47 protein-coding genes and 1 riboswitch (1 of these 48 running past the window's edge) are annotated in these 57,671 nt (G+C 70.5%); of the genes, 33 read left to right on the forward strand and 14 right to left on the reverse strand.

The features are described from left to right. Positions 1-73 precede the first annotated feature (73 nt). Positions 74-607: a TerD family protein gene (locus ACN6LB_RS26720; protein WP_445028138.1), complete on the reverse strand. Its 534-nt coding sequence runs from the start codon at positions 605-607 to the stop codon at positions 74-76. Positions 608-762: 155 nt separating this feature from the next. On the opposite strand from ACN6LB_RS26720, the gene ACN6LB_RS26725 reads away from it, so the two are divergent. The 4 genes from ACN6LB_RS26725 to ACN6LB_RS26740 all read left to right on the forward strand — a co-directional run bounded on the left by ACN6LB_RS26725 (position 763) and on the right by ACN6LB_RS26740 (position 5,110). Next, entirely contained in the window at positions 763-1,368 is a 606-nt protein-coding gene (locus tag ACN6LB_RS26725) for a YdbC family protein (protein WP_356136066.1), read from the forward strand. A 106-nt stretch (positions 1,369-1,474) separates the two neighbouring features. Then, positions 1,475-2,134, forward strand: a complete 660-nt coding sequence (locus ACN6LB_RS26730) for a histidine phosphatase family protein (protein ID WP_356136064.1) — start codon at positions 1,475-1,477, stop codon at positions 2,132-2,134. A gap of 78 nt (positions 2,135-2,212) precedes the next feature. After that, positions 2,213-3,118, forward strand: a complete 906-nt coding sequence (locus tag ACN6LB_RS26735; protein ID WP_445028139.1) for an ADP-ribosylglycohydrolase family protein — start codon at positions 2,213-2,215, stop codon at positions 3,116-3,118. 474 nt (positions 3,119-3,592) lie between these two features. After that, positions 3,593-5,110: a DUF4153 domain-containing protein gene (locus ACN6LB_RS26740; protein ID WP_445028169.1), complete on the forward strand. Its 1,518-nt coding sequence runs from the start codon at positions 3,593-3,595 to the stop codon at positions 5,108-5,110. Positions 5,111-5,289: 179 nt separating this feature from the next. On the opposite strand, the gene ACN6LB_RS26745 is transcribed toward ACN6LB_RS26740, so the two are convergent. Then, positions 5,290-6,840, reverse strand: coding sequence for an MFS transporter (locus ACN6LB_RS26745; RefSeq protein WP_356136060.1), 1,551 nt, complete (start codon positions 6,838-6,840; stop codon positions 5,290-5,292). Positions 6,841-7,043: 203 nt separating this feature from the next. On the opposite strand from ACN6LB_RS26745, the gene ACN6LB_RS26750 reads away from it, so the two are divergent. The 3 genes from ACN6LB_RS26750 to ACN6LB_RS26760 all read left to right on the forward strand — a co-directional run bounded on the left by ACN6LB_RS26750 (position 7,044) and on the right by ACN6LB_RS26760 (position 9,225). After that, positions 7,044-7,667: a TetR/AcrR family transcriptional regulator gene (locus tag ACN6LB_RS26750; RefSeq protein WP_356136058.1), complete on the forward strand. Its 624-nt coding sequence runs from the start codon at positions 7,044-7,046 to the stop codon at positions 7,665-7,667. Between the two features lie 161 nt (positions 7,668-7,828). Next, positions 7,829-8,530 (forward strand): ribonuclease HII, encoded by a 702-nt coding sequence (locus ACN6LB_RS26755; protein WP_356136056.1) that lies wholly within the window; start codon positions 7,829-7,831, stop codon positions 8,528-8,530. A 68-nt stretch (positions 8,531-8,598) separates the two neighbouring features. After that, positions 8,599-9,225, forward strand: a complete 627-nt coding sequence (locus ACN6LB_RS26760) for a hypothetical protein (protein ID WP_445028140.1) — start codon at positions 8,599-8,601, stop codon at positions 9,223-9,225. Positions 9,226-9,822: 597 nt separating this feature from the next. Here the strand turns inward: ACN6LB_RS26760 and ACN6LB_RS26765 are convergent. Both ACN6LB_RS26765 and ACN6LB_RS26770 read right to left on the reverse strand, forming a co-directional pair. After that, positions 9,823-10,449 carry a hypothetical protein gene (locus ACN6LB_RS26765; RefSeq protein WP_356136052.1) on the reverse strand — a complete coding sequence of 209 codons (627 nt, stop codon included), beginning with the start codon at positions 10,447-10,449 and terminating at the stop codon, positions 9,823-9,825. A 224-nt stretch (positions 10,450-10,673) separates the two neighbouring features. Beyond that, entirely contained in the window at positions 10,674-12,857 is a 2,184-nt protein-coding gene (locus ACN6LB_RS26770; protein ID WP_445028141.1) for a RecQ family ATP-dependent DNA helicase, read from the reverse strand. Between the two features lie 133 nt (positions 12,858-12,990). On the opposite strand from ACN6LB_RS26770, the gene ACN6LB_RS26775 reads away from it, so the two are divergent. The 7 genes from ACN6LB_RS26775 to ACN6LB_RS26805 all read left to right on the forward strand — a co-directional run bounded on the left by ACN6LB_RS26775 (position 12,991) and on the right by ACN6LB_RS26805 (position 24,101). After that, entirely contained in the window at positions 12,991-14,634 is a 1,644-nt protein-coding gene (locus ACN6LB_RS26775) for a DUF4192 domain-containing protein (RefSeq protein ID WP_445028142.1), read from the forward strand. Positions 14,635-15,473: 839 nt separating this feature from the next. Further along, positions 15,474-17,384, forward strand: a complete 1,911-nt coding sequence (locus ACN6LB_RS26780) for a glycogen debranching N-terminal domain-containing protein (protein WP_445028143.1) — start codon at positions 15,474-15,476, stop codon at positions 17,382-17,384. A gap of 130 nt (positions 17,385-17,514) precedes the next feature. Further along, positions 17,515-18,273, forward strand: coding sequence for an NUDIX hydrolase (locus tag ACN6LB_RS26785; RefSeq protein WP_445028144.1), 759 nt, complete (start codon positions 17,515-17,517; stop codon positions 18,271-18,273). Positions 18,274-18,390: 117 nt separating this feature from the next. Then, entirely contained in the window at positions 18,391-20,151 is a 1,761-nt protein-coding gene (locus tag ACN6LB_RS26790; protein ID WP_445028145.1) for an ABC transporter ATP-binding protein, read from the forward strand. Between the two features lie 162 nt (positions 20,152-20,313). After that, positions 20,314-21,201 carry a FadR/GntR family transcriptional regulator gene (locus tag ACN6LB_RS26795; protein WP_356136042.1) on the forward strand — a complete coding sequence of 296 codons (888 nt, stop codon included), beginning with the start codon at positions 20,314-20,316 and terminating at the stop codon, positions 21,199-21,201. Positions 21,202-21,607: 406 nt separating this feature from the next. Further along, the gene (locus tag ACN6LB_RS26800; protein WP_445028146.1) at positions 21,608-23,149 is read left to right on the forward strand and encodes an RNA polymerase sigma factor; all 1,542 of its coding nucleotides are present in this window, start codon (positions 21,608-21,610) and stop codon (positions 23,147-23,149) included. Positions 23,150-23,282: 133 nt separating this feature from the next. Continuing rightward, positions 23,283-24,101 (forward strand): serine protease, encoded by an 819-nt coding sequence (locus ACN6LB_RS26805; RefSeq protein WP_356136038.1) that lies wholly within the window; start codon positions 23,283-23,285, stop codon positions 24,099-24,101. 109 nt (positions 24,102-24,210) lie between these two features. On the opposite strand, the gene ACN6LB_RS26810 is transcribed toward ACN6LB_RS26805, so the two are convergent. After that, positions 24,211-24,441: a DUF7455 domain-containing protein gene (locus ACN6LB_RS26810; protein ID WP_121406526.1), complete on the reverse strand. Its 231-nt coding sequence runs from the start codon at positions 24,439-24,441 to the stop codon at positions 24,211-24,213. A 439-nt stretch (positions 24,442-24,880) separates the two neighbouring features. Here ACN6LB_RS26810 and ACN6LB_RS26815 point away from each other — a divergent pair, with 439 nt between their 5' ends. From ACN6LB_RS26815 to ACN6LB_RS26840, 6 genes are all read left to right on the forward strand, one after another. Then, positions 24,881-27,004 (forward strand): DNA gyrase/topoisomerase IV subunit B, encoded by a 2,124-nt coding sequence (locus ACN6LB_RS26815; RefSeq protein ID WP_445028147.1) that lies wholly within the window; start codon positions 24,881-24,883, stop codon positions 27,002-27,004. Between the two features lie 295 nt (positions 27,005-27,299). Beyond that, positions 27,300-27,824, forward strand: coding sequence for a DUF1453 domain-containing protein (locus tag ACN6LB_RS26820; RefSeq protein ID WP_445028170.1), 525 nt, complete (start codon positions 27,300-27,302; stop codon positions 27,822-27,824). Beyond that, positions 27,821-28,972, forward strand: a complete 1,152-nt coding sequence (locus ACN6LB_RS26825) for a sensor histidine kinase (protein ID WP_445028148.1) — start codon at positions 27,821-27,823, stop codon at positions 28,970-28,972. The genes ACN6LB_RS26820 and ACN6LB_RS26825 overlap by 4 nt, the downstream gene beginning before the upstream one ends. Continuing rightward, the gene (locus ACN6LB_RS26830) at positions 28,969-29,652 is read left to right on the forward strand and encodes a response regulator transcription factor (protein ID WP_356136031.1); all 684 of its coding nucleotides are present in this window, start codon (positions 28,969-28,971) and stop codon (positions 29,650-29,652) included. The genes ACN6LB_RS26825 and ACN6LB_RS26830 overlap by 4 nt, the downstream gene beginning before the upstream one ends. A gap of 62 nt (positions 29,653-29,714) precedes the next feature. Beyond that, positions 29,715-30,245, forward strand: a complete 531-nt coding sequence (locus ACN6LB_RS26835; RefSeq protein ID WP_445028149.1) for a DUF485 domain-containing protein — start codon at positions 29,715-29,717, stop codon at positions 30,243-30,245. Next, complete coding sequence (locus ACN6LB_RS26840; protein ID WP_356136029.1) at positions 30,242-31,834, forward strand: solute symporter family protein; 1,593 nt, start codon at positions 30,242-30,244, stop codon at positions 31,832-31,834. The genes ACN6LB_RS26835 and ACN6LB_RS26840 overlap by 4 nt, the downstream gene beginning before the upstream one ends. 99 nt (positions 31,835-31,933) lie before the next feature. Here the strand turns inward: ACN6LB_RS26840 and ACN6LB_RS26845 are convergent, their stop codons facing one another. Next, positions 31,934-32,626 carry a response regulator gene (locus tag ACN6LB_RS26845; RefSeq protein WP_356136027.1) on the reverse strand — a complete coding sequence of 231 codons (693 nt, stop codon included), beginning with the start codon at positions 32,624-32,626 and terminating at the stop codon, positions 31,934-31,936. A 161-nt stretch (positions 32,627-32,787) separates the two neighbouring features. On the opposite strand from ACN6LB_RS26845, the gene ACN6LB_RS26850 reads away from it, so the two are divergent. The 3 genes from ACN6LB_RS26850 to ACN6LB_RS26860 all read left to right on the forward strand — a co-directional run bounded on the left by ACN6LB_RS26850 (position 32,788) and on the right by ACN6LB_RS26860 (position 35,697). Beyond that, on the forward strand, positions 32,788-33,603 hold the full coding sequence (locus ACN6LB_RS26850; RefSeq protein ID WP_356136025.1) for an ABC transporter ATP-binding protein: 816 nt from the start codon (positions 32,788-32,790) through the stop codon (positions 33,601-33,603). Continuing rightward, positions 33,593-34,474, forward strand: coding sequence for an ABC transporter permease (locus ACN6LB_RS26855; RefSeq protein WP_356136023.1), 882 nt, complete (start codon positions 33,593-33,595; stop codon positions 34,472-34,474). The genes ACN6LB_RS26850 and ACN6LB_RS26855 overlap by 11 nt, the downstream gene beginning before the upstream one ends. 170 nt (positions 34,475-34,644) lie before the next feature. Then, positions 34,645-35,697, forward strand: coding sequence for an ABC transporter substrate-binding protein (locus ACN6LB_RS26860; protein ID WP_356136021.1), 1,053 nt, complete (start codon positions 34,645-34,647; stop codon positions 35,695-35,697). A gap of 104 nt (positions 35,698-35,801) precedes the next feature. Here ACN6LB_RS26860 and ACN6LB_RS26865 read toward each other — a convergent pair whose 3' ends face one another. The 4 genes from ACN6LB_RS26865 to ACN6LB_RS26880 all read right to left on the reverse strand — a co-directional run bounded on the left by ACN6LB_RS26865 (position 35,802) and on the right by ACN6LB_RS26880 (position 40,577). Then, positions 35,802-36,482: a response regulator gene (locus tag ACN6LB_RS26865; protein WP_356136019.1), complete on the reverse strand. Its 681-nt coding sequence runs from the start codon at positions 36,480-36,482 to the stop codon at positions 35,802-35,804. After that, a complete protein-coding gene (locus ACN6LB_RS26870; protein WP_445028150.1) occupies positions 36,479-38,188 on the reverse strand; it encodes a sensor histidine kinase in 1,710 nt (569 codons plus the stop codon). Before ACN6LB_RS26870 ends, ACN6LB_RS26865 begins: the two co-directional genes overlap by 4 nt. 83 nt (positions 38,189-38,271) lie before the next feature. Then, a complete protein-coding gene (locus tag ACN6LB_RS26875; protein ID WP_445028151.1) occupies positions 38,272-39,216 on the reverse strand; it encodes a sucrase ferredoxin in 945 nt (314 codons plus the stop codon). Positions 39,217-39,314: 98 nt separating this feature from the next. Beyond that, on the reverse strand, positions 39,315-40,577 hold the full coding sequence (locus ACN6LB_RS26880; protein ID WP_445028152.1) for a citrate synthase: 1,263 nt from the start codon (positions 40,575-40,577) through the stop codon (positions 39,315-39,317). Between the two features lie 120 nt (positions 40,578-40,697). Between ACN6LB_RS26880 and ACN6LB_RS26885 the strand changes: the two genes are divergently transcribed. Then, positions 40,698-41,873, forward strand: a complete 1,176-nt coding sequence (locus tag ACN6LB_RS26885; protein WP_445028153.1) for a citrate synthase/methylcitrate synthase — start codon at positions 40,698-40,700, stop codon at positions 41,871-41,873. 188 nt (positions 41,874-42,061) lie between these two features. Here ACN6LB_RS26885 and ACN6LB_RS26890 read toward each other — a convergent pair whose 3' ends face one another. Together ACN6LB_RS26890 and ACN6LB_RS26895 are read right to left on the reverse strand one after the other, a co-directional pair. Continuing rightward, positions 42,062-42,298, reverse strand: coding sequence for a hypothetical protein (locus ACN6LB_RS26890; RefSeq protein WP_445028154.1), 237 nt, complete (start codon positions 42,296-42,298; stop codon positions 42,062-42,064). Between the two features lie 229 nt (positions 42,299-42,527). Continuing rightward, the gene (locus ACN6LB_RS26895; protein ID WP_445028155.1) at positions 42,528-43,073 is read right to left on the reverse strand and encodes a DUF6082 family protein; all 546 of its coding nucleotides are present in this window, start codon (positions 43,071-43,073) and stop codon (positions 42,528-42,530) included. 351 nt (positions 43,074-43,424) lie between these two features. On the opposite strand from ACN6LB_RS26895, the gene ACN6LB_RS26900 reads away from it, so the two are divergent. Then, entirely contained in the window at positions 43,425-44,516 is a 1,092-nt protein-coding gene (locus ACN6LB_RS26900) for a CobW family GTP-binding protein (RefSeq protein ID WP_445028156.1), read from the forward strand. A gap of 13 nt (positions 44,517-44,529) precedes the next feature. On the opposite strand, the gene ACN6LB_RS26905 is transcribed toward ACN6LB_RS26900, so the two are convergent. Further along, the gene (locus ACN6LB_RS26905; RefSeq protein WP_356136002.1) at positions 44,530-46,989 is read right to left on the reverse strand and encodes a DNA gyrase/topoisomerase IV subunit A; all 2,460 of its coding nucleotides are present in this window, start codon (positions 46,987-46,989) and stop codon (positions 44,530-44,532) included. A gap of 297 nt (positions 46,990-47,286) precedes the next feature. On the opposite strand from ACN6LB_RS26905, the gene ACN6LB_RS26910 reads away from it, so the two are divergent. From ACN6LB_RS26910 to ACN6LB_RS26925, 4 genes are all read left to right on the forward strand, one after another. Further along, positions 47,287-48,633, forward strand: a complete 1,347-nt coding sequence (locus ACN6LB_RS26910) for a M16 family metallopeptidase (RefSeq protein ID WP_445028171.1) — start codon at positions 47,287-47,289, stop codon at positions 48,631-48,633. Continuing rightward, entirely contained in the window at positions 48,630-50,018 is a 1,389-nt protein-coding gene (locus ACN6LB_RS26915) for a M16 family metallopeptidase (RefSeq protein WP_445028157.1), read from the forward strand. Before ACN6LB_RS26910 ends, ACN6LB_RS26915 begins: the two co-directional genes overlap by 4 nt. 246 nt (positions 50,019-50,264) lie before the next feature. Further along, a riboswitch (cyclic di-AMP (ydaO/yuaA leader) is annotated at positions 50,265-50,425 on the forward strand. A gap of 12 nt (positions 50,426-50,437) precedes the next feature. Beyond that, positions 50,438-51,202, forward strand: a complete 765-nt coding sequence (locus tag ACN6LB_RS26920) for a M23 family metallopeptidase (protein WP_445028158.1) — start codon at positions 50,438-50,440, stop codon at positions 51,200-51,202. 207 nt (positions 51,203-51,409) lie between these two features. Next, entirely contained in the window at positions 51,410-52,105 is a 696-nt protein-coding gene (locus tag ACN6LB_RS26925) for a GntR family transcriptional regulator (RefSeq protein WP_356135996.1), read from the forward strand. A gap of 224 nt (positions 52,106-52,329) precedes the next feature. On the opposite strand, the gene ACN6LB_RS26930 is transcribed toward ACN6LB_RS26925, so the two are convergent. Next, positions 52,330-52,611 (reverse strand): HPr family phosphocarrier protein, encoded by a 282-nt coding sequence (locus tag ACN6LB_RS26930; RefSeq protein WP_356135995.1) that lies wholly within the window; start codon positions 52,609-52,611, stop codon positions 52,330-52,332. 174 nt (positions 52,612-52,785) lie between these two features. On the opposite strand from ACN6LB_RS26930, the gene ACN6LB_RS26935 reads away from it, so the two are divergent. The 4 genes from ACN6LB_RS26935 to ACN6LB_RS26950 all read left to right on the forward strand — a co-directional run. Then, a complete protein-coding gene (locus tag ACN6LB_RS26935) occupies positions 52,786-55,611 on the forward strand; it encodes a bifunctional acetate--CoA ligase family protein/GNAT family N-acetyltransferase (protein WP_445028159.1) in 2,826 nt (941 codons plus the stop codon). A 73-nt stretch (positions 55,612-55,684) separates the two neighbouring features. Next, a complete protein-coding gene (locus ACN6LB_RS26940) occupies positions 55,685-56,272 on the forward strand; it encodes a DUF5998 family protein (RefSeq protein ID WP_356135991.1) in 588 nt (195 codons plus the stop codon). Then, on the forward strand, positions 56,272-57,459 hold the full coding sequence (locus ACN6LB_RS26945; protein WP_356135989.1) for an alkaline phosphatase family protein: 1,188 nt from the start codon (positions 56,272-56,274) through the stop codon (positions 57,457-57,459). The genes ACN6LB_RS26940 and ACN6LB_RS26945 overlap by 1 nt, the downstream gene beginning before the upstream one ends. Before the next feature lie 80 nt (positions 57,460-57,539). Then, a protein-coding gene (locus tag ACN6LB_RS26950) for a thymidine kinase (RefSeq protein ID WP_356135987.1) crosses the window boundary here: on the forward strand, positions 57,540-57,671 show its 5' end (the start). Its footprint extends 516 nt past the window's final position; only the first 132 of its 648 coding nucleotides appear in the window; it begins with the start codon at positions 57,540-57,542; its stop codon lies off the right edge, out of view.

The following is a 57,671-nucleotide window of genomic DNA, read 5'->3' on the forward strand; positions in this document are numbered from 1 at the left end:
GGGGCGGGGGGGCTCGTGCATGACCCCCACCGCCCTTCGCGTTTCACCGAATTCGGACCTCTACAGGGGGCGATCAGGCGTCGGGAGCGCTGCCCATGACCGCGGCGAAGGACGCCGGCTCCGTGTCGTGGCCGTGGATTCCCGGGTAGAAGGACCACTCCCCGGAGGCGTCGCGCCGGAACTCCCCGACCGTGGCCGCCGTCGACCCCAGCACGCTGCCGAAGTCGTCCTCCGCCAGGACGGTGTAGCCCTCGCGCAGGCGCACGCCGGGGTTGAGCACACCGACGAACGTCCGGCGTCCGGCACGCTGCTGTATGAGGACGCCGACCACCACGCGCGCGTAGCGGCTGTCGAGCCGGTCGAGCTCCAGGGTCATGACCTCGTCCCAGCCGAAGCCCTTGCCGTCCTTGCTGTCCCGGTTGAGGTAGATGGTGCCGTCCGGGGAGCGGCTGTCGAAGTGCACTACGTAGGCGGGGGCTCCGTACGGCGCGTCGGCGACGTAGGTCGCGGCGATGATGTCGAGATCCGTGGCCGCCTGGCCGGGGGGACTGGGGTCCCACTTCGCCGCGACCTCGACCCTGCGGATGCCCTTGTTGAGGCCGTTCACCAGATCTTCCCTCCCCGTTGCCGATGCACTTCCCACCTCAACTGCTGTGCAATCAAGGCCGATTGTCCATCGTGCCACGCGCGCCGGGGCGCTCGCGCGGGTGCACTGAGCCGGAGCGTGACCGACGCCACGTTCCCTGGCCTTACGATGGCGCGGTGCTGGTCAAGTGGATTCGCTGCACCGTGGTGGACCGCCGCGGTTTTGAGCGGGGGCAGCGAAAGTGGGCGGGGTTGCTGGGTGAGCCGGGATTCCGGGGACAGGGCGGAGGCTGGAGCCGGGGGCGGCCCGGGGTGGCGCACGTCTTCGCCTTCTGGGAGAGCCGCGCCTTCTACGACTCCTTCATGGCCCGCTCCCACGACCGGCTCGCCGCGTCGCAGTCGGGCACGTTCAAGGACTCGCAGGTCAAGCTGTTCGACTACCGCTTCGACGTGAAGACCGGTTTCGAGCCGCGCTTCACAGATGCCGACCTGGTACGGGTGGCCCACTGCCGTGTCCACGAGGAGCGGGCCGAGCACTTCGCCCTGATGCAGGAGAAGGTCTGGAACCCGGCGATGGCGGGTTCGCCCGGCATGGTGCGCGGTCTGTTCGGCGAGGCGCCCGGCCATGAGTTCCTGGTGCTGTCCATGTGGCGGTCTGCCGCGGAGCACGGCAAGTACCGCGTCGAGCGTGTGGAACGACTCGCGCTGCGGGCCCAGACGGAGGCGGACGTCGCGGCTCTGGCGGGGGACATCGTGCAGCTGGAGCCTTCCTGGACCGTCTGACGCGGTCGCCTGTGGTGGGCCCGGAGTGTGCAGGAGCTGTGTGACCTACGCCGTATGGAGCCCGTACGAGTGCTCGATCGGCCCGCAACCGATCTAGGGTTTTGGCATGGCACGACCACGGCGCATCGTTCTTGTCCGGCACGGCGAGTCGGTGGGCAATGCCGATGACTCCGTTTACGAACGCGAGCCCGACCACGCACTGGCACTCACCGAGAAGGGGTGCCAGCAGGCGGAGGACACGGGCAAGCAGTTGCGGGAGTTGTTCGGCAGGGAGCGCGTAAGCGTTTACGTCTCCCCGTACCGCCGCACCCACGAGACCTTCCGGGCCTTCCATCTCGACCCCGGACTCGTGCGCGTCCGCGAGGAGCCGCGACTGCGCGAGCAGGACTGGGGCAACTGGCAGGACCGCGACGACGTACGCCTGCAGAAGGCGTACAGGGACGCGTACGGGCACTTCTTCTACCGCTTCGCCCAGGGGGAGTCCGGCGCCGACGTGTACGACCGTGTCGGTGGCTTCCTGGAGAGCCTCTACCGGAGCTTCGAAGCGCCCGACCACCCGCCGAACGTCCTCCTGGTGACGCACGGGCTCGCCATGCGACTGTTCTGCATGCGCTGGTTCCACTGGTCGGTCGCGGACTTCGAGTCGCTGTCGAATCCCGGGAACGGCGAGACGCGGATGCTCGTTCTCGGTGACGACGGCCGGTACACCCTGGACCGTCCATTCGAACGCTGGCGTGATCCCGAGCCGTACGGCGTCACGGGGTAGGCCTCACGCTTTGAAGATCAGGTCCGGGCGCAGCGGGCTGTGCCGGATGTGCCGACAACGAATTAGAGTGGCAGGGCGATGACCGCTGACTCCTCTCCCGACGGGCGCCTGGGGCGCGCCGTCGCCAGCCTGCGCGGACTCGCGGTGGGGGACGCGCTCGGCTCACAGTTCTTCGTGCCTGCGAACTATCCGCTGCTCAAGCGCCGCGAGCTGCCGCCCGGCCCCTGGCAGTGGACGGACGACACGGAAATGGCCTGCTCCGTAGTGGCCGTTCTGGCCGCCCGCCACCGCATCGACCAGGACGAACTGGCCCGCTCCTTCGCCGAGCACCATGACTTCGACCGCGGCTACGGCCCCGCCGTCAACCGGCTGCTGCGGCTGGTCCGCGAGGGCGGCGACTGGCGTGAGCTGGCCTCGCAGCTCTTCAACGGACAGGGATCGTGGGGCAACGGCGCAGCGATGCGGATCGCCCCCCTGGGCGCCTGGTACGCCGACGACCCCGAGCAGGCGACGCACCAGGCCGAGATCTCGGCGTACCCCACCCATCAGCACCGCGAGGCCGTGGTCGGCGCGATGGCGGTCGCCGCCGCGGCCTCCCTGGCCGCCGCCCCGGAGGGTCCGCCCAGTGCGGAGGCGCTGCTCGACGGCGTCATCGCGCTCGTCCCGCGCAGCGCCGTGGGCGCGGGACTGCGGCGCGCCCGCGACATGCTCGACTACGCGGACGCCGGAACGGTCGCCGCGGTGCTGGGCTGCGGACGGCGTACGACGGCGCACGACACGGTGCCGTTCGCGCTCTGGTCGGCAGCCCGGGTCCTGGGTGACTACGAAGAGGCATTCTGGGCGACCGCCCAGGTCGGCGGCGACATGGACACGACGTGCGCCATCGTGGGTGGTGTGGTTGCCGCCGGAAAGGCGGGGGCGCCGCCGAGCGTGTGGGTGGAGCAGACGGAGGAACTGCCGGGCTGGGCACCTGCGCCTGTGTAGGCCGTAGGGCTTGTACGCACGGGTCCATACAGCCTGGACCGTGGGTCGGGAGGGCGTAGCGGCCCGTGGGGCTTCGCCTCGGTCGTCGAAACCCCTCCCTCTGTCACAGGCCTGCTACAGCGTCCCCGCGACAGACCCGCATGGCCTGCACGTGGATACCCTTTCCGCCACGCCGCCTGTTGATCATGCCGGGCGCGTGCCGAACGAGATACCGGTCGCCAGCACCAGCCCTCCGCCGCCGCGGCGTGTCGTGAGCTGTCTGCGCGTGGCGGCCGGCTGGGAGGGGGTCCCGTGTCCGACACACCGTCCACGCCCGAGCCGAAGGATTCCGAGCGCGCCGGACCGAAAGCGCAGGCCTCGGGGGACGGCACCACGAGGAAGGGCGAGCCGCAGGACGCGGTGCCGGGGCGCCGTTCGGCTGCTACTGCCGTGTCCACGAGGTCCGGTACGTCAGGGGTGGCGACCTCGGTGGGCGTGGGCAACGACTGGGACCGCCCGTCTCCTGCCCCCACTTTCTGGCTGGCCGATCTCCGGTTCGGGCAACCGGCCCCGGTGCGCACGGCCACTCTGTGGGCCGCGCTCGCCACCGGAGTGCTGAGCATGCTGCTCCTGGGGGACGGGCTCGCGATCAATCTCCTGCTGGTGGCGATCCCGGCCGCGCTGGCCGCGTATTTCGCCGCGCAGGACGCGGGCAGGCTCCCGCGCGCGTGGACGCTTGTCTGGGGCATCGGCGGGCTGGCCCTGCTGGCCGTGCCCGCTCTGCGGGACGCGGACTGGCCGTCCTTCCTGGCCGTGGTCACGGCGCTCGCGCTGGGCTCGCTCGCACTGCACGGCGGCCGCCGCTGGCCCGCCGTCCTGCTCGGTCCGATCGGGCTGTTCAACGCGCTGGTCACCGGTCCCGTATGGGGCTGGCAGGGGCTGCGCGAGCGGTCCGGCGGCGCCCGCGGGCGAATCGGTCCTCTGCTGCGTGCCCTCGTCGTGACCGCGGTCCTGCTCGTGGTCTTCGGGGTGCTGTTCGCGGAGGCCGACGCCGCCTTCGCCGATCTCCTCGGCGATCTCATGCCGGACGCCTCCGTCTCCGGTGGTCCCTGGCGTGTCCTGCTCCTCGCGCTGGGCGTGGTCGGCGCGCTGGCGGCAGCGCACACGGCCGCCGCGCCCGTTCAGTGGGACCGCGTCGAGGTGCCCGAGGGGCGCGCTCGGGGGCGGGTCGAGTGGGCACTGCCGCTGATCGTGCTCACCGTGCTCTTCGCGGCCTTCAACGCAGTCCAACTCGCCGTGCTCTTCGGCGGCTACGACGCTGTACTGGACAAGACCGGCCAGACATACGCGGAGTACGCGCGGCAGGGCTTCTGGCAGCTGCTCCTGGTCACCCTGCTGACCCTGCTCGTCATCTTCTTCGCACTGCGCTGGGCCCCGCGCGGGGGAGCGCGCGACCGGACGCTGGTGCGCGGTGTGCTGGGAACTCTGTGCGCGCTGGCGCTCGTTGTCGTGGCATCGGCGGTGCGACGCATGGACATGTACGTGGAGGCTTATGGACTGACGCGGCTGAGGGTCTCGGTGGTGGCCATGGAGCTCTGGCTCGGCCTGGTCATCGTGCTCATCATGGCTGCCGGGGTGTGGGGTGCCCGCTGGCTGCCACGGGCCGTCGCGGCCAGTGCCGCGGCGGGCGTGCTCGCCTTCGGACTGCTGTCGCCCGACGGTTTGATCGCCGGGAGCAACGTCCAGCGCTACGAGGACACGGGCAAGTTCGACCTCGAGTATGCGCGCAACCTGAGCGCCGACGCCGTACCGGCCCTCGACAAGCTGAAGGAACCGGCGCGTTCCTGCGCACTGAGGTTGATCGCGAACGACCTGGCCGACGACCAGAAGCCCTGGTATGCCACCAGCTGGGGCGAGGCCCGCGCCCGGGACATCCTTCGTGAGCGGCCGGTGTCGAAGGATGCGAACTGGGAGACGTGCCACAACGTGGGGGACGACGTCTCCTATCGATGAGCGTCCCCCGCGTCCCGTCGCGAGCTGCCACGGCTTTCGGCTCCGGGCCTCGGTGTCGCCCTCGTTCTTGTCTGCGGCCCGCGGAGGGCCGGACCGTCGTCCTCGCCGTCGGTCCCCGGACCCGGCCCGGCCTCCGCGGCCCCGTCGGGGCCTGATGGGTCGATCAGCCTCTGGTGGCGTCAGCCTCCCGAGGCGGGTCCCGCCGTGCCGGCGAGCGCGTCCAGGTCGCTCTTGCGGACGCGGATCACCACAGTGGCGGTGACGAGGGCCAGTACGGCCATCGCGGCGGCCGGGACGAAGGCGGTCGAGATGCCTTCGGCGAGCACGTCGTGGCCCCAGGGCGCGGGCAGCTGATGCGTCTTGGCGAACTCCGCCTTCTGCTCCGCCGAGCCGTTGGCCAGGAAGTTCGGTACCTGCTTCTCCGCCTCGTCGCGGCTGGCCGTTCCGAAGACCGTGGTCAGGATGGACAGGCCGAGCGAACCGCCCACCTGCTGCGTGGCGTTGAGCAGGCCCGAGGCCGCGCCCGCCTCGTGCACGGGGACACCGGAGACCGCGGTGAGCGTCAGCGTCACGAAGTTCAGCCCCATGCCGAAGCCGAACAGCAGCATCGGCCCGAGCACCCCGCCGGCGTACGAACTGTCGGGGCTGATGAAGGTCTGCCAGCCGAGGCCGAGCACGACCAGCGTCGAACCGGTGACCATGAACGGCTTGGGGCCGAGGACGGGCAGGAAGCGCTGCGACAGGCCGGCGCCCATGGCGATCGCGACCGTCACCGGGAGGAAGGCCAGGCCGGCTTCGATCGGCGTGTAGCCCAGCACGTTCTGGACGAACAGCACGATGAAGAAGAACATGCCGAACATCGCGGCAGCCAGGCTGAGCATGATCACGTACGTGCCCGAGCGGTTGCGGTCGGCGAACATCTTCAGCGGGGTGATCGGCTCCTTGGCTCGCAGTTCGATGAGGACGAAGGCCACCAGCAGCACGACGGCCGCTCCGAAGGACCCGATGGTGAGGCTGTCCCGCCAGCCCTCTTCCGAGGCGCGGATGAACCCGTACACCAGGGACGCCATTCCGGCCGTCGAGGTGAGCGCGCCCGCGATGTCGAAGCGGCCCGGATGACGCTCGGACTCGTTGATGTACACCGGCGCGAGCGCTGCGATCAGGACACCGATGGGTACGTTGACGAAGAGCACCCAGCGCCAGTCGAGCCACTCGGTGAGCATGCCGCCCGCGAGGAGGCCGATGGCGCCACCGCCCGCCGAGACGGCGGCGAAGACAGCGAAGGCCCGGTTCCGTTCCGGGCCCTCGGGGAAGGTGGTGGTGATCAGGGCGAGCGAGGTGGGCGAGGCGATCGCACCACCCACGCCCTGGAGGGCGCGCGCGAGCAGCAGCTGCCAGGGCTCCTGAGCCAGGCCGCCCAGCAGCGAGGCGAGCGTGAACAGCAGGATCCCGGTCATGAAGACCCGGCGCCGCCCGAGGATGTCTCCCGCGCGGCCGCCGAGGAGCAGCAGTCCGCCGAAGGTGAGGGTGTAGGCGCTGACCACCCACGTCAGGTCGGTCGTGCTGAATTTGAGCGCGTCTTGAATGTGCGGGAGTGCGATGTTCACAATCGTCGCGTCGAGTACCACCATGAGTTGGCAGGCCGCGATGACGGCGAGCGCTACGCCGGGATGCCCCTCCCGACGGGCCGCTCCTGGCTTCTGATCCTTTATCAACTGAGAGGTTGTCACTATGGGTCCCCCACAAGTGCCTTAGTGAACGCTCGCGTTCACTGCCGCGTCAACGGTAGTGAGTCCCCCTCAGTGAACGCAAGCGTTCACTGAAGTCAGTGCCGTATCGCGTCCCGGTGCCGCATGGCGCCACCGATCCGCTCCCTCCACCTCCCCGCTTCCTCACGGTCAAGCTCAAGCTCAAGCTCAACGGAGACACTCAGATGGTTACTTCGCACTGGACGGCCACCCCCGCTCAGCCGGCTTCCCCGCGCCGGCGCGGTGCCGTACTGGAGCGCGCCATCCTCGATGCCGCGCTGGAGCAGCTCAGCACGGTCGGCTGGAACGCCCTCACGATGGAAGGCGTCGCCGCCGGAGCGCAGACGGGCAAGGCCGCGGTCTACCGGCGCTGGCCGTCCAAGGAGGACCTCGTCGCGGACGCCCTGGAGGCCGCCCTGCCCCGGATCGAGCAGGCACCGGACCTCGGCAGCGTCCGGGAGGATCTGCTGGCGCTGTGTCTGCAGGTGCGCGAGGCGATGTTCTCGCGCCCCGGGTTCGCCCTCCGCTCGGTGCTTCACGAATGCGATGCCGCGCAGGCCGAACGCTTCCACGGGGTGATTCTCGGCGGGGTCATCGAACCGACCCTTGCCCTGCTTCGAGAGGTCATCCGGCGCGGAATCGAGCGGGGGGAGGTCCGCTCCGACGCGGCGAACCCCTACGTCTTCGACGCCATCCCGGCCATGATGATGTACCGCTCCAAGGTGTGCGCCAGCGAATGGGGCAAGCGGGATCTGGAGGAGATGATCGACCAGCTGATGGTGCCGCTGCTTCGGCCGAACGGCGCGTGATCACGCTGATCGGGCGGGGTGTGGCCGGTTTTGGACGGCTTCGTCGTGCCCGCGTCCGCCGGTGGTGGAACGCCTCGGGCTTCGCGTCCGTGGGTGCTTCCGGGCCGCTTCGGGAACCGCGGTGTCGGGTGGGGTTCGCAGCGGCGTAGGCTAAGGCTGCCATGCCGTACGAACCACCCACCCACACCGTTGAGCGCTCCCTCCGCGCCACGACCGGAGCGAAGATCATTGCCGGTGTCGACGAGGTGGGGCGTGGCGCTTGGGCCGGCCCGGTCACCGTCTGCGCCGCGGTCACGGGACTGCGCCGTCCGCCCGAGGGACTCACCGACTCCAAGCTCCTCACCGTCAAGCGGCGTACGACGCTCGCCGTGGAACTGGAGAAGTGGGTGACGTCGTACGCCCTGGGGCATGCCTCGCCCGAGGAGATCGACGCCCTGGGGATGACGGCCGCCCTGAGGCTCGCGGCGGTGCGCGCCCTGGAGTCGCTGCCGGTCCTCCCCGACGCGATCATCCTCGACGGGAAACACGACTATCTCGGTCATCCCTGGCAGGTCCGAACGGTGATCAAGGGCGACCAGTCCTGCGTCGCCGTCGCGGCGGCCTCGGTGATCGCCAAGGTCCGGCGCGACAAAATGATGGCCGAACTGGGCATCGACCATGCAGACTTCGGTTTTGCGGCCAACGCCGGGTATCCGTCGCCGGTTCACAAAGCCGCGCTGGAGGAGCGGGGCCCCACCCCGTACCACCGGCTGTCGTGGGCGTATCTTGATGCGCTGCCCCAGTGGCGGCACCTCAAGAAGGTCCGCAGCTGGGCGGACGGAAGCGTTCCGGAAATCGAGGGCCAGCTCGGCTTCGATTTCTGACGATTCCGCTCGCACTCATGTGCCACCCGCCGGAGCGTGTCGCACCGGCGTTTGATAAAAATCAGTTCATGCCTCTCATTCCCGAGGAGCCTCAGATTCACGAGAGTGCCCAGGGTCCCCGCGCCACTTCGGCCGCCGGCCGTACCGCGCCGACCCCCCGTCCCGTACCCGGCCCCCGTCCCGTGGCTCCGCCACGTCCGGGCCGTCCGGGTCCTGTCCGGCCGATGCCGGCCCAACGCACGCCGCGCGAACCTGCCGCGGCCGTGCCGGGGCCGTCCGCCCCGGCCACCGCGGTCGCTGCGGCGACCCCGCAGATCCAGCTGATCCCGGCCTCGGCCGAGGGCGCGCTGGACGCCGCCGAAGAAGCCGTCGACCTGCTGCTGGACTCCGGTCGCGTCCCTGGTGAGGTGCTGGTGATCACCACCGGCGACCCCCACCCGTGGGCCGCGCACGAACTGTCCTTCGGTGAGGCCGCCTACTGGGCGCAGCACGATGCGGGTGACGACGTCTTCTACGCCGACGCCTCCGTCGTGGAGCGGGCCGCGTCCCGCCCCGTCGTCGTGGTCGCCGTCAACGGCGGCTCCGACACCGCTGCCGCCTCCGCCCTCCCGCTGGCCCTCGGCCGGGCCGGTGCCCTGATGATCGTCTGCGGCGACCCGCAGCAGATCAACGCGGTACTGGGCGCCGGGGTCTGAGCGGTTCCGGAACCTGCCGGAAGCATGTCCGAGGCGCGTCCGCGGCTTGCCCGTGGCGCGATCAGGGCGTTCGGATGGTGCTCTGACGCCTTTCGGTGCGTGCGGAGCGCTGCTTCCGGAGTACGGAGTGCGGAGGCCTGCTTCCCGTGCGCGTGCGCGGGGTGGCGTGCGTAGCGCTGCTGCGGAATCTGTGCGGTGGGTCTTTCGGCGTGCGCCGAGGGCTGGGCATTGGCACGGGGGACGTGCCGATGCGCCGTTCAGGCTCCCGGGGGTGGCATGTGTCCCTGCTGAGCGAGTGCGTGAGTGTGTGCTGCGCCGCGCCCGGCCGAGCCGAGTTGTTCGGTGTCGGCGGGTGCGGCGCTGCTGCGTGTTGGCTTCAGGCGCGTCAGGGTGACCCTGCGCATGTCGTGCGCCGCCAGGCTGTTCGCGTGCCGTGCGTGACTGGTCGCATGGCCGTCCCTTGCCGCCTGACGGATCCATGGCGCCGTTGTCGCGTGAGCCTCGCAAGGGCGGTCCGCACCTGTTGGCCGTACGGCCTCGGAGGCGGACCTGACGCGTCTCGATGGCTGGGTACCGCCTTTGGTGGGCGCCCTGACCTCAGCGGGCTGCTGCCCGACGCAGTACCTCCGACGCCGCGCCGCCGGTGCGCGGCAACGGCGGTGGCGCCTCGGCCAGGGCGAAGGACTCCGGCGGGGAGTCCGCGTGGGGACGGCGTCCGCCGCGGCCCTCGCCGAGGACCTGCCAGCCGTCACGCGTCAACGTGATGTAGGACCCGCAGCGCAGCCCATGGAGCGTGCAGGCGTCCCGCAGACCCCACATCCACGCCCCGTCCTCCTCCGTCCAACGCGCGTCGCCGTCACGGCAGTAGAGCAGCACGGCCGTACGCACCGGAGTGCGGCGCCGCAGGTCGTGCGGGATGACCCGGCGCAGCTGCGAGAGCAGTGCGTTGCGGAACATCCAGCCGTCGGCCGGTGCGGGACGCCGGGTGAACGAGGCGCTGGCCCGTAGCCGTTCGTCCGGATCGAGGACGGCCACGATCGCGGTCGAGGGGCTGGGCCGGTGCCGGGCGTGCAGCCCACTGACGACCTCCCGGGGATCGCGCAGCAGCGGAATCCCGGCGGCGGCCCATTCGGCGGGTTCGAGCATCCGGGCCAGTGGGTTGGCGGACAGGTCGGCAGACGTCGACATCGATGCCGCCGAGGACGGAGCGAATCCGAAGGTCACGGTCCTCCCTTCGGCTACGCGCCCACACTGCGGGCGGGGGTCGGACTTGGGGGAGCGCACGCCGCAGCAGAGCCCTACCGGACCACGGGCCAGCCGTGCGGGGAGCGGACCTCAATTCTTCCTGTCGAACTTGGTTGCGGCAACGAGCAATTGGGGCCACAGACCGTTTTCTGGCAGAGTGCCGTGTATATCCCTGCCCATTGATGCCGTCGGAGATGCGTGAGTCACGCCTGTACGGCGAGGACCAGCGGCAACACCCCCTGCGCACCGGCCCGACGCAGCATCCGGGTGGCCACCGCGAGCGTCCACCCGGTCTCCGTCGCGTCGTCCACGAGCAGGACGGGACCGCCCACTTCCTTGAGAGCCGCGGCCAGCGCGGGTGGCACCGCCAGTGCACCGTCGAGCGCCTTGAGTCGCTGTGCGCTGTTGCTCCGGGAGATCTGCGGTGCCTCGCCGACGTACTCCACGGAACCGAGCAGGGGCAGTCGGCCGACCTCCGCGATCCGTGCTCCCAGTGACTGGATCAACTGTGGACGCGTGCGTGAGGCCAGGGTGACGACCCCGACCGGGCGCGGTTGCGCGTCAGGGTGTCCGGAAGCCCAGCCGCCGGGGCCCTTCGCCCAGTCGGCCAGCACGCCGACCACGGCCTTCGCGACGTCGTCCGGGACGGGCCCGTCCGGGGCCTGCGGTGCGAGCATCGGTCGCAGCCGGTTGCCCCAGCCGATGTCCGAGAGCCGCCCCAAGGCCCGCCCCGGAGTGGCCTGTTCACCGGCGGGGATGCGCCCCTTCAGGTCCACGCCGACGGCCGGCAGACCTGTCGGCCACATCTTCCGGGGTTCGACCTCCACGCCCGCTCGACCGAGTTCGCCGTTTGCCGCGTCCAGCGCCGCCGGGGACACGGTCGTCTCGAAGCGTGCTCCCGCACAGTTGTCGCAGCGTCCGCACGGCGCCGCTCCCTCGTCGTCCAACTGGCGCCGCAGGAACTCCATCCGACACTCGGTCGTTGTGACGTAGTCACGCATGGCCTGCTGCTCGGCCGCCCGCTGCTTGGCGACCCAGGCGTACCGCTCGGTGTCGTACATCCACGCGTTGCCCGTGGAGATCCAGCCGCCCTGCACGCGGCGCACGGCACCGTCCACGTCGAGCACCTTGAGCATCGTCTCCAGGCGGGACCGGCGCAGCTCCACCAGAGGCTCGAGGGCGGGCAGGGAGAGCGGTCGGTCGGACCGGGACAGGATGTCCAGGGTGCGGCGCACCTGCTCCTCCGGGGGGAAGGCGAGCGACGCGAAGTACTCCCAGATCGCCTGGTCCTCCTTGCCCGGCAGCAGCAGCACCTCGGCATGCTGCACACCGCGGCCCGCGCGGCCGACCTGCTGGTAGTAGGCGATGGGGGAGGAGGGGGAGCCCAGGTGCACGACGAATCCGAGGTCGGGCTTGTCGAAGCCCATGCCCAGCGCGGAGGTGGCGACCAGCGCCTTGACGCGGTTGGCGAGCAGGTCCTCCTCGGCCTGCTGGCGCTCCGCGTTCTCCGTCTTTCCCGTGTACGACGACACCGTGTGCCCGCACTGGCGCAGGAACGCGGTGACCTCCTCGGCGGCTGCCACCGTGAGGGTGTAGATGATCCCGGAGCCCGGCAGCTCGTTCATGTGCTCGGCGAGCCAGGCCATCCGGTTGGCGGCGTCCGGCAGCCGCAGCACACCGAGGCTCAGGCTCTCCCGGTCCAGCGGGCCGCGCAGGACCAGAGCGTCCGTGGTGCCGCCGGTGCCCAGTTGCTCGGCGACATCGGCCGTTACGCGCGCGTTGGCGGTCGCGGTGGTGGCCAGGACGGGGACGCCGGACGGGAGATCGGCGAGCATCGTGCGCAGCCTGCGGTAGTCCGGCCGGAAGTCATGGCCCCAGTCGGAGATGCAGTGCGCCTCGTCGACCACGAGCAGGCCGGTGGCCGCGGCCAGTCTGGGCAGCACCTGATCGCGGAAGTCCGGGTTGTTGAGCCGTTCCGGACTCACCAGGAGGACGTCGACTTCGCTCGCGGCCACCTCGGCCTGGATCGTCTCCCATTCCTCCGTGTTGGAGGAGTTGATGGTCCTGGCCCGGATCCCGGCTCGCGCTGCCGCCTCCACCTGGTTGCGCATGAGCGCGAGGAGAGGGGAGACGATGACCGTGGGCCCGGCGCCCCGCTCGCGCAGCAGCGCGGTGGCGACGAAGTAGACCGCGGACTTGCCCCAGCCGGTGCGCTGCACGACGAGCGCTCTGCGCTTGTCGGCCACCAGGGCCTTGATGGCACGCCACTGGTCCTCGCGCAGGCGGGCCTCGCCCGCAGGGGCGCCGACCAGGCGGGCGAGGACGCCGTCGGCCGCGGCGCGCAGGTCTTCCGGGGCTGTGGTGGGTCCTGGTTCTTCGTTGCTCATGGCCCCATGCAACCCGATGGGTCGGACATCGCGCGAACGAGCGCGTGATGCTGTGGACAATGTCTGACGTGTCCCTGATTGGGGTTATCCACAGGCCGAAGCGGAATTTGAAGATCCGCGGGATGGTCACGGCATGACGAATCACAGCGAAGCGGCCGGCTCTTCCGGCAACAGCGACATCGGCGGGCACGAGAAGCGGGAAGGGCGCGAAGGCGCTGAGGCGCTCTCGGGCCAGGGCACCGCCTCGGGGCTCTGCGCCGAACACCAGGTCACCCTGCGTACCCCGGCCGAACTGGCAGACGCGCTCCCGTACTTGCTCGGATACCGGCCCGAGGACAGCATCGTCCTGGTCGCCCTGCACGACGGGGAGCGACGCGGCCGGTTCGGCGGACGGGCCCGGCTCGGCATCCCCGCGACCGCGGGCGACTGGCCGTCCGTGGCCCAGCAGCTCTCGCAAGGCCTGGTGACCGGAAGCGAGCGTCGGGGCGCCCGACCCGGGAGCATGGTCGCCTACCTCTGCCAGGAACCGCGGGCCGGCGAGTCGGGTCAGGACGTGATGGAGCGACTCCGCCCGCTGGCACAGCTGCTGCGCACGGCCTGCGGCCGCCTCGACGTCCCCGTGGTCGAGGCGCTCTGCATCTCCGACGGCCGCTTCTGGTCGTACTGCTGCCCGGGTCAGGGCTGTTGCCCGGGAGGGGGCGAGCCGATGGGCCTGCCGGGCACCTCCGTACTGGCCGCCGCCGCGACCTACGCCGGTCTCCAGGTTCGCGGCACCCTGCGCGAGCTGACGGCCAGGCTGACTCCTCAGCAGACCGCCGGGGCACTGGAGCAGGAGATCGCACTCGACACGGCTTCCATGGCGCTCGTTCCGAGGATTCTGGACGCCGAGAGCCGTCAGAGCGTGGCTGACGAGACCCTCGAACTGGCCCGCCGGATCATGGATCGGCTCGCCGACGCTCCCGCCGTCTCCGGCACACGGCCCGCTGACCTCCGCGACGACGGACTCCTCGACGACGACGAGGCCGCCACCTTGATCCTCGGCCTTCAGGACCGCACGACCCGCGATCACGTGGCCGAGTGGATGGAGGGCGACGAGGCGGGTCCGGCCCTGCGGCTGTGGCGAGCGCTGGCCCGCCGGTGTGTCGGCCCGTACCACGAGCACGCCGCGCCACCGCTCACGCTCGCCGGCTGGGTCGCCTGGTCCACCGGCGACGAACTGGAAGCCCGGGAAGCCTTGGCCATGGCCCTCGGCGCCGATTCCGACTACCTCTTCGCCCGCCTCCTGCACCAGGCCTGCAACGAGGGACTGGACCCGGAGTCCGTCCGCCGCTGTCTGCGCACGGAACGCACCGGTCGAGCGGCGGTGGGACCGGACAGGTCCGCGGACTCCGATCCCTTGGACTGTGCCCCCTCGGACGCCGCCCGTTCGGACTCCGCGAACAGGGAATCCGAACCGACAGAGGCGTGTGCGCATGCCCGCTCGTCCGTGCCGGACGGTGGTGTCGGGCCCGCCGACGGCACTGGTGAGGCTCCGGATGCGGCCCACCCTGGGGCGACCGTCGCGCGCCGACGACGCCAGGCACGACAGGCGGCGGGAAACGGAGAGAGCCCGACCAGGCGTGCCTCGGGGTCGGCAGGCAGCCGTCGGCGTCGACCGGCTGACGGGGCTTCGCCCGCCGGAGGAGGCCCAGGGCGTACGGCGGGGGGTGCGAGCGGTCGGACACGGACACGGGCACTCCATGACGGCGACCAGCAGGGAGTGGGGGAGGACGGGTGAGGGTCGAGGCGGGGGAGCGGAGGCGCGGTGTGGCCCGGACGACAGGGAGCCTGGCTCTGGAGCGGAGTGACGCCCTGGGAGGCGTACGGGCTCCCGTCCGGCGTGGCGTAGGCGGACCTGCGCCGAGGGACGCTGGGCATCCATCGGCCTGGCGGCGCTTGCGCGGTACGGCCGCTCGAGGTGACGCGCAAGCGAGCCGTCGTGCTCTGTCCGGGTCGCCAGTCCGTACGACCTCCAAGGCAGGACCCCGTCCCTGCCCCGAGGCGGGCCCGGCGGATCTCGCTCCGAGCGCTTTCGTGTCCCGTCCGCACCCTCACCGCACCGGGAGCCGACGCAGGGTGGCCCTGGCTGTGACCGGCGGTCTCCCCGGGCGCGCCGACCACACCCCGGCCCGTCACCGCGCACCCCGCACGTCGCCGTCTCACCGCCATTCGGTCGGCTTCCCCGCGTGCGGGCGTGACTCCGGACAGGCCCGTTCCGTTCACCTGAGTGGCGGAGCCCGGGACCGGGTCATGCCGTCGCTACGCCCTCGCCCCTCCGAAGCCCCCACCCGGCGCCGAGCGCACCCAAGGCGCACCGAGCGCGGAGGAGACCGCCCCATGCCCTTGCCGATCCCGTCCTTCGCCGACGATGGCGACTCTCCTCCTGCTCCCTCGACTCCTGTTCCCGCGACCGGGCAGCCCCGCATGTTTCGGAGCGGCCCGCCGGTCCCGCGCGCTGCAGCGGCCGGCACCGCGCGGAAGCCTGTCGGGTCGGGTGGCCCCGCAGCCCCGCACGGGGTGTTTCCCGCGCCGCGAAGCAGCGCGGATCTGCCGCCCGCTCACACCACGTTGATCTGCGTGGCCCTGCCGGCTCTGGCGATCTCCACGGAGCAGGGACAGCTGACCGGTCAGGGGCTGGAGGGGTTCTACCGCGCCGGGCGGCGGGTGCTCTCCCGCTGCCAGGTACGGGTGGCCGGCCGGGAACCGCTCGCCGTGCAGGCCCGGATGATCGCGGCCGACCGGGCCCGCTTCGTGGGGACACTGCGCGCGTCCACCGCCGGCGGCCCGGACCCGGATCTCGTGGTCGAACGGACACGGTACGCGGACGGCACGGAACGGATCACCCTGCGCAGCGCCGCCGTGCGCACCCTTCGGGTGCCCGTCGAGGTGGCCCTGGGCACGGACCTTGCGGATCTGGGCTCGGTCGCCTCGGGTCGTGCCGGACCCGAACTGCCCGCGAGTGTCCACGACTCCGGCCTGCGCTGGTCCTGTGCCGCCGGACACGCGGCCGTGACCGCGGATCCTCCCCCCACCGATGCGTTGGCCTCCGCGGGACTGCTGCGCTGGGAGCTGGAACTGCCGCCGGGAGGCACTCGAAGCGTGGACCTGCGCGTACGGCTGGACGGCGCGGGACCCATCAGGGTGGCGGGACGGGAGGTGACGAGCCCTCTCGCACCGGCTCGGGCCGCGGGTGACGACCGCGGAGTCCAGGCACTGCTGCGGACGTGCGTCGAGGACCTGCAGGCCCTGCTGCTGCGCGATCCCGGGAACCCGTCCGACATGCACCTCGCTGCAGGGGCACCATGGCGCTGCGGCCTCGCTCCTGCCGAGGCACTCATCGCGGCGCGCATGGCGCTGCCGCTCGGCACCCGGCTGGCCGCAGGAACGCTGCGGACCCTGGCGCGCACCCAACTCACGGGTCCGGGACCCCGGGCCGGGCTGATTCCCGGCCCGAGACGGGACGCGGGTCCCCACCTGCCACCCGGCTGCACGGGCACCGAGGCGACCCTGCTGTTCCCGGTGCTTCTCGCGGAGGCCCGAAGATGGGGGCTCGCGGAGCAGGAGACCCAGGAACTGCTGCCCGCTGCGGAGCGGTGCCTGAGCTGGCTGCGGACCACCGCCGGCGACGGCGTCTATCTGCCCGACCCGCATCCCGGCGGCCCGTTGCGTTGCGAGACGCAGGCTCACGCCCACCGGGCGGCGCTGCTGGGTGCCGACCTGCTCGACGCGTACGGCCGGCCGGGAGCCGTCGGGCTGCGCCAGTGGGCCGAGGAGCTGCGGGCCGCGTTCCGTGAGGACTTCTGGGTCGAAGACCGGGGAGGCGGCAGACCGGCAGCCGCCCGATCCGCGGACGGGTGGTCCGTCTCCCACCTCGGGGCGGGCACCGCTCACCTCCTCGACACCGGTCTGCTCGGTGCGGGCGAGCGGGCCCCCGGACTGCTGGACAGAGTGCGCACGGAGCAGTTGGCACGGCTGCTCGGCAGTCCGGCCATGGACTCGGGATGGGGGCTGCGCAGCCTGGGTGCGAGGGAGGCGGCGTACAACCCGTTCGGTCATCGCTCCGGCGCCGTGCGGGTGCAGGAGACGGCGGTTGCCGTCGCCGGACTGGCCGCGGCGGGCTACGAGAAGGAGGCCGGATCGCTGCTGCGGGGTGTGCTGGCAGCGGCCGAGGCCTTCGGATACCGGCTCCCCGAGATGTACGCGGGGGAGCAGCGCACCGAAGGGAGCGCTCCCGTGCCCCATCCCGCCGCCTGCCGCCCCGCGGCCACCGCCGCGGCCGCGGGAGTACTGCTCCTCACCACCCTCGCGGGGATCCGCCCCGACGCCCCGGCCGGAACAGTCACACTGCGCCCCGTGCACAGCGCGCCGCTGGGCGAGATCGGGCTGACGGGGCTGCGGATCGCCGGCGAGCCCTTCTCCGTACGGGTCAGCAGGCTCGGCCTCGCCATGGTCGAGGAGGCGGCCGACGGGCTGCAGTTGGGAGCGTGACCTTGCAGGATGCGACCTGGAACGGTCATCGGCGGCGGCCGTGATGCCCATACGGGACGGAAAAGGATCAGCCGTGGATGCGGCCGACGAAGGGACTGTTTATCGTCAGGCAGACGACTATGATCGCGGCATGCCCTACGACCCGTCAGCCTTTCCGCCCTTCGCTGTCACCGTGGACCTGGTCGTGCTGACCGTGCGCCGCCACGCCCTGTGCGCGTTGGCGGTACGGAGGGGCGAGCAGCCGTTCCAGGGACGCTGGGCGCTACCTGGCGGCTTCGTACGGCCGGACGAGGACCTGGGGCAGGCGGCCGCGCGCGAGCTGGTCGAGGAGACAGGTCTGTGCGCCCACGATCCGTCCGCTCCCGCTCAGGACAACGGCGCGCACCTGGAACAGCTCGCGACCTACGGTGACCCCAAGCGCGATCCCCGGATGCGAGTCGTCAGCGTCGCCCATCTCGCGCTGGCCCCCGACCTGCCCGCGCCCCGGGCGGGCGGCGACGCCAACAGCGCGCGCTGGGCGCCCGTCGAGGAACTGCTCCAGCAGGGCGGATACGGCCGCGACGGCGAGCAGGCGGCACCGCTCGCCTTCGACCACGCGCAGATCCTCTCGGACGGTGTGGAACGCGCCCGCTCTAAGATCGAGTACTCGTCGCTGGCCACCGCTTTCTGCCCGACCGAGTTCACCGTCGGAGAGCTGCGCCGCGTGTACGAGGCGGTGTGGGGCGTAGTGCTGGACCCGCGCAACTTCCACCGCAAGGTGACGGGCACACCGGGCTTCCTCGTGCCCACGGGCGGTACGACCACGCGCCAGGGCGGCCGCCCCGCCCAGCTCTTTCGCGCGGGAGGCGCCACGCTGCTCAATCCGCCGATGCTGCGCCCCGAGGTCTGACGGCGGGCACGGTGCGGAAGGCCTGAGCGGGAGCGAGCCTGCGCGAGTCGCTCGGCCTGCCCGAGGCGACTTCCAAGGTGCCCGGAAAACCGGAAATGTCGCGCTATCTTGCTTTGGGTGATCCAGGCCATCGGACTGACCAGCAACCCCCGCAAGGAGCTTCCGCCCGCTGTCGACGACGTGTCCTTCGAGGCGCAGGCGGGCCGTGTCACCGCGCTGCTCGGAGCCCCGGGCGCCGGTGGGACGACGGTGCTCAAGCTCATGCTCGAACTCCAACAGGGCCGCGGCATCACCTACTTCAGAGGCCGTCCGCTGCACCGGATCGCCCATCCGTCGCGCGAGGTCGGGGTGCTGATGGGCGAGATCGCCGGCCATCCGGCACGCACCGTCCGCGGCCAACTCCGCATGCTCTGCGCCGCCGCGGGGGTACCCGTGCGGCGCGCCGACGAAGTCCTCGAAGTGGTGGGCCTCGTCAGCCTGCGCGACGAACGTCTGGGCACCCTCTCGCGCGGGATGGACCGGCGCCTGGGACTGGCCTGCGCACTGCTGGCCGACCCGCACACCCTCGTGCTCGACGACCCTGCGGACGGGCTCGCCACCCGTGAGGCCCGCTGGCTGCACGACATCCTGCGCGCGCACGCCGCCCAGGGCGGCACCGTGCTGTTCACCACGGGCGATGCCAAGGAGGCTGCGCGATCCGCCGACCGGGTCGTCACTCTGGAGGAGGGGAGGCTCGCCGCCGACCAGGAGGCCGCGGACTTCGCTCGCACGCGGTTGCGCCCACGTGTCGCCGTCCGCAGCCCGCACGCAGCCCGCCTCGGTGCGCTGCTCGCCAAGGAGGCCCGGGCCGCACAGCGCTCCGTGGAAGTCGTACGCGAGGACGGCAACCGCCTCTCGGTGTACGGCAGCACATGCGCCGACGTGGGCGAGACCGCCTTCCGGCACGGCATCCTCGTACACCAACTCGCCGACGAGATCGGTGACATGGGTCCAGGCGCCGCGCAACCCGCCGAGGACGGGGCGGGTGAGCTCGCCACGCCCGATCCGGCAGAGAAGCCGACGGGCGACGCGCTGTCGCCCCTCCCGCCCCCCATCGCCGTACGGCAGGCCCCCAGCCCGCTGCGACCGCTGCGCTACGAGCTGCGCCGCGCTGCCGGGGTCGGCACCGGCTACCTCACGGCAGCCGCCGTACTCGTCACCTCCGCGCTCCTGTCCGTGCTCCTCGCCAGAATCGGGCACACGCCCCAGTCGTACCTCCTGGGGGCGTGGCCGCAGGACTTCCCTCTGCCGCCCGCGGCGCTCGGTGCGGGGCTGCTGGGGGCGATCGCCTTCGGCGAGGAGTTCCGCCACCCCGCGCTGGCCGCGGACCGCGGCACCGTCCCCCGCCGCCTGGGGCTGCTCGCCGCGAAACTGCTCATCTCCGGGGTCACCGCGCTGCTGCTGGCCTTCCTCACCGTGGGCTGCGACCTCGAAGTGCTCTATCTCGTCTACGGACGGGAGCTCGCCGGAGTTCCCGCGGACTGGCTCTGCTTGGGTGCCGGTTGGATCGGGCTCATGGTGGGCTGCGCCTGGGCGGGCGTGCTGGCCGCGGGCCTGTTCCGGTCCACGACCGCCGGACTCGCGGCGGTACTCGCCGTGCCGATTCTCGTCGTACCGCTCGTACAAAAAGCCTTGGAGAGGCCGTCCGTGCGGACGGCCGCCGGGTTTCCGGAGCGGCTGCGCGAGCTCGTGCTGATGCAGTGGCCGTTCGGAGGAGAGCGGTATCTGGCGGCCGGAGCGCGGGTGGTCGCCCAACCCGTGGGCGGTGCGCTGATGTTGTCGCTGACCGGCCTGCTCTGCGCATATCTGCTCACGACCCTGCGCGGCAGGGTCCGATGACGACCGCCCGCGCCCTTCCGTTCCTGTCGTGCTCACAACTCCCCGGAGAACGCCCATTTCTTTCCGATAAGGCGTCAATTGCGACGGTGTGAGCGATCACCCTTTCGTGTGCTTTTCACCAAAGACCTCAAGGGAGTTGGAGGCGGCGCCGACAAAGGATCCGTGAGTACCCTTGCGCACACCATGATGACCGCCGCCCGCTCCGCAGACTCCGGCCTGGCCGGCCCGGGCGAACTCGACCGCTACCCCTATGCAGAGGCCCCTGGTGCCGACCGCGTCGGCGCCCCCGTGTGGGAGAGCGCGGACCCGGAGCTGGGCCGCATGGGCCGGCGTACCGCGGGCAGCCGTGGACGCGGGCTGCACGGCCAACTCGTCCAGCAACTGGGCCAGATGATCGTCTCCGGCGACCTGGGCGCCGACCGCCCGCTCGTACCCGAGGAGATCGGTCAGCGTTTCGAGGTCTCCCGCACCGTCGTCCGCGAGTCGCTCCGCGTCCTGGAAGCCAAGGGTCTGGTCAGTGCCCGCCCCAACGTCGGCACGCGCGTACGCCCCGTCAGCGACTGGAACCTCCTCGACCCGGACATCATCGAGTGGCGGGCCTACGGTCCGCAGCGCGACGACCAGCGGCGCGAGCTGAGCGAGCTGCGCTGGACGATCGAGCCGCTCGCCGCCCGCCTCGCCGCCGGGCACGGTCGCGAGGAGGTCCAGCAGCGACTCGGCGACATGGTCGAGATCATGGGCCACGCCATGGCGCAGGGCGACGCGCTGACCTTCTCGCGGGCCGACGCGGAGTTCCACTCGCTCCTCATCCAGCTCGCGGGCAACCGCATGCTGGAGCACCTCTCGGGGATCGTCTCGGCCGCTCTCCAGGTCTCCGGAGGCCCCGTCACCGGCTGTGACCGGCCGACCGAGGCCTCTCTCGCGCATCACGGCCGGATCGCCGACGCGCTCGCGGCGGCCGACGGTGCGGCGGCCGAGGCGGCCATGCGGCAACTGCTCATGGTCCACCCCGAGGTGGAGCGCGTGGTGCCCGCGCCGCGCGAGCACTGACCGCGTACCGAGGGCGGCGCGGTCGGGGTCGTATGCCCGCTCGTGGCATCGCTCGGCCGGTGAACCATCCGCTGTCGGACCCGCCGGATCCTCCTGGGACCCGGCGAGGTCCGGGCGGCGTGATGGGAGGTGAACCCATCGGTGACCTTGTCTGACCATATCTGCACGCTTTTGTGTGCTTACGGGGTGTGACTCGGGCCACGCAGATTGGGCGTAACGCTCCTCGGAACAGCGCGATGACTTAAGAGGTGACAGCCGCGGAGGGAATACGGACGCCATTCATGGCGCTGTGCATCTTCCCGGCCCCCGCCCGCGCCGTCGACCCATCCCCAAGTCGGCGGTCGTCGGTTCCTGTCCGCAATGGATGGGGCCGGAAGCCGTTTCCCAACGTTCCGAGAGGTTGTTCGTGTCGGCCAGCACATCCCGTACGCTCCCGCCTGAGATCGCCGAGTCCGTCTCTGTCATGGCGCTCATCGAGCGGGGAAAGGCTGAGGGGCAGATCGCCGGCGATGACGTGCGTCGGGCCTTCGAAGCTGACCAGATTCCGGCCACTCAGTGGAAGAACGTACTGCGCAGCCTCAACCAGATCCTCGAGGAAGAGGGTGTGACGCTGATGGTCAGTGCCGCGGAGCCCAAGCGCACCCGAAAGAGCGTCGCAGCGAAGAGTCCGGTCAAGCGCACCGCCACCAAGACGGTCGCCGCCAAGACGGTGACCGCCAAGAAGGCCACCGCCACCGCCGCCCCTGTCATGCCTGCTTCCGATGAGTCCACCGAGGACGCGTCCGCGCCGAAGGCCGCTGCCAAGAAGACGACCGCCAAGAAGGCAGTCGCAAAGAAGACGGTCGCCAAGAAGACGGCGGCCAAGAAGACCACCGCCAAGAAGGACGACGCCGAGCTCGTCGACGACGAGGCGGTCGAGGAAGGCACGGCCGCCGGCAAGCCCGGCGAAGAGGAAGAGGAGGGAGCCGAGAACAAGGGCTTCGTCCTCTCCGACGACGACGAGGACGACGCGCCGGCCCAGCAGGTCGCCGTCGCCGGTGCCACCGCCGACCCGGTCAAGGACTACCTCAAGCAGATCGGCAAGGTCCCGCTGCTCAACGCCGAGCAGGAGGTCGAGCTCGCCAAGCGCATCGAGGCCGGTCTGTTCGCCGAGGACAAGCTGGCCAACGCCGACAAGCTCGCGCCGAAGCTCAAGCGCGAGCTGGAGATCATCGCCGAGGACGGCCGCCGCGCCAAGAACCACCTGCTGGAGGCCAACCTCCGTCTGGTGGTCTCCCTGGCCAAGCGTTACACCGGCCGCGGCATGCTCTTCCTGGACCTCATCCAGGAGGGCAACCTCGGTCTGATCCGCGCGGTCGAGAAGTTCGACTACACCAAGGGCTACAAGTTCTCCACGTACGCCACCTGGTGGATCCGTCAGGCGATCACCCGCGCCATGGCCGACCAGGCCCGCACCATCCGTATCCCGGTGCACATGGTCGAGGTCATCAACAAGCTCGCGCGCGTGCAGCGCCAGATGCTCCAGGACCTGGGCCGCGAGCCCACCCCGGAGGAGCTGGCCAAGGAACTCGACATGACCCCGGAGAAGGTCATCGAGGTCCAGAAGTACGGTCGCGAGCCCATCTCGCTGCACACCCCCCTGGGTGAGGACGGCGACAGCGAGTTCGGTGACCTCATCGAGGACTCCGAGGCCGTCGTCCCGGCCGACGCGGTCAGCTTCACGCTCCTGCAGGAGCAGCTGCACTCCGTCCTGGACACCCTGTCGGAGCGTGAGGCGGGAGTCGTCTCGATGCGCTTCGGTCTCACCGACGGTCAGCCGAAGACCCTCGACGAGATCGGCAAGGTCTACGGCGTCACGCGCGAGCGGATCCGTCAGATCGAGTCCAAGACGATGTCGAAGCTGCGCCACCCGTCGCGGTCGCAGGTGCTGCGCGACTACCTCGACTAGGCCTCGGCCGTACGTCGACGAGGGCCCGACCTCCCGCATGGGGGTCGGGCCCTCGTCGCGTGCGCGGCGTGCAGGCTCACGGGCACTGGATCACTCTGGGTGTTCCATGACCATCCCAGAGTGAGGAGCGCGCATGCGCCGTCCTTTCGCCTCAGCGCTGGCCCTTGCGGCCGCGGCGGCAGCGATACCGCTGGCGTCCCCCGGCCGTGCGGCGGCCGACAGCATCGTCATCGGCGGCCATCCGGTCGAGATCTCCCAGAGTCCGTGGACGGTGGCGCTGTCCAGCCGTGACCGGTTCGGGGGTACGCGCGCGGGGCAGTTCTGCGGGGGCGTGGCGATCGACAGGGCGACCGTGCTGACCGCGGCCCACTGCGTGGGCGAGGATGTCCTGGGGACGCCGCCGCGCCAGGCGCGGGACCTGAAGGTCATCGCAGGCCGTGGCGACCTGCTCTCGGGCGAAGGCGCGGAGATCCCGGTGAGGGACATCCGGGTCAATCCGTCCTATGACCGCTACACCAACGCAGGCGACTTCGCCGTACTCACCCTTGCCTCCCCGCTTCCGGGAGCCTCGGTCATCCGTATGGCACCGTCCGGGGACCCCGCGTACACGCCGGGTACGGATGCCATGGTCTACGGCTGGGGCGATACGACGGGTAGTGGCGCCTACGCGCGAAGCCTGCGGGCCGCCCATGTGCAGGTGCTGGCCGATGCTGCGTGCCAACGGGCCTACCCGGGCAGTGCGGACGGGACGTACGAGCCCACTTCCATGCTGTGTGCCGGTGAGCTCGAAGGTGGCCGGGACGCCTGTCAGGGCGACAGTGGTGGGCCTCTGGTCGCCCAGGGGCGGCTGATCGGTCTCGTCTCGTGGGGCAGCGGTTGTGGGCTGGCCCGAAGCCCCGGTGTCTACACGCGGGTCTCGGACGTCGTCCGGACGCTGGCCGGAAGCCGCTGAAGCGGAGCGCGAAAACGGTACGAGTACGGGCGGCCACTCCCTGTCTCCAGGGGGTGGCCGCCCGCTCACCGGCCTGATGCCGGCACTCGCTCGTCGTTGATGCGAAGTGTCAGCGTTCTTCGTCGTTGACGCTTTCCGGAACGGACGTCAGTCGCTCCGTCTCGTCCTGTATCTCAGCGGCGATCTTCTTGAGTTCCGGCTCGAACTTGCGACCGTGGTGGGCGCAGAAGAGCAGTTCTCCGCCGCTCAGGAGGACGACGCGCAGATATGCCTGGGCGCCGCAACGGTCGCAGCGGTCAGCGGCCGTCAGCGGGCTCGCGGGGGTCAGAACAGTAGTCACGTCGCCTCTTCTCTAGCTCGACGAGCTGTCGTACCAGGGTCAACATCCAACCAGGCCGAAAACGTTCCCGCTCGCGGCTTCTCCTCGAAAATTTCTTTCCGAGCCGGCTGTCTGCTGCCGGTTGGCGGCGAATGTGCCGTATTGCGTGTCTTTGTGTCTGTACGGGTTCGCGCTGTCTGTCAGGGTCGGTCCCCCGGCTGGGTTGCCGGTTGTTCATGAGGACGTGCCCGGAGCCTAAATGGTTCATGCCTGGAAGGGAACGTGATATGTACTTCACTCCAACGAGGGATCGAACACCCATACGACTCTGGACTAGTCTGCGTTCAGACGAGGGTGGCGTTACAACGGCTCTACCAGGCCTCGGTACCCTCTGAGCGGCATCCGAAGCCGGCCCTTACCCAAAAGGGCCTCACCTGAAATTCAGCGAGGAGCGAACCGCGTGACCGCCGAGACGTCCGTGCCGTCCACAGCGCTGCTGGCAGGAGCAGACCGGGACGGTTCCAACTACACCGCGCGGCACCTGCTCGTCCTTGAGGGGCTCGAGGCCGTACGCAAGCGCCCGGGCATGTACATCGGCTCGACCGACAGTCGTGGCCTGATGCACTGCCTCTGGGAGATCATCGACAACTCCGTCGACGAGGCCCTGGGGGGGTACTGCGACCACATCGAGGTCATCCTGCACGATGACGCCTCGGTGGAGGTGCGGGACAACGGCCGAGGGATCCCTGTCGATGTCGAGCCCAAGACCGGCCTTTCCGGCATCGAGGTCGTGATGACCAAGCTGCACGCCGGTGGCAAGTTCGGCGGCGGCTCGTACGCCGCCTCCGGCGGTCTGCACGGCGTGGGCGCCTCCGTGGTGAACGCGCTCTCCGCGCGTTTGGACGTCGAGGTCGACCGCGCGGGCAACACGCACGCCGTCAGCTTCCGTCGCGGCACCCCCGGAGAGTTCAAGGCCGCCGGCCCCGACGCGGCCTTCGACGCGGCGAGTGGTCTGCGCAAGCTCAAGCGGATCCCCAAGGCCCGCACCGGCACGCGCGTGCGCTACTGGGCCGACCGTCAGATCTTCCTCAAGGAAGCCAAGCTCTCCCTGGAGAACCTGCACCAGCGCGCCCGCCAGACGGCGTTCCTGGTGCCGGGCCTGACCATCGTGGTCCGGGACGAGTACGGGCTCGGTGAGGGCGGCAGCAAGGGCGAGGAATCATTCCGCTTCGACGGTGGAATCAGCGAGTTCTGCGAGTACCTGGCCACTGACAAGCCCGTCTGCGACATCCTCCGCTTCTCCGGGCAGGGCACTTTCAAGGAGACCGTTCCGGTCCTGGACGACCACGGTCAGATGACGCCGACCGAGGTCACGCGCGAGCTGGGCGTGGACGTGGCGCTGCGCTGGGGCACTGGTTACGACACGACCCTGAAGTCGTTCGTGAACATCATCGCCACCCCCAAGGGCGGCACCCATGTCGCGGGCTTCGAGCAGGCAGTCGTCAAGACGATGAACGAGGTGCTGCGAGCCAAGAAGCTGCTGCGCGTGGCCGAGGACGGCATCCTCAAGGACGACGCCATGGAGGGTCTGACCGCCGTCGTCACCGTGCGCCTCGCCGAGCCGCAGTTCGAGGGCCAGACCAAGGAGGTGCTCGGCACCTCGGCGGCCCGCCGCATCGTGACGAGTGTGGTCTCCCAGGAGCTCAAGGCGTTCCTGACCACGACGAAGCGGGACGCGGCCGCACAGGCCCGGGTCGTGATGGAGAAGGCCGTCTCCGCCGCCCGCACGCGGATCGCGGCCCGGCAGCACAAGGACGCGCAGCGCCGGAAGACGGCACTGGAGTCCTCCTCGCTGCCCGCCAAGCTCGCGGACTGCCGCAGCGACGACGTGGAGCGCAGCGAGCTGTTCATCGTGGAGGGGGACTCCGCGCTCGGTACCGCCAAGCTCGCCCGGAACTCCGAGTTCCAGGCGCTGCTGCCGATCCGCGGCAAGATCCTCAACGTTCAGAAGGCGTCCGTGACGGACATGCTCAAGAACGCCGAGTGCGGTGCGATCATCCAGGTCATAGGAGCGGGGTCGGGGCGGACCTTCGACATCGACGCGGCGCGCTACGGGAAGATCATTCTTCTCGTCGACGCCGATGTCGACGGCGCGCACATCCGGATCCTGCTTCTGACGCTCTTCCAGCGCTACATGCGGCCGATGGTCGAGGCGGGCCGGGTCTTCGCGGCGGTGCCGCCTCTGCACCGGATCGAGCTGAGTCAGCCCAAGAAGGGCCAGGACAAGTACATCTACACGTACTCGGACCGGGAGCTGCGGGAGACGCTGCTGGAGCTGCAGCGCAAGAACGTGCGGTACAAGGACTCGATCCAGCGCTACAAGGGTCTGGGTGAGATGGACGCGGACCAACTGGCCGAGACCACGATGGACCCGCGCTACCGCACACTGCGGCGGATCAACATCTCCGACCTGGAGGCGTCCGAGCAGGTGTTTGATCTGCTGATGGGGAACGACGTGGCTCCTCGGAAGGAGTTCATCTCGAACTCGGCCGCGACGTTGGATCGGTCGCGTATCGACGCGTAGGCGGTGCCCTGGCTGGTTCGTAGGCTTGCCCTGCCCCGCCCTGCCCCGGGTCCGGGCAGGGCGTCGGGCATCGGTGAAGTCGTTCACCTGCGGGCCGGCGGGCGGTCGGGGTTCGCCGCCGATCTGGGCGAGGCCTGCGTGGCGTCCCCACCCATGGGTGGAGACGCAGGGAGCGTGGGGATCCACCCCCGATCCACCCTGGCTCCGATTCGCTGACCTGCCGTTTTCCGTAGCGTCGAAGGCGTTGGCAGCAGCCGCTGTCGACACCCGCTCTTCCTCGCTCGCGGAGGCCGTGATGTCCGGGCTCGTCAATACCGTGGTGATCTTCGCCGTCGTGGTGCTGGTGCTGGTGCGCCAGTTCCGCGCGAGCAGGGTCGACGCCGGCAGGCGTTGGTGGCTGGTGCCCGTCGTCCTGGCCGTCATAGCGCTTCGGGAGCCGGGGGTGATCGACCCCCACCATCACACCGAGGCGATCCTCCTGCTCGGCGCCGAGCTGCTCATAGGCCTGGCCACAGGGGCCGGCTGGGCGTGGACCACGCGGATGTGGGCGGAGACGGACGGCTCCGTGTGGAGCAGGAGCACCAAGGCGAGTGCGATCGTCTGGGTCGTCGGCGTAGGACTCCGGGCAGCCCTGTTCGGGATCGGTGTGCTGATCGGCGTGCACCAGGACTCCTCCGCTCTGTTGCTCGCGCTCGCGGCCACCCTTCTGGTTCGCTCGGGAATCCTGGCCTGGCGGTCGGGGATGCTGCACCCGGCGGTCGGACAAGCCACGGCGTACGGTGACGGCGTCCCCAGGGCCCCGTGGAAGGAGCGCGTGTGACGGAGAACGTGTGGACGCGCTGGCCTTCCCGCGAGGCACTCTCCCGAGCAGGAGTGCCCAAGCTGCGGCACGTGCTCGCCTGGACCACACGCCTCTTCGCCCTCGCCGTCCTGCTGGGCACGCTGTTCACGAGCGGCCATCTGAACGGCTGGAGGGGGGCGGGTGCCCTTCTGGGAGTCGCGCTCGGCGGGTTCGTGGCCTGGGGGTTCTTCCGGACCACATTGCAGCACCGGCTGCTGCCTTCGCTGGGGCTGCTCGCGTTGCTGTTCGTCATGGCGACGGCGGCCGAGGGGGCGGGGCTCCGGGTTCCGGCCCTCGTCCTGTGGTGCGGATGTGCCGTCAGCGCCATCGAACGGCTCCCTCTGGCGGCCGCGCTGCCCGCCACGTCCGTGGCGCTGAGCGCGTACGCGGTGGTCAACAACGATGCCTGGCTTACCACCGCGGCCACGACCGCGGGACTCGCGCTCGCCGGATATGCGCTGCGCCTCGACGCGGAGGCGCGTGGCAGCGCCCAGCGACTGCTCGCGCAGGAGCGTGCGGCGCGTGCCGCCGAGGCGGAGTCGGCGGCGCTCGCGGAGCGTGCACGGATCGCACGGGAGATCCACGACGTACTGGCGCACAGCCTCTCGGCGCAGCTCGTGCATCTGGAGGCGGCCCGGCTGCTCATCGAGCGCGGTGCGGACCAGGAGCAGATCCTCGAACGGGTCGTGGCCGCGCGGGGGATGGCCCGCGAAGGGCTCGCCGAGACCCGGCAGGCGCTGTCCGCGCTGCGGGGTGAGATGTCACCGCTGGAGGACTTCCTGAGTGAACTCCTCGCCACGGCAGAGCAAGCCGCGGTCACCGTGACGGGTGAACGGAGACCGGTGCCGGCCGAGGCGTCGCAGGCGGTGCGCAGAGTTGCGCAGGAGGCCCTGACCAACGTTCGCAAGCACGCACCCGGCGCCAAGGTCCGGATGTGCCTGGACTACGGCGAGCACGAAGTGACCCTGGACGTACGGGACTCGGGCGGGCCGCCGGGCGAGCTCACCGGCTCCGGAGCCGGGTACGGTCTGCTGGGCATGCGGGAGCGTGCCGAACTGTTGGGCGGCTCGCTGCAGGCCGGGCCGGACGAGGAGGGGTTCGTGGTGACGCTGAAGGTGCCCGTATGACGGAGGCCGGGGAGAGGAAGCCGGCACGGGTTGTCGTGGCGGACGACCAGACCGTGGTGCGCGAGGGCATCGTGATGCTGCTGGGGCTGCTGCCCGGGATCGAGGTCGTGGGCGCTGCCGGCGACGGAAACGAAGCGGTGCAGTTGGTCGCCGAACTCGCTCCGGACGTCGTGCTCATGGACCTGCGCATGCCGCGATGCGACGGCGTCGAGGCGACCAGGCGCATTCGGGCCGACCACCCGGGGACCCAGGTCGTGGTGCTCACGACGTTCGCGGACGACGAGTCGCTGTTCCCGGCCCTCAGGGCGGGAGCCCGCGGGTATCTCACCAAGGACGCGGGTGGGGACGAGATCGTGCGGGCGGTGGAGAGCGTGCTGTCCGGAGAAGCGGGGCTCTCACCGAGCATCCAACGGCGGCTGCTGGAGCGGCTGTCGGAGCCGAAGCCGGAGCCGGTCGCGCCCACGGAGGCGCCGGACGGGCTCACCGCGCGCGAGACAGAGGTGCTCCTGCTGATCGCCGAAGGCTTCAGCAACCAGGAGATCGCGCGCAAACTGCACGTCTCCACCGCGACCGTGAAGACCCACATCAACAACCTCTTCGCCAAGACGGGGCTCAAGGATCGTGCTCAAGCGGTCCGTTACGCCTTCGGGAAGGGTCTTGTACGGCCACCGGCGGGCTGAGTCACCTGATGGGGTGAAGTGGGCGGGGAGAAGAGTCCGGGATCTTCCTGATCTGCCCATCCTTGGGCACGCGGCCGAAACGGGCCGCGGACAAGGAGAGTTCGGTGGAGAAGCACGACGGCCGCGATACCGGGGAGGTCCGGTTCGACGATCCCTGGTACGACGCGCTCGCCTCCGGCTGGGGTGAGATGGACGGCACGGGCGCACCCGCTCCGGCGGTGCCGTCCGCGCGCCGGGAGCACGAGGGCCGTTCGGTCGGCGCGGCCGACGTCTATCTGGAAGTGCAGCGCAGCGCGGCCTTCCAGGAGGTGCGCAGCCGGTACCGGAGGTTCGTGATCCCGGGCGTCGCCGTCTTCTTCACCTGGTACGTGGGCTATGTGGTGGCAGCGACGACCGCGCCCGCGTTGATGGCACAGCCGGTCGCGGGTGCAGTGAACGTGGCGATGCTCGCGGGGCTGGGGCAGTTCCTCACCACCTTCCTGTTCACCTGGGCGTACGCGCGGCACGCTCGGCTGCGCAGGGACCGGGCTGCGCTCGATCTGCGCTGGGATACCCAGGAGTTGACGCGCGGCGTCCGGGGTGGCGAGCGGTGACCGGCGGCCATCAGACGCTGGCGCTGCTGCTGTTCAGCGCGTTCGTGGCGGTGACGCTGGGAATCACGACGTGGGTGAGCCGTAATCGGCACGGTTCGGCCGAGGAGTTCTACGCCGGCGGGCGGCTGTTCTCGCCGATGGAGAATGGTTTTGCCATCTCCGGTGACTACATGTCGGCCGCATCCTTCCTGGGAGTCACCGGCCTCATCGCTCTCTTCGGTTACGACGGGCTGCTGTACGTGGTGGGCTTTCTTGTCGCCTGGCTCGTCGTGCTGTTCCTGGTCGCCGAACTGGTGCGCAACTGCGGGAGGTTCACGCTCGCCGACGTCGTCGCGGCCCGGATGAGCGAGCGGCCGGTGCGGATCGCGGTGGGAACCTCCTCGGTCACCGTGTCCGTTCTCTATCTGGTGGCGCAGATGGTGGGCGCGGGCAGCCTGGTCGCGCTGCTGGTGGGGAGCGCGAGCGGAGCGGCGCGGACCTGGGCGGTGATCGGCGTGGGCGCGCTCATGGTGATCTATGTGTCGATGGGAGGGATGCGGGCCACCACGTGGATTCAGATCGTGAAGGCGGTGCTCCTGCTGGGCGGCGCGATGGTCTTGACCGTGCTCGTCCTCCTGCGCTTCCACGGGGACTTCGACCAGTTGCTGCGTGCGGCGGCGCACCGCAGCGGGCACGGTGACGCGTTCCTCGTGCCCGGACTGAAGTACGGCGCTGACTGGACGGCTCGCTTCGACTTCATCAGCCTGGGCCTCGCGCTGGTGCTCGGCACGGCAGGGCTGCCGCACATCCTGTCGCGCTTCTACACCGTCCCGACCGCCCGGGCCGCGCGCCGCTCGGCCGTGTGGTCGATCGGGCTCATCGGCTGCTTCTACCTGATGACGATCGTGCTGGGCTTCGGCGCGGCCGCGATCGTCGGCCCGGAGGCGGTCCGCAAGTCGAACGCCGCAGGGAACACCGCGGTCCCGCTGCTGGCGCTCGACCTGGGCGGCGGAGCGGATTCCACCGGAGGAACGGTTCTGTTCGCCTTCGTCGCCGCCATCGCCTTCGCCACGATCCTCGCGGTTGTCGCCGGGATCACGCTCGCCTCCTCGGCCTCCGTCGCACACGACCTGTACGCGTCGCTGCGACGCCGGCATGCGAAGCCGCGCAGCGAGGTCGCCGTGGCGCGCACGGCCGCGGTGGGCATCGGCGTCGTCGCCATCGCGCTCGGACTGCTCGCCCGAGACCTCAACGTGGCCTTCCTGGTGGGCCTCGCCTTCGCGGTCGCGGCCTCAGCGAATCTGCCGGCGCTGTTGTACTCGTTGTTCTGGCGGAGCTTCACGACCCGCGGCGCGGTGTGGGCCGTGTACGGAGGCCTGGTGCCCGCGCTCGTGCTCGTGCTGCTGTCACCGGTGGTCTCGGGAAGCCCCACCTCGCTCTTCCCGGGCGTGGACTTCCAGTACTTCCCGCTGCAGAACCCGGGCCTCGTCTCGATCCCTCTCGGGTTCCTGGCGGGCTGGCTCGGCACGGTCACCTCGGCGGAGCCGCCGGACGAGGCGAAGCACGCCGAGACCGAGGTGCGATCGCTCACCGGGGCCGGGGCGGTCTGACCGCGCCTTCGCCGACGTACGGCGCCTCCACCGGCGTACGAAGGCATTCAGGGGCGTGAGGCGGGCCGGACACCACGCTCCGACGAGACGAGTACGGTCCTACGGCGCCACCCACGCATACCGGTGCTCCGGACGCCCTGTGTCCCCGTAGCGAAGGGAGAGGCGCAGGCGTCCCGCCTGTTCGAGGTGGCGCAGATAGCGCTGGGCGGTGGACCGGCTCAGGCCCGTCTCGGCGGCCACCTCGTGGGCCGACAGCGGATGGTCCGCGTGGTGCAGCACCGCGCAGATCAGGTCGGTGGTCGGCTCGGAGTGGCCGCTCGGCAGTCCGGGCGACGAGGGCGCGGAGGTCGTGCGCAGTGCGCCGAAGATCCGGTCGACCTGTTCCTGGCCCGCGACGCCTCGGCCGCCCACCCGGTCGACGGTGCGGCGCAGGGCCGCATAGGAGTCGAGACGAGTGCGCAGTGCGGCGAAGGTGAACGGCTTGACCAGGTAGTGCAGGGCGCCCAGGCGCATCGCGGTCTGTACCGTCACCACGTCGCTGGCCGCCGTGATCATGATGACGTCGGTGCCGTGGCCGCGTTCCCGCATCCGGTGGACCAGTTCGAGGCCGGTCTGGTCGGGCAGATAGTGGTCGAGCAGCACCAGGTCGATGGGCGCGCGCTCCACGGCGGCCATGGCCTGGGCGGCGCTGTGTGCGCGGGCGGCCACCCGGAATCCGGGAACCTTTCCCACGTACTTGGCGTTGATCTCAGCAACGCGGAAGTCGTCGTCCACGACCAGGACGTCAATCATCGGGCCTCTCTCTCCCAAGGCCAGGCGAGCGGTGAGCCCGTGTTTCGGCTCCGCAGTTGTAACGCGAGCAAAACGAGCACAACAGGCTCTTGCAAGCAAAAGAACTCCATGTGCCCAGAAGACTGATGCTGTGGCCCGCGCCACATCTACGGTCCCGGGCCATGAGCGCAGACATCAGCCCCGCCATCGAGCTGCGGGGCGCCAGCAAGATCTTCAAGACCCCGTCGGGGGGTTTGCACACGGCCGTCAGGGAGCTGGACCTGACCGTCGGCCGAGGCGAGTTCGTGGCCGTCGTGGGCCCCACCGGCTGTGGCAAGTCCACCACTCTGACCCTTGTCAGCGGCCTGGAGGAGCCCACCGAGGGCGAGGTCCTGGTGGCCGGAACGCCGGTCGCCGGCGTCGGTGACAAGGTCGGCTTCGTCTTCCAGCAGGACGCCACCTTCCCCTGGCGCACGGTCCTGTCCAACGTCATGGCGGGGCCCCGCTTCCGCGGTGTGCCCAAGGCCGAGGCGAAGCAGAAGGCGCGCGAATGGCTGGCCCGGGTCGGGCTCTCGGCCTTCGAGGACCGCTACCCCCATCAGCTCTCCGGCGGCCAGCGCAAGCGCGTCGCCCTCGCCGCGACCTTCGTCAACGACCCCGAGATCCTGCTGATGGACGAGCCCTTCTCCGCGCTCGACGTACAGACCAGGGCCCTGATGTCGGACGAACTCCTTGAGCTGTGGGAGGGCACCGGTGCCTCGGTCGTCTTCGTCACCCACGACCTGGAGGAGTCCATCGCGCTGGCCGACAAGGTCGTCGTGATGACGGCGGGCCCCGCGACCGTCAAGCACGTCTTCGACATCGATCTGCCGCGACCGCGCAAGGTCGAATCGGTGCGCCTGGAACCGAGGTTCATCGAGATCTACCGCGAGATCTGGGAGTCCCTCGGCGAAGAGGTCCGCATCACCCGTGAGAGGGGCGCGGCCCATGTCGCCTGACATCATGCCCAAGACCGACGCGGCGCCGACCGCCACCGAGCCGGTGAACAAGCAGGGTGGCCGCGCACACTCGCGCGCCCGTGCCGCCCGCAGACGCAAGGCGGTCGTCCTGGCCGCCCGCGTGGTGCTCCTGGTCGCCGTGCTCGGACTGTGGGAAGTCCTTGCGCGGACGAAGGTCATCGACCCGTTCAACTTCTCGATGCCCTCGAAGATCTGGGACCAGATCCACCAGTGGGTGATGCACGGCACCGCGCTGGGCTCCCTCGGCGAGCAGATCTGGTACACGCTTCACGAGGCGCTGCTCGGCTGGATCATCGGGGTGGTGACCGGTGTCGTCTTCGGTATCGCCCTGGGGCGTATCGCCTTCCTCGCCGATGTCCTTGGTCCATACATCAAGGTGCTCAACTCCATTCCCAGGATCGTCCTCGCGCCGATCTTCGTGATCTGGTTCGGCCTCGGACCGGCCTCCAAGGTCGCGTCGGCCGTGGTCCTGGTGTTCTTCCCGGTCTTCTTCAACGCGTTCCAGGGCGCCCGGGAGGTTGATCGCAACCTGGTCGCCAACGCCCGGATCCTTGGGGCGAGCGACCGCCGGGTGACGCTCCAGGTCGTCATTCCGTCCGCGACCTCGTGGATCTTCACCAGCCTCCACGTCAGCTTCGGTTTCGCGCTGATCGGCGCCATCGTCGGCGAGTACATCGGCGCCACCAAGGGCATCGGCCTGCTCGTCGCCCAGTCGCAGGGCACCTTCAACGCGGCCGGTGTGTACGCCGCCATGGTCATCCTCGCGGCTGTCGCCCTGCTCGCGGAGGGACTGCTCACCTTCTTCGAGCGCCGCATCTTCCGGTGGAAGACGTCGGACTCGGACCGCTGATCCCTCTCCCCGGGATCACCATTCGCCGAACGCCTTCCGGAGGAACCGGTTTCAAGGCGCTTCAGGAACCGGTTCCAAGACACCTCCCAGAAGTGCCCTTTCCCGCAGCGCCCTCTTCGAAGGCGCCCGCCAGCTTCCCGCACTGCCCTCTCACAAGGACGTGAACCGCCATGCGCAAGACCGCCAGATACTCAGCCCTGGCAGCCGCCGGTCTGCTCGCCCTCTCCTCGCTCACCGCCTGTGCCAACGACGCCGCGGGTTCCACGGCCGACTCCGGAGGAAGCGGCAAGGGCGAGCACGTCAAGATCATGGTCGGCGGCCTGGACAAGGTCATCTACCTCCCGGCGATGCTCACCCAGCGCCTCGGCTACTTCAACGACGAGGGTTTGGATGTCCAACTGCTCAGCGAGCCGGCCGGTGTGCAGGCCGAGACCGCGCTCGTCTCGGGCCAGGTCCAAGGAGCGGTCGGCTTCTACGACCACACGCTCGACCTGCAGACCAAGGGCAAGCACGTGGAGTCCGTCGTGCAGTTCTCGCATGCGCCCGGCGAGGTCGAGGTCATCTCCAAGAAGCGACTGGACGACATCAAGTCGCCCAAGGACTTCAAGGGCAAGAAGCTGGGCATCACCGGACTCGGCTCCTCCACCGACTTCCTCACCAAGTACCTAGCCGTCAAGAACGGTGTGAAGATCAGCGAGTTCACGCCGGTCGCCGTGGGCGCCGGGCCGACGTTCATCTCCGCCCTCCAGCAGGGCGCCATCGACGGCGGCATGACGACGGACCCGACCGTCGCCACGGTCCTGGACAAGAGCCTGGGTGACGTCCTCATCGACATGCGGACGCCGGAGGGCTCACAGGCGGCGCTCGGCGGGCCGTACCCCTCCTCCAGCCTCTACATGCAGACGGACTGGGTGAACGGCCACAAGAAGACGGTCCAGAAGTTGGCCAACGCCTTCGTGAAGACCCTCAAGTGGATGTCCACGCACAGCGCGTACGAGATAGCGGCCAAGATGCCCGCCGACTACTCGCAGGGCAACAAGATCATCTACGCCGGTGCGATCAAGAGCACCCTGCCGATGTTCACCAGGGACGGCGTCATGCCCAAGGACGGCCCCGAGACCGTCGAGAAGGTCCTCAAGGCGTTCAACCCCAACATCAAGAACGCCGATGTCGACCTCAGCAAGACGTACACCACGGAGTTCGTGAAGAACGCCACCGGCTGAGCGCAGCGCCCCGGCACGGGCCGACCGACACCGCGTACGGCTGGACTCCCCTGACAGCCGTACGACGGTCGGGGCGCGGCCGTCTTCCCCTTCCGGCCGCGCCCTCAGGCGCGGGTCGCCCAGACGTAGCGGTGCTCCGGGCGGCCCGCGTCGCCGTATTTGAGCGTGAGCCTGGCTCGCCCCGTGCGCTCCAGGAGCTTCAGATAGCGCTGGGCGGTCTGCCGGCTCAGTCCTGTCTGCTCGGCGACCTCCTGGGCGGACAGCGCCCCCTGGGCGTCCACCAGGGCGCGGCGCACGAGCTCCACGGTGCTGGGGGAGTGCCCCTTGGGCAGGTCCGGCTCCGCACCCGCGGACAGGGCGCCGAAGATGCGGTCCACCTCGGCCTGTTCGGCCTCGCCGCCGCCGTCGAGGGTGCGGCGCAGATCCGCGTACGCCGCCAGCTTGGCGCGCAGGCCGGCGAAGGCGAACGGCTTGACCAGGTACTGCAGCGCGCCGTGCCGCATCGCCGCCTGGACGGTCGAGATGTCCCGGGCCGCGGTCACCATGATCACGTCGGTCTGGTGGCCGCGCCTGCGCATCTCCTGGACGACGGCGAGGCCCGTTTCGTCCGGCAGGTAGTGGTCCATGAGGACGAGATCCACGTGGGGCAGCGACTCCAGCAGACGCAACGCCTCGGCCGCGGTGTGTGCCTCGCCCGCGACATGGAAGCCCGGCACCTTCTCGACGTAGGCGGCGTTGACCCGTGCGACCCGGGTGTCGTCGTCCACGACCAGGACCTCGATCATCGCGACTCCTCGTTGACGGCCGTACCCGCGCTCTCCATGGCAGTGCCCGCCTCCGGCACCCTCGACTCCGGCACACCCGTCTCCGGCGCGAGGCCGGGCTCCGTGAGCGCCTCCGGCAGTACGACGGTGAACTCCGCGCCCCCGCCGACCGCTTCGGCCACCCGCGCGCTGCCGCCCTGCCGCTCGGCGAGCCGGCGCACCAGGGGAAGTCCGAGACCGCGCTTGCCGTGTGCCGGCGGCTTCTTGGTGGACCAGCCGTCCGTGAAGATCAACTCCCGCTGTTCCGCGGGAACCCCGGGCCCGGTGTCCCGCACCCGCAGCACGGCGGTACGCCCCTCGGCGCGCAACTCGACCTCCACGCGCGCGTGGGGGGTGCCTGCGACGGCGTCGAGCGCGTTGTCGACCAGGTTGCCGACGACGGTGACAAGGCCTCTCGGGTCGATCAGCCGGTCGGGCATCCGCGTCGTGTCCGAGATCCACAGCGCCACGCCGCGCTCGGCCGCGACGGTGGCCTTCCCGACCAGCAGGGCGGCGAGCAGGGGATCGTGGATCTTCTCGGTGACCTGCTCCGCCGTGGCCCTGTGGTCGCCCACCACTTCACCGACGAAGTCCACGGCGTCGTCGTACATCTCCAGTTCGAGGAACCCCAGGAGCGTGTGCATCCGGTTGGCGTGCTCGTGGTCCTGGGCGCGCAGCGCGTCGATCAGACCGCGGGTGGAGTCCAGCTCGCGGCCGAGCTGCTCCAGCTCGGTGCGGTCGCGCAGGGTGGCCACCGCCCCGCCGTCGTCGGTGGGCATCCGGTTGGCGACCAGGACGCGCTGCCCGCGCACCGTGAGCAGATCGGTGCCGGTGACGCGGCCGGCCAGCACATCGGTCGTACGACCCGCTCCGAGGGCGTCGTCGAGCGGCTGTCCGATGGCCTCGGCGCCGAGGCCGAGCAACCGCTGCGCCTCGTCGTTGAGCAGCCGCACGCGGCCCGCGCGGTCCAGGGCGACGACGCCCTCCCGGATGCCGTGCAGCATCGCCTCGCGCTCCGCGAGAAGGGCCGAGATGTCCGAGAAGGCGAGGTCACGGGTCTGCCGCTGCACCCGCCGGGAGATGACATAGGCGGCCAGCGCTCCGATCGCGAGGGCGGCGCCGGCGTACGCGAGCAGGCCGGGGATCGCGTGCAGCAGCCGGGCCCGCACGCTGTTGTACTCGATGCCGACCGAGACCGCGCCGATGATGTCGCCATGGGCGTCCCGCAGCGGCACCTTCCCGCGGGCAGAGCGCCCCAGGGTGCCGGTGTCGATCTCCATGACCTCCTTGCCGGCGAGGGCGCGCTCGGGGCTGGTCGAGACGATCCCGCCGATCTCCGTGGGGTCGGTGTGCGACCAGCGCACGCCGTGCATGTTCATCACCACGATGTACTCGGCGTCGGTGGCCTTGCGGATGTCCTCCGCCTCGGCCTGCACGGGGCCGTTCGCGGACGGCAGCGTCGTCAGCAGATCCTCGGCGATCTGCGGCTGGGCCGAGGTGGTCTGTGCGATCGCGAGCGCACGGCGCATGGCCTGGTCGTCCAGCTGGTTGCTCAGCGGCGCGAGGAACAGCCCGGTCGCGAGTACGGCGACCCCGGCGGCGATCGCCACCTGCATCAGCAGCACCTGCGAGAACACCCGCCGCGGCAGACCCAGGCGCAGTCGTCGTGCGGGGGGAGTGGGGCTCATACCCATGACGGTACGGGTGCGGACGGGCCACGCCGAAGAAAGTGTGGTGTGGATCTCCCGGGCGCCGGATGCAGGGGCGCTGCTCAGCGGCGCAGAGGGATCTCCGCCCGAGGCAGCTCCCGCAGGGCCTCCACGTCCATGCGGGCGGGCGAACCCAGTACGGAACCGCAGCTCTCCGGTCGCTGCGGCAGTGAGGCGCCCTGCGCGACGGTCACACGCCACAGGCGGCCGTCGGCATGAGCGACGGTCACCTCCCAGCGCGGCGCGGCGCCGTCCGTGCGGACGACGGTCAGGACATCCGCGGAGTGCTCGCCCGAGGCCCTGCGCACGGCCAGCTCGGCCGCCTGCCCGGGGCGCTCCCAGGCGGACCCGCCGCGGCAGCCCTCGGTCACGACACGCCCCTCCCGGACGCCCTGCAGGATCTCCTTGACGGCGTGGGCCTCCGCCCTGCCGTACGCGTATCCGTACGGCAGGACGAGCACGGTCGGCGAGAAGCGGTGGCCGCCCAGATGGGTGACTTCCCAGACGCCCTCCACACCGGAGGCGGCCAGTTCGGCGGCGAGAGGCCGGCCGAGCAGCGCGCAGCAGCGGTCGCGTTTTCCGTTGGTGCACACGAGGGCGAGCGGGTCGCCGGTGTGGGCCCCGCCCCCGAGCGCCGTGTCGAAGGTGCGCGGATCGCCCTGGCCGAGCGCGGCGAAGTCGAGAGCGCGCAGTTGCTCCGGGTCGCAGGTCATGGCGCTGTGCAGCCACACGTTTCCGGGATTTGTGTGGGCCACGTACACCCGGCGCTCCTCGAGCGTCCCGCAGTCGGCATGCCGGCCGGGGCGGCGGATGAGCGCGACCCGTACGCCGGTGCCCTCGGCGGCCGCTTCGAGGGCGCGGCCGACCGAGGGGTCCAGGTGGCTCGAAGTGAGCGCCTTGGCACCCCAGGGCCCGGGCTGCTCCAGCAGCAGCCATGTCCTCGCGATGGCCGCCGTCCCCGCAAGAGGCTCGTCGAGATGCCGGGACGCGGTCGAGCACGTACTCACACAGGTGAGCCTAACCTGACTCGGGTCGGGGTGACTTCCAGCCGCGCAGAGGGGGGCGCACAGGGGCGCACTCGATGCGCGACCGGGGCGTGGATTGCTTACCGGGGCATTGGCTGTGGTGGTCGCGCCCCCACGTAGTGCCCACTCGGGCGCATGCGCAGCGGGCGCTCCCCGTATTCCTCCAGCGTATGGGCGATCCAGCCCGCCGTTCGGGCGATGGCGAAGACCGTCTCTCCCGCTGCGGCCGACATGCCCGAGGAGGCCGTGAGGACGGCCAGGGCCAGGTCGACGTTGGCATGCAGGGGTGTGTGGCGGGCGGTGGTGGCCACGATGTCGCGGGCCGCGGCCAGGGCGGGCGCCGCGTGCGGGATGTCCTCCAGGAGGGTGAACAGGGCACGCGCGCGGGGGTCCTCGCCCGGGTAGAGGCGGTGGCCGAGTCCGGGGATACGGCGCCCGGCGCGCAGCTCGTCCGCGACGACGGGGGCCGCCGTGCCCTGGTCCAGGACGTCGAGGAGCATCCGGTGCGCGAGGCCGCTGGCCGCTCCGTGCAAGGGGCCTTCGAGCACGCCGAGGCCCGCCGACACGGCGGCGTAGGGGTGCGCCCGGGCCGAGGCCGCGACCCGGACCGCGAGGGTCGAGGCGGCCAGGTCGTGGTCGACGAGCAGCGCGAGAGCCGTGTCCAGTACGCGCAGGGACGCCTCGTCGGCCGGCCGGCCGCTGAGCCGCGTCCACAGGCGGTTGGCCAGCGCACCCTCGTCGTGCGTTACGTGCCGCAGCGGGGGGAGGGCGGCGACGAGGGTGGGGATGAGCGTGCGCGCGGTGCCGAGGACCGCGTCCTCGGAGAGGTCGAAGCGCAGCGGGTCGGCGGCCGCGGCGGCGATGGCCGCGACGCGCAGCCGGTCCGTCGGGCCGCTGTGCTCGGGCAGCGAGTCGACCGCGCGGCGGGCGACGGCGACGGAGGCCTCCGGGGCGGTGAAGGCGACGCCGGGGCGCAGCCGGCCGGTCCACAGCCACTCGGCGACCTCTTCGTAGGAGTGACGGGCCGCCAGCTCGGCCGCGTCGACGCCACGGAAGTAGTACCGGTCCTTGTCGATCAGGGTGATGCGCGTGCGGACCGAAAGGTCACCGCCGCCGGTCGAAGTGCCGCTGCTCTCTCTCCGGTTGCGGCGGGAGAGTGCCTCGACCTCCTTGGCGTCGAAGGTGCTTCCGCGGCCGCCCGGCATGCGTCGGCTGCCGAGCTGGCCGCGGCTCACGTACGCGTACACCGTTTCGGGCTTCACGCCGAGGAGGTCGGCGGTCTCCTTGGTGCTCAGGCGTCGGCCCTCGGGCCCCGGGGCTGCTGCCGGATCTTGATCCCTCATGGGTGTCACCGTATTCCGTTTGCACAGCCGGTCCGGTCGGTCCAGCAATATATTGATTCAATCAATATTGACAGAACCTCAGTCAAGCATGGACAGTCGAATCAAGTCCAGGGAGGAAACATGCCGATCAACCGGGCAGCCGCAGCGCCTTTCACTCCGGTCGACGTGCCGCGAGGACTCGCGGGCGTCGTCGTCACCGACACCCGACTGGGTGACGTCAGGGGGCTGGAGGGCTTCTATCACTACCGCCAGTACTCGGCCGTGGAACTCGCGCAGACCCGCGGGTTCGAGGATGTCTGGCACCTGATGATCCACGGCGAACTGCCGGACGCGGCAGGGCATGCGGCCTTCGTCGCGGAAACCGTGGCGCTGCGCCGGCTGCCCGACGAGGTGGCCGCGGCGCTGCCCGCGATCGCGGAGGCGAGTGGGAAATCGGGTCCACTGGCCGGTCTGCGCACGGCGTTGTCACTGCTCGGCGGGTGCCTGGGGTTCCGGCCGGTGTACGACCTCGACGCCGAGCGGCGGCGCGCGGACACCCTCGCCGCGGCCGCGGCCGTACCTACACTGCTCACCGCGCTGTACCGACTCGGGCGGGGTCTTGATCCGGTCGAGCCGCGTGACGACCTCTCGTACGCGGCGAACTACCTCTACATGCTGACGGGTTCGGAGCCGGACGTTGATCGGGCGAGGGCCGTCGAGCAGTACCTCATCTCAACCATTGACCACGGATTCAATGCGTCAACCTTCACGGCGCGGGTGATCGCGTCCACGGGGGCGGATGTGGCGGCCTGTCTCGTGGGAGCGGTAGGAGCCCTCTCGGGCCCGCTCCACGGCGGCGCGCCGAGCCGGGCCCTGGACACGCTCGATGCGATCGGCACCCCCGACCGCATCGACCCGTGGATCCGCGAACGCGTCCTCGCCGGTGACCGCATCATGGGCTTCGGGCACCCCGTCTACCGCACCGAGGACCCTCGCTCCCACATGCTCCGCGGTATCGCCCAGCAGTTCGGCGGGCCCCTGGTGGACTTCGCCGTCGAGGTCGAACGCCGGGTCGAGGCCATCCTGGCCGAGCTCAAGCCCGGCCGTGAGCTTCACACGAACGTGGAGTTCTACGCCGGTGTGGTCATGGAGCTGTGCGGCCTCCCGCGCGAGATGTTCACCCCCACCTTCGCCGCCGCCCGCGTCGTCGGCTGGAGCGCCAACATCCTGGAACAGGCGGAGGACTCGAAGATCATCCGCCCGGCGGCACGGTATGTGGGACCGGTTCCGCCGGTGGCGGTGCCGCGGGTGGCCTGACATGCGTGAGGTCCGGCACCGGTCTGGTGTCGGACCCGGAAGTGCACTCGGTGTCGGCCTGGTCGACCTGTCGAGTCGGCTCCGGCTCCTGTGGTGGGTGGAGGTCCGGAGGTTGTGCCGCGTGGCGCTGAGGTCTATCGCCCCTCGGCTTGTCTACGGTTCTGGCGGATCAGAGGTCGACGTGTCACTCAGACGTCAGGGATATCGGCCTTGGCCCGGATGAGAGTCTCGCGGCTGATGATGACGATGCGTTCATAGTCTGCGCGCGCCGCATCGGCAGGAAGCTCGCTGTCGAGCGCAGCTGTTGCGTCGCTGCCGATCACGGCGAAGTTGCCGTCGCTGAGCTCGAAGATGTCCGGGCAGGTGTCGCCGGACAGACTGCCTCTTTCACGTGGGGACGCACCGATGCGACGCACGATCTTCAAGTTCCCTGTCCTCGTGTCTAGACGTGGAAGACCCCGGCGTCCTCGTGTCCGAAAGACCGAGGGCGGGGTCAGAAAGGTGGAGCCCGAGAGGGCAGGGGACAGGTTATCGGCAGTCTGTTACCGATCGTGACAGGCTCGCTGTTACGCATGGTGTTGCAATGGGCAAAGGCCGACGGTTGGGACGGCTCGCCGTCGTCGGCCGCCCGGAACTACGGCCCGGTCGGCTCAACTACTCCTCCTCGGAGGGTGGTTCACCGACCACCCACCATTCGTCGGTGTCGGCCTCGTCCAGGTCGTGGATGAGTCCGTCCACCATTCGGCCGACGCGAGCTTCTTGGGAGGCGTCCTCCAGGCTGGCGCGATGCTCATGATGGGCGTGCCAGTAGTCGCGAAAGAGGTCGTTGCGGCAGATGACGCGGAGATGCCCGTGCAGCTCCTCCCAGTTGACGACCCCGACGCGGTAGGCGAGCAGCGCGTTGGTGTACATCGCGTGCGCGAACAGGTACTGCCGCCGCTGGGTGGGGGACTCCACCTGAACGGTGCTGTAGACGGAGGCCAGGTCGGGGTCGTCCATGGCCTTGCTCAGAAGGTAGAACTGCATGCGTTGCTGCTCCGTGAGCATCGCCTGTCGGCTGTCGCTCCGCTCGGCGCGCAGACGTCGTTCCTCGTAGCGGAGTTGCTGGGCGGCCAGCGCCGCAAGCGCCCCCGCGGCGAAGGCGAGGCCCGCGGTGGCCGCGGAACCCCACCCCCGTACTCCAAAGTTCCGTGTGACCATGTCAACCCCCGAATCAGGCGACCGTCCGCCGGTCGTCGGGTGCGGGGCGACAGGGAGCGGACCGGCGAGCGGTGGGCGGCGCGCTTGCCGCCTCCCAGTCTTGCCGAGCGGCTCTGATCGGCAGGGAGGCGGAGAGGAGGCGCACGGAGGGAAGTGCGGGTCGCGTTTCCCGGCGCCATGCCGTACGTGTGCCCCGCGAGCGCCGCTAACAATCGTTCACTTAGCTGCGTTCGTTTCCGCTCGTATCCTGGGTCGGCATTCATTCCTCGTACGAGCGCCGGTCCCTGCGCCGCCCTCGTGCACGAACCGGTCACGAGCCGGTGTACGCGTCGGTGGGAAAGAGGTCGCTCGTTGAGTAGTCAGCCCGGTGCGCCCGGTCGGTCCGGTCCGCAGCAGATCCCGGTCGTCGTCCTTGCCGGATTCCTGGGCTCCGGCAAGACCACCCTGCTCAACCATCTGCTGCACCGCAGCGGAGGCAGCAGGATCGGGGCCGTCGTCAACGACTTCGGGGCCATCGAGATCGACGCCATGGCGGTGGCGGGCGCGCTGGGGGACTCCACCGTCTCGCTCGGCAACGGATGCCTGTGCTGCGCCGTCGACGCGAGTGAGCTCGACGTCTATCTGGAGCGGCTGGCCCACCCCTCCGCCGGCATGGACGTCATCGTCATCGAGGCCAGCGGGCTGGCGGAGCCGCAGGAGCTGGTGCGCATGGTGCTGGCCAGTGAGAACCCGCGGATCGTGTACGGAGGTCTCGTCGAGGTCGTCGACGCGGCCGAGTTCGACGCCACGCGCGAGAAGCATCCGGAGATCGACCGGCACCTGGGCCTGGCCGACCTCGTCGTCGTCAACAAGGCCGACCGGGCGGCCGACGGTGAGCGCGTGCTTCGCGTGGTCCGCGATCTCGTCGACCGTGCCGCTGTCGTGCCCGCCGCCTACGGCCGCATCGACCCCGAGCTCCTGTTCGACTGCAGGCCGAGCGAGGAGCGCGTCGGGCAGTTGTCCTTCGACGACCTGCACCGGCACGAGGCGAGCGATGACCAGGGCCACCACACCCACCACGGCCACCTGCACTCCGCCTACGAATCCCTCTCCTTCACCTCCGAAGCCTCCCTCGCCCCGCGGCGGTTGATGGACTTCCTCGACAGCAGGCCGGAGGGGCTCTACCGGATCAAGGGGTACGTCGACTTCGGCGCCCACGACCGCGGCAACCGGTACGCCGTGCATGCCGTCGGACGGTTCCTGCGCTTCTACCCGGAGCCCTGGGGCGCCGACGAGGAGCGGCTCACGCAGCTCGTCCTCATCGGGTCCGGCATCGACACCACCGCTCTCGGCAAGGAGCTGGAGGCGTGCAAGGACGACGCCCCACACGCCGACGAGCACAGCATGTGGGGCGTCCTGCGCTATGTGCAGGAGCACGCGGCGGAGCCCGAGCCGGAAGCCTGACGGGCGGCCGGGGCTACAGCGGCCCGGCCACCACCGCCACCGTCTTCGCCAGGGACACGCCCGAGCCGTCGCGACGCGGGTCCATCTCGGGCAGCTCGGCCGGTGTGCCGTTGCGCTGCGCGGCCCGCGCCGGCACGGGACCGGCCCAGCCCAGCGACAGACAGTCCTCGCCCTTCAGGAACCGCTGGCAGCGCACACCGCCGGTGGCACGGCCCTTGCGGGGGTACTGGTCGAACGGGGTGAGCTTGGCCGTCGTCTGGACCGAGTCGTCCAGCGTGCCGCGCGAGCCCGCCACCGTGAACACCACCGCCTCCACCGCGGGGTCGACCGCCGTGAAGGAGATCACCTTGGCGCCGTCGGTGAGCTTGATGCCCGCCATGCCACCGGCCGGGCGGCCCTGCGGGCGCACCTGAGAGGCCTGGTAGCGCAGCAGCTGGGCGTCATCGGTGATGAAGACGAGATCCTCCTCGCCGGTGCGCAGCTCGACCGCGCCGACGATCCGGTCGCCGTCCTTGAGGGTGATGACCTCCAACTCCTCCCTGTTCGAGGGGTAGTCGGGGACCACGCGCTTGACGACGCCCTGCTCGGTGCCCAGCGCCAGACCCGGCGAGGACTCGTCGAGCGTCGTCAGACAGACCACCGTCTCGTCCGCCTCCAAGGAGGACAGGAACTCCGAAATCGGCGCGCCCCCGGAGAGGTTGGGCGCCGAGGCCGTCTCCGGCAGCTGCGGCAGGTCGATGACGTTGAGGCGCAGCAGGCGGCCCGTGGAGGTGACGGCGCCGATCTCGCCGCGGGCCGTCGCAGGCACCGCGGAGACGATCAGGTCGTGCTTGGTGCGCTTGGCGTCCTCGTCCTCCCCGAAGGGGTCGCCGTTGGCCGTACGCGCCAGCAGCGCCGTCGACGACAGGAGCACCCGGCACGGGTCGTCCGCCACCTGAAGCGGAACGGACGTCACGGGTGTGCCCGCGGACTCCAGGAGCACCGTGCGCCGGTCCGTGCCGAACTTCTTGGCGACCGCGGCCAGTTCGTTGGAGACCAGCTTGCGCAGCTCGGAGTCGGAATCGAGGATGCCGGTCAGCTCGTCGATCTCGCCGTTGAGCCGGTCGCGCTCGGACTCCAGCTCGATGCGGTCGAACCTGGTCAGGCGGCGCAGCGGCGTGTCCAGGATGTACTGCGTCTGGATCTCGCTCAGCGAGAAGTGCTCGATCAGACGTTCCTTCGCCTGCGCCGAGTTGTCGCTGGAGCGGATGAGGCGGATCACCTCGTCGATGTCCAGCAGGGCGACCAGGAGGCCCTCGACCAGGTGCAGCCGGTCGCGCTTCTTGCCGCGCCGGAACTCCGACCGCCGCCGTACGACCTCGAAGCGGTGGTCGAGATAGACCTCCAGGAGCTCCCTGAGGCCCAGCGTGAGCGGCTGGCCGTCGACCAGCGCCACGTTGTTGATGCCGAAGGACTCCTCCATCGGCGTCAGCTTGTAGAGCTGTTCCAGGACTGCTTCCGGCACGAAGCCGTTCTTGATCTCGATGACCAGGCGCAGGCCGTGCTCGCGGTCCGTGAGGTCCTTGACGTCGGCGATGCCCTGCAGCTTCTTCGCCCCGACCAGGTCCTTGATCTTGGCGATCACCTTCTCCGGGCCGACGGAGAAGGGCAGTTCGGTGACGATCAGGCCCTTGCGGCGCGCCGTCACGTTGTCCACCGACACGGTGGCGCGGATCTTGAAGGTGCCGCGGCCCGTCTCGTACGCGTCGCGGATTCCGGAGAGGCCGACGATCCGGCCGCCCGTGGGCAGGTCGGGGCCCGGGACGTGCCGCATCAGCGTTTCCAGGTCCGCGTTCGGGTAGCGGATCAGGTGCCGGGCGGCGGCGATGACCTCGCCGAGGTTGTGCGGCGGCATGTTCGTGGCCATGCCGACGGCGATGCCCGACGAGCCGTTCACCAGGAGGTTCGGGAACGCGGCCGGCAGGGCCACCGGCTCCTGTTCCTGGCCGTCGTAGTTGGGCGAGAAGTCGACCGTGTCCTCGTCGATGGACTCGGTCATCAGGGACGTCGCGTCGGCCATCCGGGCCTCGGTGTACCGCATGGCGGCCGGCGGGTCGTCGTTGCCGAGCGAGCCGAAGTTGCCGTGGCCGTCGACCAGTGGCAGGCGCATCGAGAAGGGCTGGGCCAGGCGCACCAGCGCGTCGTAGATCGACGCGTCGCCGTGCGGGTGGAGCTTACCCATGACCTCGCCGACGACGCGGGCGCACTTCACATAGCCGCGGTCGGGGCGCAGGCCCATCTCGTTCATCTGGTAGACGATGCGGCGGTGGACGGGCTTGAGCCCGTCGCGGGCGTCCGGCAGGGCTCGCGAGTAGATGACCGAGTACGCGTATTCGAGGAAGGAGCCCTGCATCTCGTCCACGACGTCGATGTCGAGGATCTTCTCCTCGTACGAGTCGTCGGGCGGCGGGGTCTTCGTGCTGCGGCGGGCCATCGCTGCTGCGGCTCCTTCACAGTCTCTGCCGGGGCATGAACGGGATCTGACGCGGACCATTGTGGACCGCGCCACTGACAACGCCGACCGCGACCCGTCCGTTCGGGCCCCGCGGAGCACGTTTCGGCTCGCTCCGAGCCAAGCCGTGAGCGAACGGGAACCCGCTCCGTCCGGACGCGAGTCTCGCTGTGGGCGTACGCGGGGCGGGAACTTCGCCAGGGGTCCGCACGCTTGCATACAGTGGCAGGACCGGCAGGGATTCTGCAGTTTTCCGCGATCGAAGGGACGTACATGCCCATGGGTCACACGGCCACAGCTGAGGCAGGCTCCGGCGGCCTGACAGCGACCGAGCACCGTCTGGCCAATGGCCTGCGCGTGGTGCTCTCCGAGGACCACCTGACCCCGGTCGCTGCGGTGTGCCTCTGGTACGACGTCGGCTCCCGTCACGAGGTCAAGGGCCTGACCGGCCTGGCCCACCTCTTCGAGCACCTGATGTTCCAGGGCTCGAAGCAGGTGCACGGCAACGGTCACTTCGAACTCGTCCAGGGCGCGGGCGGTTCGCTGAACGGCACGACGAGCTTCGAGCGCACGAACTACTTCGAGACCATGCCCACCCACCAGCTGGAGCTCGCGCTCTGGCTGGAGGCCGACCGCATGGGTTCGCTGCTCGCCGCGCTCGACGACGAGTCCATGGAGAACCAGCGGGACGTCGTCAAGAACGAGCGCCGTCAGCGCTACGACAACGTCCCCTACGGGACGGCGTTCGAGAAGCTGACCGGGCTCGCCTACCCGGAGGGCCACCCCTACCACCACACCCCGATCGGGTCGATGGCGGACCTGGACGCGGCCACCCTGGAGGACGCCCGCGCCTTCTTCCGCACCTACTACGCGCCCAACAACGCCGTGCTGTCGGTCGTCGGCGACATCGACCCCGAGCAGACGCTCGCCTGGGTCGAGAGGTACTTCGGCTCGATCCCCGGGCACGACGGCAAGCCCGCCCCGCGCACCGGAGCCCTGCCGGACACCATCGGCGAGCAGCTGCGCGAGGTCGTCGTGGAAGAGGTCCCGGCGCGCGCCCTGATGGCCGCCTACCGGCTCCCGGAGGACGGCACGCGCGCGTGCGACGCGGCCGACCTGGCGCTGACCGTGCTCGGCGGCGGCGAGTCCTCCCGCCTGTACAACCGGCTCGTACGCCGTGACCGCACCGCCGTCGCCGCCGGTTTCGGGCTGCTGCGCCTGGCCGGAGCGCCCTCCCTGGGATGGCTCGACGTGAAGACGTCCGGCGACGTGGAGGTCCCGGTCATCGAGGCCGCCGTCGACGAGGAGCTCGCCCGGTTCGCCGAGGAGGGCCCCACGGCCGAGGAAATGGAGCGCGCCCAGGCCCAGTTGGAGCGCGAGTGGCTGGACCGGCTCGGTACGGTCGCGGGCCGCGCCGACGAACTGTGCCGGTACGCCGTCCTGTTCGGCGACCCGCAGCTCGCCCTGACCGCCGTACAGCGCGTTCTCGACGTCACCGCCGAGGAGGTCCAGGAGGCCGCCAAGGCGCGCCTGCGCCCGGACAACCGCGCGGTGCTCGTCTACGAGCCGCTCGTCGCCGAGGACACCGACGCCGCTGAAGACACCGACGAGGAGGCGGCGAAGTGACCGAGCTCGCCACGATGGACTTCCACCCCCAGCCGCAGGCCGGCGAGCCCAAGCCCTGGGCCTTCCCCGCCCCCGAGCGCGGCACGCTCGGCAACGGTCTGACCGTGCTGCGCTGCCACCGCCCCGGTCAGCAGGTCGTCGCCGTCGAGGTGATCCTCGACGCGCCGCTGGACGCCGAGCCGGCGGGCCTCGACGGCGTCGCCACGATCATGGCGCGCGCCTTCTCCGAGGGAACCGACAAGTACTCCGCCGAGGAGTTCGCCGCCGAGCTGGAGCGCTGCGGCGCCACGCTCGACGCGCACGCGGACCACCCCGGCGTACGCCTGTCGCTCGAAGTCCCCGTCTCGCGCCTCCCGAAGGCCCTCGGGCTGGTCGCCGACGCACTCAGGGCACCGGCGTTCGCCGACAGCGAGATCGAGCGGCTGGTGCGCAACCGGCTCGACGAGATCCCGCACGAGACCGCCAACCCGGCCCGCCGCGCCGCCAGGGAACTCTCCAAGGAGCTGTTCCCGGCGACCGCACGCATGTCACGCCCGCGCCAGGGCACCGAGGAGACCGTCCAGAGCATCGACTCGGCGGCCGTACGCGCCTTCTACGAGAAGCACGTGCGCCCCGCCACGGCCACCGCCGTGGTCGTCGGCGACCTCACGGGCACGGACCTCGACGCGCTGCTCGCGGAAACCCTCGGCTCCTGGACCGGCTCGTCCGCCGAGCCGCGTCCCGTACCGCCGGTGACCGCCGACGACACGGGCCGCGTGATCATCGTGGACCGCCCGGGTGCCGTCCAGACGCAGCTGCTGATCGGACGCATCGGCGCCGACAGGCACGATCGCGTCTGGCCCGCCCAGGTACTCGGCACGTACTGCCTCGGTGGCACCCTCACCTCCCGACTGGACCGCGTCCTGCGGGAGGAAAAGGGATACACCTACGGTGTACGGGCGTTCGGTCAGGTGCTGCGCTCCGCAGCCGACGGCACGGGCGCCGCGATGCTGGCCATCAGCGGCTCCGTCGACACGCCCAACACCGGTCCCGCGCTCGACGACCTCTGGAAGGTGCTGCGCACCCTCGCGGCCGAAGGCCTGACGGATGCCGAGCGGGACGTCGCCGTGCAGAACCTGGTGGGCGTCGCGCCCCTCAAGTTCGAGACCGCGGCGGCGGTCGCGGGCACGCTCGCCGACCAGGTCGAGCAGTTCCTGCCGGACGACTTCCAGGCCACGCTGTACCAGCAGCTCGCCGCGACGGGCACCGTGGAGGCCACCGCGGCCGCCGTGAACGCCTTCCCGGTGGACCGCCTGGTGACCGTCCTGGTCGGGGACGCCGCGCAGATCAAGGAGCCCGTCAAGGCCCTCGGCATCGGCGAAGTGAGCGTCGTACCCGCGGAGTAGGGGCCGCATCCCGCAGTGTCGGAAGCGGGAGGGAACAGGGCATAACGGCGTGACCCTTTGGGGGCTCGGGCGGCGAAAGCGTCGCCCGAGCCCCCATTGTCAGTATTGATGGGGAGTTGATGGGGAGGTTGCCTGTCTGCCCTGTGGCATGCGCTACAAAAGGCGTGATCCGTTTGTCGATTGAAAGACGCCCCCTTTAGCGTCGGTCCGGCTGTTCGTCAGGCAGTGCGCCGCGTCCGCGGCACCGGACAGTCATCGCCGAGTCCCCGTACGGCGCGAGCCAGGGGAGCCGGGGACCCATACGTAGTCCCTGGGGTGAATCGGACGCCCTTCCCGAAGGGGGTCCGTAGGAGACCTTCCTGCTCCGAACCCGTCAGCTAACCCGGTAGGCGAGAAGGAAGGAAAGGACCAGCCACTTCATGGCGTTCACCCGCGCCACCGGGAAGCACCGTCGCCCGAGCCGTGTGAAGCGCACGACCACGCATGCCGTGGGCGTCGCCGCACTCACCACCACCGGTGTCATCGGCACCCTGGCCGCCCCTGCCTTCGCCGCGGAGACCTCCGTCGAGGACACGGGACTGACAAAGGCCATCACCATCGGCGACTCGCTCGCCGACCAGATCGACGCACAGGCCGCGGCCCAGCAGCACGCCGCCGACGAGGCGGCCGCGCTGAAGAAGGCCCAGGAGGCCGCGAAGAAGCGTGCCGCCGAGAAGGCCGAGGAGGAGCGCGTGGCCAAGGCCCGCGCCGCCCGGGCCGCCGAGCGCAAGCGCCTGAACACCTTCGTCCTGCCGATCAGCGGCTCGTACGTCTCGACCGGCTACAAGACCGGTGGCAGCCTGTGGTCCTCCGGCAGCCACACGGGCGTCGACTTCCACGCCGCGTCCGGCACGTCCGTCCACGCCGTCGGCTCCGGCACCGTCGTCGAGGCCGGCTGGGGCGGCGCCTACGGCAACAACGTGGTCATCAAGATGAACGACGGCACGTACACCCAGTACGGCCACCTGTCGTCCATCGGTGTCTCCGTGGGCCAGACGGTCACCCCGGGCGCACAGATAGGCCTCTCGGGTTCCACCGGCAACACCACCGGACCGCACCTCCACTTCGAGGCCCGCACGACCCCGGAGTACGGCTCGGACATCGACCCCGTCGCCTACCTCCGCTCGCACGGCGTGAACGTCTGACGACCCGCTTCACCGCTTCTCCGCACTTCGCACCGCTTCCGAAGCCCCGGCTCACCGAGCCGGGGCTTCGTCGCTTCGAACGGCCGTCTGTCCAAAAAATATCCATGGATTCCGGGCTCCCGTCGGAAATTCCCGCCGTCTGCAATAGAGTCACTGAACAAGCGTCAATGGATGGCGTTTCGCGGGGATTAAAGCGGAGGTCCGGTCATGCGTATTCCGGCGCACTCGGTATGCACGGCGATCCGTGACGACATCGTCGCGGGTGTCTACGAGCGAGGCGGCCGGCTCACCGAGGAACTCCTTGCGCGTCGCTACGGAGTCTCGCGTGTTCCCGTCCGCGAGGCCCTGCGCACCCTGGAGGCCGAGGGGTTCGTCGTCACCCGTCGGCATGCGGGCGCGTGCGTCGCGGAGCCCACCGAGCAGGAGGCCTCCGACCTGCTGGAGATGCGCATGCTCCTTGAGCCGCTCGGTGCCGCCCGGGCCGCGCAGCGGCGCACCGAGGCCCACCTCAAGGTGCTGCGAGGCCTGGTCAGGCTGGGCCAGGAGCGGGCAAGGAGGGGGCACAGCGAGGATCTGCGCTCCCTGGGGGGCTGGTTCCACGAGACGCTCGCGCAGGCCTCCGGAAGCCCCGCGCTGACCTCCACGCTGGCCCAGCTTCGGCACAAGATCGCCTGGATGTACGCGGTCGAGGCGCAGGCCTCCCCCGCGGACTCCTGGGCCGAGCACGGCGCCATCGTGGACGCCGTGGCGCGCGGCGACAGCGAGCGCGCCCGGACGATCACGGCGCTGCACACGGAACGCGCCACGGCCGTGCACCGGCTCCGCTTTCCCGGTGCGGGAGATCGCCCGGACCGTGTGAGGACTTCGCAACCTCCCGTAAACATGACCGGTCTGCGTCATTAACAGGAGCGCCGTATACAAAGAGGGATATTCGGCAGTGAGCTATTTCCGCTGCCCTTATTCCAGCGCGCCCGGAATTCCGTGCGCGCTATTTCCGCACTGCGGGATGTGCGCGCGGGATGGTGCCGGATATTCCGTCGTGCGGGCGTATCGCCGTGCCTGAAAAACGACGAAGCCGCGCCACCCGGAAGGGGTGACGCGGCCGCGTCGTACGGTGTCCGATTCGCTCAGACGGTCTCGGGAAGCTCCTCGAGCCCCTCGGCGACCAGCTTCGCCAGACGGTCGAGGGCGGCGTCCGCGCCCTCGGCGTCCGACGCGAGGACGATCTCCTCGCCGCCCTGGGCGCCCAGGCCGAGGACCGCGAGCATGGAGGCCGCGTTGACGGGGTTGCCGTCGGCCTTGGCGATCGTCACGGGGACCCCGGAAGCGGTGGTCGCCCGGACGAAGATGGAGGCGGGGCGGGCATGGAGGCCCTCGGCCCAGCCGACGTTGACGCGGCGCTCAGCCATGTGATGCTGCCCTTCAGGTGTCTCAGGGTTGTCTAGACCATTGTCCCATACGGTGAAGCGTGCCCGGAGCGGCCCCTGGATTCCGGCGCCGACCGGCTTGCGTCCTTCGGCCGCTCATGCTGCCCCATAGCCTGCCCCGCGCTGTTGTCGGACGCGAGCCGTACTCTGGGGCCCATGCAGACCTCGTCGGACCGGCACGAGTATCCCGCCCACTGGGAGGCCGACGTGGTGCTGCGCGACGGCGGCACCGCACGCATCAGGCCCATCACCGTCGACGACGCCGAGCGCCTGGTCAGCTTCTACGAGCAGGTGTCCGACGAGTCGAAGTACTACCGCTTCTTCGCGCCGTACCCACGACTGTCCGCCAAGGACGTCCACCGCTTCACACACCACGACTTTGTGGACCGGGTGGGTCTCGCGGCCACGGTGGGCGGCGAGTTCATCGCCACCGTACGCTACGACCGTATTGACGCCGATGGCATGCCCGCCTCCTCGCCCGCCGACGAGGCCGAGGTCGCCTTCCTCGTGCAGGACGCGCACCAGGGCCGTGGTGTCGCCTCGGCCCTGCTCGAACACGTGGCGGCCGTCGCGCGCGAACGTGGGATCCGGCGCTTCGCCGCCGAGGTGCTGCCCGCCAACAACAAGATGATCAAGGTGTTCACGGACGCCGGGTACACGCAGAAGCGCAGCTTCGAGGACGGCGTCGTCCGCCTGGAGTTCGACCTGGAGCCCACCGACCGGTCGCTCGCCGTGCAGCGCGCGCGGGAGCAGCGTGCCGAGGCGCGGTCCGTGCAGCGGCTGCTCGCGCCCGGCTCGGTCGCCGTCATCGGTGCGGGCCGTACGCCCGGTGGGGTGGGGCGCAGCGTCCTCGGCAACCTCAAGGACGCCGGCTTCACCGGCCGCCTGTACGCCGTGAACAAGGCCCTGCAGGACAAGGAACTCGACGGCGTCCCCGCGTACCGCACCGTCAGGGACATCCCCGAGCCCGTCGACCTCGCCGTCGTCGCCGTTCCCGCCCCGTTCGTGCCGGAGATCGTCGCGGAGTGCGGTGAGCACGGCGTCCAGGGGCTCGTGGTCGTCTCCGCCGGATACGCCGAGAGCGGCCCCGCCGGGCTCGCACGCCAGCGCGAACTCGTGCGCCAGGCCCGTACGTACGGCATGCGCATCATCGGCCCCAACGCCTTCGGCGTCATCAACACCTCCCCCGATGTGCGGCTCAACGCCTCCCTCGCGCCCGAGATGCCGCGCCCCGGACGGATCGGCCTCTTCGCACAGTCCGGCGCGATCGGTATCGCACTGCTCTCCCGGCTGCACCGGCGCGGCGGCGGCGTCACCGGGGTGACCGGTGTGTCGACCTTCGTCTCCTCGGGGAACCGGGCGGACGTGTCGGGCAACGACGTCGTCCAGTACTGGTACGACGACCCGAACACCGACGTCGCACTGATGTACCTCGAATCCATCGGCAACCCGCGCAAGTTCACCCGCCTCGCCCGGCGGACGGCGGCGGCGAAACCGCTGGTCGTGGTCCAGGGGGCACGGCACGGGGGAGCAGCCCCTCAGGGACATGCCGTACGGGCCACGCGCCTTCCGCACGCGACGGTCTCGGCACTGCTGCGGCAGGCCGGGGTCATCCGGGTGGACACCATCACCGAACTCGTCGACGCCGGTCTGCTGCTGGCCCGCCAGCCGCTCCCCGCCGGGCCCCGCGTGGCGATCCTGGGGAACTCCGAGTCACTGGGCCTGCTCACCTACGACGCGTGCCTCGCCCAGGGGCTGCGGCCGCTGCCGCCGCTGGACCTGACGACGGCGGCCTCGGCAGAGGACTTCCACACGGCGGTGTCGCGGGCGCTGGCCGACGACGCGTGCGACGCGGTCGTCGTCACCGCGATCCCCGCCCTGGGGGAGACGTCCGTCGCCGACGAGGCCCTCGCGGAAGCGCTCCGTTCCGCCGCTGCCGCGGCCCCCGCGAAGCCCGTGCTCGTGGTGCACGTGGAACTCGGCGGACTCGCGGAGGCACTCTCCGCCGCTGCCAGCACCGCACCCCAGGCCGATGCAACGGCACTCGGCGTCGCAAGCGGTGCCCGCCCGTTCCGCCTTGAGCAACGCCTGCGCACCGAGGAAGCCGCACCGCAGGAAGCCCGCCTCATCCCCGCCTACCCCGCCGCCGAGCGTGCCGTCCGCGCGCTCGCCGAAGCGGTGAAGTACGCCCAGTGGCGGCGCGAGGCCGCCGAGCCCGGCAAGGTGCCCGAGTTCGAGGACATCGACGAGAAGGGCACCGCCGAGCAGATCGACATGCTGCTCGCCCGCGGCCAGGGGCTGACGCTCGGCCCGCAGGACGCCGGCGAGCTGCTCGCGCGGTACGGCATCGACGTACGCCGTGCCCTGCCCGCACCCACCCCCGACGACGCCGTCGCGGCCGCGCACACCCTCGGCTACCCGGTGGCCCTCAAGACCACCGCCCCGCACCTGCGCCACCGCGCCGACCTGGGCGGCGTACGTCTGGATCTGGCGGACGAGGAGCAACTGCGGCGTGCGTACGCCGAATTGACCGACCTCTTCGGCAAGCCCGAGGAGCTGCGCCCGGTCGTGCAGGCGATGGCGCCGCGCGGTGTCGACACGGTCGTGCGCGCGGTGATCGACCCGGCGGCCGGAGCGGTGCTCTCCTTCGGACTCGCCGGGGCCGCCTCCGAGCTGCTCGGCGACACGGCGCACCGCTTGGTTCCGGTCACCGACCGGGACGCGAGCTCGCTCGTCCGTTCGATCCGGACGGCGCCCCTCCTCTTCGGCTGGCGGGGCTCGGCGCCGGTCGACACGGCCGCGCTCGAAGAGCTGATGCTGAGGGTGTCGCGGCTGGTCGACGACCATCCCGAGGTGGTCGCCGTCTCCCTGGAGCCAGTCGTCGTCGCCCCGCACGGCCTGAGCGTCCTCGGCGCGACCGTCCGGCTGGCGCGCGCCCCCGTCCGCGACGACCTCGGCCCGCGGACGCTCCCGGCCTACTGATCCTTCCGATCCGTCCACACCCAAGAGCGCGAGCGGTGCCTCGCAGTCAGTACGCCCCCGTAGGATGGACGTCATGGCCAAGACCAGTACGACGACCCAGGGGCTGCGAGCGGCGATCGAGCGCAGCGGCTACTACCCGGCCCTCGTGGCCGAGGCGGTGGAGGCCGCGGTCGGCGGCGAGCCCATCCGGTCGTACCTGGTCCACCAGGAGACGACGTTCGACGCGAACGAGGTGCGCCGGCACGTGACCGTGCTGGTGCTCACGGGCAACCGTTTCATCGTGAGCCACACCGATGAGCAGAACGCGGACACCACCTCACCGACGCCGTACGCCACGACGTCGACGGAGTCGGTGAAGATCGGCCGGATCTCGTCGGTCGTGGTCAGCAGGGTCGTCGCCAACCCCGAGTCGTACGCGCCGGGCACGCTGCCCCGCGAGGTCGTCCTGACCATCGGCTGGGGCGCGGTCTCCCGCATCGACCTGGAGCCCGCCGCCTGCGGCGACCCCAACTGCGAGGCGGACCACGGATACACGGGCAGTTCCACGGCGGACGACCTGAGTCTGCGCGTCAGTGAGGCCGGGGACGGCCCGGAGACGGTGCGCCAGGCTCTCGCGTTCGCGCAGTCCCTCTCCGAGGCGACCGCGGACGTCGCGCGCTGATGGTCCTGCCTGCCTGGGACCACCCGGAACCGCTCGCCGTCGACTCCGCCCCCGTACCCGAGTACGGCGCCGGATCGCTCGCCGATCTGCTGCCCACGCTCGCCGCGGGGATGGCGGTCCCCGGGATGACCGCCGCCATTCCGGAACTGACCGAGGCCGACCGGAACTGCGTGTTCCTGATCGACGGTCTCGGCTGGGAGCAGCTCAGGGCGCATCCCGAAGAGGCTCCGTTCATGACCTCGCTCCTCGGGACCTCCCGCGGCGGCACCGGCCGCCCGATCACCGCGGGCTACCCGGCGACCACCGCGACCTCGCTCGCCTCCATCGGCACGGGCCTGCCGCCCGGCGCCCACGGCCTGCCCGGCTACACCGTGCGCAACCCGGCGACCTCGGAGCTGATGAACCAGCTCCGCTGGAATCCGTGGACGTCGCCGCGCGTCTGGCAGCCGTACCCCACGGTCTTCCAGCAGGCCGACGCGGCCGGCGTGCACACCGCGCAGGTCTCCTCCCCGACCTTCCAGAACACCCCGCTCACCCAGGTCGCGCTCAGCGGCGGCACGTTCCACGGGCGCCTGAGCGGCGAGGAGCGCATGGACCTCGCCGCCGAGCAACTGGCCGCGGGCGACCGCTCCTTGGTCTACACGTACTACGCCGAGGTGGACGGCAAGGGCCACCGCTTCGGCGTCGACTCCGACCCCTGGCGCGGCCAGCTGATGTACGTGGACCGGCTGGTCCAGCGCCTCGCGGAGCAGCTTCCGCAGCGCACGGCCCTGTATGTCACCGCCGACCACGGCATGATCGACATCCCGTTCGGTGAGCAGCACCGCATCGACTTCGACGAGGACTGGGAGCTGCGCGCCGGGGTCGCCCTCCTCGGCGGCGAGGGCCGCGCGCGCCATGTCTACGCGGTGCCGGGCGCCGAGGCGGACGTCCTGACCTGCTGGCGCGAGGTGCTCGGCGAGCAGTTCTGGGTGGCGTCGCGGGACGAGGCGATCGCGGCGGGCTGGTTCGGTCCGCAGGTCGACGAGCGGGTGTACGGGCGTATCGGCGACGTGGTCGCGGCCGCCCGGGACGACGTTCTGATCATCGCGTCCGAGCGGGAGCCGAAGGAGTCGGTGATGGTCGGCAACCACGGTTCGATGACACCGGTGGAGCAGCTGGTCCCCCTGCTCGAAGTGCGTTCCTGACCCACCTCGTTCCGACCGCCTCGTTCCCGACCCCCTCCCGACACTCCCTGACGTCTGTTGCGAAAGGTCCTCAACTCCCCATGCCCGAGCTGGTGTTCTTCTCCGGAACGATGGACTGCGGGAAGTCGACGCTGGCCCTCCAGATCGAGCACAACCGCTCGGCGCGCGGCCTCCAGGGGATGATCTTCACGCGGGACGACCGCGCGGGCGAG

It is taken from the genome of Streptomyces sp. SAS_270 (genome assembly GCF_052543295.1).

What these genes read in the sequence shown, in the direction of transcription:
- ACN6LB_RS26730 (WP_356136064.1), top strand. Translation starts at nt 1,475, where the DNA reads ATGGCACGACCACGGCGCATCGTTCTTGTCCGGCACGGCGAGTCGGTG.
- ACN6LB_RS26735 (WP_445028139.1), top strand. Translation starts at nt 2,213, where the DNA reads ATGACCGCTGACTCCTCTCCCGACGGGCGCCTGGGGCGCGCCGTCGCC.
- ACN6LB_RS26750 (WP_356136058.1), top strand. Translation starts at nt 7,044, where the DNA reads ATGGTTACTTCGCACTGGACGGCCACCCCCGCTCAGCCGGCTTCCCCG.
- ACN6LB_RS26755 (WP_356136056.1), top strand. Translation starts at nt 7,829, where the DNA reads ATGCCGTACGAACCACCCACCCACACCGTTGAGCGCTCCCTCCGCGCC.
- ACN6LB_RS26760 (WP_445028140.1), top strand. Translation starts at nt 8,599, where the DNA reads ATGCCTCTCATTCCCGAGGAGCCTCAGATTCACGAGAGTGCCCAGGGT.
- ACN6LB_RS26770 (WP_445028141.1), bottom strand. Translation starts at nt 12,857, where the DNA reads ATGAGCAACGAAGAACCAGGACCCACCACAGCCCCGGAAGACCTGCGC.
- ACN6LB_RS26775 (WP_445028142.1), top strand. Translation starts at nt 12,991, where the DNA reads ATGACGAATCACAGCGAAGCGGCCGGCTCTTCCGGCAACAGCGACATC.
- ACN6LB_RS26785 (WP_445028144.1), top strand. Translation starts at nt 17,515, where the DNA reads ATGCCCTACGACCCGTCAGCCTTTCCGCCCTTCGCTGTCACCGTGGAC.
- ACN6LB_RS26805 (WP_356136038.1), top strand. Translation starts at nt 23,283, where the DNA reads ATGCGCCGTCCTTTCGCCTCAGCGCTGGCCCTTGCGGCCGCGGCGGCA.
- ACN6LB_RS26820 (WP_445028170.1), top strand. Translation starts at nt 27,300, where the DNA reads ATGTCCGGGCTCGTCAATACCGTGGTGATCTTCGCCGTCGTGGTGCTG.
- ACN6LB_RS26830 (WP_356136031.1), top strand. Translation starts at nt 28,969, where the DNA reads ATGACGGAGGCCGGGGAGAGGAAGCCGGCACGGGTTGTCGTGGCGGAC.
- ACN6LB_RS26845 (WP_356136027.1), bottom strand. Translation starts at nt 32,626, where the DNA reads ATGATTGACGTCCTGGTCGTGGACGACGACTTCCGCGTTGCTGAGATC.
- ACN6LB_RS26850 (WP_356136025.1), top strand. Translation starts at nt 32,788, where the DNA reads ATGAGCGCAGACATCAGCCCCGCCATCGAGCTGCGGGGCGCCAGCAAG.
- ACN6LB_RS26855 (WP_356136023.1), top strand. Translation starts at nt 33,593, where the DNA reads ATGTCGCCTGACATCATGCCCAAGACCGACGCGGCGCCGACCGCCACC.
- ACN6LB_RS26860 (WP_356136021.1), top strand. Translation starts at nt 34,645, where the DNA reads ATGCGCAAGACCGCCAGATACTCAGCCCTGGCAGCCGCCGGTCTGCTC.
- ACN6LB_RS26865 (WP_356136019.1), bottom strand. Translation starts at nt 36,482, where the DNA reads ATGATCGAGGTCCTGGTCGTGGACGACGACACCCGGGTCGCACGGGTC.
- ACN6LB_RS26870 (WP_445028150.1), bottom strand. Translation starts at nt 38,188, where the DNA reads ATGAGCCCCACTCCCCCCGCACGACGACTGCGCCTGGGTCTGCCGCGG.
- ACN6LB_RS26880 (WP_445028152.1), bottom strand. Translation starts at nt 40,577, where the DNA reads ATGAGGGATCAAGATCCGGCAGCAGCCCCGGGGCCCGAGGGCCGACGC.
- ACN6LB_RS26885 (WP_445028153.1), top strand. Translation starts at nt 40,698, where the DNA reads ATGCCGATCAACCGGGCAGCCGCAGCGCCTTTCACTCCGGTCGACGTG.
- ACN6LB_RS26895 (WP_445028155.1), bottom strand. Translation starts at nt 43,073, where the DNA reads ATGGTCACACGGAACTTTGGAGTACGGGGGTGGGGTTCCGCGGCCACC.
- ACN6LB_RS26905 (WP_356136002.1), bottom strand. Translation starts at nt 46,989, where the DNA reads ATGGCCCGCCGCAGCACGAAGACCCCGCCGCCCGACGACTCGTACGAG.
- ACN6LB_RS26910 (WP_445028171.1), top strand. Translation starts at nt 47,287, where the DNA reads ATGGGTCACACGGCCACAGCTGAGGCAGGCTCCGGCGGCCTGACAGCG.
- ACN6LB_RS26920 (WP_445028158.1), top strand. Translation starts at nt 50,438, where the DNA reads ATGGCGTTCACCCGCGCCACCGGGAAGCACCGTCGCCCGAGCCGTGTG.
- ACN6LB_RS26925 (WP_356135996.1), top strand. Translation starts at nt 51,410, where the DNA reads ATGCGTATTCCGGCGCACTCGGTATGCACGGCGATCCGTGACGACATC.
- ACN6LB_RS26930 (WP_356135995.1), bottom strand. Translation starts at nt 52,611, where the DNA reads ATGGCTGAGCGCCGCGTCAACGTCGGCTGGGCCGAGGGCCTCCATGCC.
- ACN6LB_RS26935 (WP_445028159.1), top strand. Translation starts at nt 52,786, where the DNA reads ATGCAGACCTCGTCGGACCGGCACGAGTATCCCGCCCACTGGGAGGCC.
- ACN6LB_RS26940 (WP_356135991.1), top strand. Translation starts at nt 55,685, where the DNA reads ATGGCCAAGACCAGTACGACGACCCAGGGGCTGCGAGCGGCGATCGAG.
- ACN6LB_RS26945 (WP_356135989.1), top strand. Translation starts at nt 56,272, where the DNA reads ATGGTCCTGCCTGCCTGGGACCACCCGGAACCGCTCGCCGTCGACTCC.